Source organism: Arthrobacter sp. P1_D4, from assembly GCF_056406115.1.
Window position 1 is genome coordinate 1 of the sequence record NZ_JBFUAU010000018.1, and the last position, 57,671, is coordinate 57,671.

At 67.8% G+C, this 57,671-nt stretch carries 46 protein-coding genes and 1 tRNA gene (1 of these 47 running past the window's edge); 31 read left to right on the forward strand and 16 right to left on the reverse strand.

What is annotated here, in order from left to right; all coding sequences use genetic code 11:
• The first annotated feature begins 30 nt into the window (after positions 1 to 30).
• Positions 31 to 104 (forward strand) — tRNA-Met (locus AC1D0A_RS17460).
• 97 nt (positions 105 to 201) lie between these two features.
• Here AC1D0A_RS17460 and AC1D0A_RS17465 read toward each other — a convergent pair.
• The 3 genes from AC1D0A_RS17465 to AC1D0A_RS17475 form a co-directional block, all read right to left on the reverse strand.
• Positions 202 to 1,626 (reverse strand): cryptochrome/photolyase family protein, encoded by a 1,425-nt coding sequence (locus tag AC1D0A_RS17465; RefSeq protein WP_476946396.1) that lies wholly within the window; start codon positions 1,624 to 1,626, stop codon positions 202 to 204.
• Positions 1,627 to 1,805: 179 nt separating this feature from the next.
• Positions 1,806 to 2,597 carry a PspA/IM30 family protein gene (locus AC1D0A_RS17470; RefSeq protein ID WP_028277175.1) on the reverse strand — a complete coding sequence of 264 codons (792 nt, stop codon included), beginning with the start codon at positions 2,595 to 2,597 and terminating at the stop codon, positions 1,806 to 1,808.
• A 157-nt stretch (positions 2,598 to 2,754) separates the two neighbouring features.
• Entirely contained in the window at positions 2,755 to 4,818 is a 2,064-nt protein-coding gene (locus tag AC1D0A_RS17475) for a TPM domain-containing protein (protein ID WP_243181174.1), read from the reverse strand.
• Between the two features lie 296 nt (positions 4,819 to 5,114).
• Between AC1D0A_RS17475 and AC1D0A_RS17480 the strand changes: the two genes are divergently transcribed.
• From AC1D0A_RS17480 to AC1D0A_RS17505, 6 genes are all read left to right on the forward strand, one after another.
• Positions 5,115 to 6,824, forward strand: coding sequence for a S1C family serine protease (locus AC1D0A_RS17480; RefSeq protein WP_476946397.1), 1,710 nt, complete (start codon positions 5,115 to 5,117; stop codon positions 6,822 to 6,824).
• 255 nt (positions 6,825 to 7,079) lie between these two features.
• Positions 7,080 to 7,880, forward strand: coding sequence for an electron transfer flavoprotein subunit beta/FixA family protein (locus AC1D0A_RS17485; RefSeq protein WP_476946430.1), 801 nt, complete (start codon positions 7,080 to 7,082; stop codon positions 7,878 to 7,880).
• A 16-nt stretch (positions 7,881 to 7,896) separates the two neighbouring features.
• Positions 7,897 to 8,847 carry an electron transfer flavoprotein subunit alpha/FixB family protein gene (locus AC1D0A_RS17490; RefSeq protein WP_223913937.1) on the forward strand — a complete coding sequence of 317 codons (951 nt, stop codon included), beginning with the start codon at positions 7,897 to 7,899 and terminating at the stop codon, positions 8,845 to 8,847.
• Between the two features lie 4 nt (positions 8,848 to 8,851).
• On the forward strand, positions 8,852 to 9,631 hold the full coding sequence (locus AC1D0A_RS17495) for a PIG-L deacetylase family protein (RefSeq protein ID WP_476946398.1): 780 nt from the start codon (positions 8,852 to 8,854) through the stop codon (positions 9,629 to 9,631).
• A 75-nt stretch (positions 9,632 to 9,706) separates the two neighbouring features.
• Complete coding sequence (locus tag AC1D0A_RS17500) at positions 9,707 to 10,237, forward strand: gluconokinase (RefSeq protein WP_028277966.1); 531 nt, start codon at positions 9,707 to 9,709, stop codon at positions 10,235 to 10,237.
• Positions 10,238 to 10,291: 54 nt separating this feature from the next.
• Complete coding sequence (locus AC1D0A_RS17505; RefSeq protein ID WP_028277967.1) at positions 10,292 to 11,686, forward strand: GntT/GntP/DsdX family permease; 1,395 nt, start codon at positions 10,292 to 10,294, stop codon at positions 11,684 to 11,686.
• A gap of 152 nt (positions 11,687 to 11,838) precedes the next feature.
• Here the strand turns inward: AC1D0A_RS17505 and AC1D0A_RS17510 are convergent, their stop codons facing one another.
• The 4 genes from AC1D0A_RS17510 to AC1D0A_RS17525 all read right to left on the reverse strand — a co-directional run bounded on the left by AC1D0A_RS17510 (position 11,839) and on the right by AC1D0A_RS17525 (position 15,198).
• Positions 11,839 to 12,738 carry an anti-sigma factor gene (locus AC1D0A_RS17510; RefSeq protein WP_243181177.1) on the reverse strand — a complete coding sequence of 300 codons (900 nt, stop codon included), beginning with the start codon at positions 12,736 to 12,738 and terminating at the stop codon, positions 11,839 to 11,841.
• A 10-nt stretch (positions 12,739 to 12,748) separates the two neighbouring features.
• Positions 12,749 to 13,354 (reverse strand): ECF RNA polymerase sigma factor SigK, encoded by a 606-nt coding sequence (gene sigK / locus AC1D0A_RS17515; RefSeq protein WP_223913940.1) that lies wholly within the window; start codon positions 13,352 to 13,354, stop codon positions 12,749 to 12,751.
• A 307-nt stretch (positions 13,355 to 13,661) separates the two neighbouring features.
• Positions 13,662 to 14,129 carry a tRNA (cytidine(34)-2'-O)-methyltransferase gene (locus AC1D0A_RS17520; RefSeq protein ID WP_476946399.1) on the reverse strand — a complete coding sequence of 156 codons (468 nt, stop codon included), beginning with the start codon at positions 14,127 to 14,129 and terminating at the stop codon, positions 13,662 to 13,664.
• Positions 14,130 to 14,211: 82 nt separating this feature from the next.
• On the reverse strand, positions 14,212 to 15,198 hold the full coding sequence (locus tag AC1D0A_RS17525; RefSeq protein WP_476848771.1) for a J domain-containing protein: 987 nt from the start codon (positions 15,196 to 15,198) through the stop codon (positions 14,212 to 14,214).
• Between the two features lie 141 nt (positions 15,199 to 15,339).
• Between AC1D0A_RS17525 and AC1D0A_RS17530 the strand changes: the two genes are divergently transcribed.
• Positions 15,340 to 15,585 carry a hypothetical protein gene (locus AC1D0A_RS17530; RefSeq protein WP_476946432.1) on the forward strand — a complete coding sequence of 82 codons (246 nt, stop codon included), beginning with the start codon at positions 15,340 to 15,342 and terminating at the stop codon, positions 15,583 to 15,585.
• Positions 15,492 to 16,124 (forward strand): diacylglycerol/lipid kinase family protein, encoded by a 633-nt coding sequence (locus AC1D0A_RS17535; RefSeq protein WP_476946431.1) that lies wholly within the window; start codon positions 15,492 to 15,494, stop codon positions 16,122 to 16,124. The genes AC1D0A_RS17530 and AC1D0A_RS17535 overlap by 94 nt, the downstream gene beginning before the upstream one ends.
• Positions 16,125 to 16,185: 61 nt before the next feature.
• Here AC1D0A_RS17535 and AC1D0A_RS17540 read toward each other — a convergent pair whose 3' ends face one another.
• Entirely contained in the window at positions 16,186 to 16,614 is a 429-nt protein-coding gene (locus AC1D0A_RS17540; protein WP_476946400.1) for a hypothetical protein, read from the reverse strand.
• Positions 16,615 to 16,706: 92 nt separating this feature from the next.
• Between AC1D0A_RS17540 and AC1D0A_RS17545 the strand changes: the two genes are divergently transcribed.
• On the forward strand, positions 16,707 to 17,477 hold the full coding sequence (locus AC1D0A_RS17545; protein WP_476946401.1) for a helix-turn-helix transcriptional regulator: 771 nt from the start codon (positions 16,707 to 16,709) through the stop codon (positions 17,475 to 17,477).
• Here AC1D0A_RS17545 and AC1D0A_RS17550 read toward each other — a convergent pair.
• Entirely contained in the window at positions 17,419 to 18,420 is a 1,002-nt protein-coding gene (locus AC1D0A_RS17550; RefSeq protein ID WP_243181183.1) for a DMT family transporter, read from the reverse strand. The genes AC1D0A_RS17545 and AC1D0A_RS17550 overlap by 59 nt on opposite strands.
• 151 nt (positions 18,421 to 18,571) lie before the next feature.
• Between AC1D0A_RS17550 and AC1D0A_RS17555 the strand changes: the two genes are divergently transcribed.
• Entirely contained in the window at positions 18,572 to 19,813 is a 1,242-nt protein-coding gene (locus AC1D0A_RS17555) for a cysteine desulfurase family protein (RefSeq protein ID WP_243181184.1), read from the forward strand.
• 20 nt (positions 19,814 to 19,833) lie between these two features.
• On the opposite strand, the gene AC1D0A_RS17560 is transcribed toward AC1D0A_RS17555, so the two are convergent.
• Entirely contained in the window at positions 19,834 to 21,072 is a 1,239-nt protein-coding gene (locus AC1D0A_RS17560) for an NAD(P)/FAD-dependent oxidoreductase (RefSeq protein WP_476946402.1), read from the reverse strand.
• Between the two features lie 281 nt (positions 21,073 to 21,353).
• On the opposite strand from AC1D0A_RS17560, the gene mnmA reads away from it, so the two are divergent.
• The 7 genes from mnmA (at position 21,354) to AC1D0A_RS17595 (ending at position 30,008) form a co-directional block, all read left to right on the forward strand.
• Entirely contained in the window at positions 21,354 to 22,466 is a 1,113-nt protein-coding gene (gene mnmA, locus AC1D0A_RS17565) for a tRNA 2-thiouridine(34) synthase MnmA (RefSeq protein ID WP_476946403.1), read from the forward strand.
• Between the two features lie 318 nt (positions 22,467 to 22,784).
• The gene (locus AC1D0A_RS17570) at positions 22,785 to 24,413 is read left to right on the forward strand and encodes an ABC transporter substrate-binding protein (RefSeq protein ID WP_028275994.1); all 1,629 of its coding nucleotides are present in this window, start codon (positions 22,785 to 22,787) and stop codon (positions 24,411 to 24,413) included.
• Positions 24,414 to 24,547: 134 nt separating this feature from the next.
• Positions 24,548 to 25,639, forward strand: coding sequence for an ABC transporter permease (locus tag AC1D0A_RS17575; RefSeq protein WP_028275995.1), 1,092 nt, complete (start codon positions 24,548 to 24,550; stop codon positions 25,637 to 25,639).
• 2 nt (positions 25,640 to 25,641) lie between these two features.
• Positions 25,642 to 26,667: an ABC transporter permease gene (locus tag AC1D0A_RS17580; RefSeq protein ID WP_476946404.1), complete on the forward strand. Its 1,026-nt coding sequence runs from the start codon at positions 25,642 to 25,644 to the stop codon at positions 26,665 to 26,667.
• On the forward strand, positions 26,664 to 28,367 hold the full coding sequence (locus AC1D0A_RS17585; protein ID WP_028275997.1) for an ABC transporter ATP-binding protein: 1,704 nt from the start codon (positions 26,664 to 26,666) through the stop codon (positions 28,365 to 28,367). Before AC1D0A_RS17580 ends, AC1D0A_RS17585 begins: the two co-directional genes overlap by 4 nt.
• Positions 28,368 to 28,545: 178 nt before the next feature.
• Positions 28,546 to 28,962, forward strand: a complete 417-nt coding sequence (locus AC1D0A_RS17590; protein WP_230011813.1) for a chorismate mutase — start codon at positions 28,546 to 28,548, stop codon at positions 28,960 to 28,962.
• Between the two features lie 2 nt (positions 28,963 to 28,964).
• Positions 28,965 to 30,008, forward strand: a complete 1,044-nt coding sequence (locus AC1D0A_RS17595) for a uroporphyrinogen decarboxylase/cobalamine-independent methonine synthase family protein (protein ID WP_476946405.1) — start codon at positions 28,965 to 28,967, stop codon at positions 30,006 to 30,008.
• 76 nt (positions 30,009 to 30,084) lie between these two features.
• Here the strand turns inward: AC1D0A_RS17595 and AC1D0A_RS17600 are convergent, their stop codons facing one another.
• On the reverse strand, positions 30,085 to 30,807 hold the full coding sequence (locus AC1D0A_RS17600) for a DUF4166 domain-containing protein (protein ID WP_243181190.1): 723 nt from the start codon (positions 30,805 to 30,807) through the stop codon (positions 30,085 to 30,087).
• Positions 30,808 to 31,009: 202 nt separating this feature from the next.
• Between AC1D0A_RS17600 and mtrA the strand changes: the two genes are divergently transcribed.
• From mtrA to secA, 7 genes are all read left to right on the forward strand, one after another.
• Positions 31,010 to 31,684 carry an MtrAB system response regulator MtrA gene (gene mtrA, locus AC1D0A_RS17605; protein WP_026538469.1) on the forward strand — a complete coding sequence of 225 codons (675 nt, stop codon included), beginning with the start codon at positions 31,010 to 31,012 and terminating at the stop codon, positions 31,682 to 31,684.
• Between the two features lie 304 nt (positions 31,685 to 31,988).
• On the forward strand, positions 31,989 to 33,782 hold the full coding sequence (gene mtrB, locus AC1D0A_RS17610) for an MtrAB system histidine kinase MtrB (RefSeq protein ID WP_439954137.1): 1,794 nt from the start codon (positions 31,989 to 31,991) through the stop codon (positions 33,780 to 33,782).
• The gene (locus AC1D0A_RS17615; RefSeq protein WP_243181192.1) at positions 33,779 to 35,497 is read left to right on the forward strand and encodes an LpqB family beta-propeller domain-containing protein; all 1,719 of its coding nucleotides are present in this window, start codon (positions 33,779 to 33,781) and stop codon (positions 35,495 to 35,497) included. Before mtrB ends, AC1D0A_RS17615 begins: the two co-directional genes overlap by 4 nt.
• Positions 35,498 to 35,687: 190 nt before the next feature.
• A complete protein-coding gene (locus AC1D0A_RS17620; RefSeq protein WP_476946406.1) occupies positions 35,688 to 36,638 on the forward strand; it encodes a ComF family protein in 951 nt (316 codons plus the stop codon).
• Between the two features lie 171 nt (positions 36,639 to 36,809).
• Positions 36,810 to 37,535, forward strand: a complete 726-nt coding sequence (gene hpf / locus AC1D0A_RS17625; RefSeq protein WP_028276003.1) for a ribosome hibernation-promoting factor, HPF/YfiA family — start codon at positions 36,810 to 36,812, stop codon at positions 37,533 to 37,535.
• A gap of 33 nt (positions 37,536 to 37,568) precedes the next feature.
• Positions 37,569 to 38,786, forward strand: a complete 1,218-nt coding sequence (locus AC1D0A_RS17630) for a winged helix-turn-helix domain-containing protein (RefSeq protein ID WP_476946407.1) — start codon at positions 37,569 to 37,571, stop codon at positions 38,784 to 38,786.
• Positions 38,787 to 38,889: 103 nt separating this feature from the next.
• Positions 38,890 to 41,628, forward strand: coding sequence for a preprotein translocase subunit SecA (secA, locus tag AC1D0A_RS17635; protein ID WP_028276005.1), 2,739 nt, complete (start codon positions 38,890 to 38,892; stop codon positions 41,626 to 41,628).
• 253 nt (positions 41,629 to 41,881) lie between these two features.
• Here secA and AC1D0A_RS17640 read toward each other — a convergent pair whose 3' ends face one another.
• Both AC1D0A_RS17640 and AC1D0A_RS17645 read right to left on the reverse strand, forming a co-directional pair.
• Positions 41,882 to 42,367: an Rv3235 family protein gene (locus AC1D0A_RS17640; RefSeq protein WP_243181195.1), complete on the reverse strand. Its 486-nt coding sequence runs from the start codon at positions 42,365 to 42,367 to the stop codon at positions 41,882 to 41,884.
• A 150-nt stretch (positions 42,368 to 42,517) separates the two neighbouring features.
• Positions 42,518 to 43,327 carry a LysM peptidoglycan-binding domain-containing protein gene (locus AC1D0A_RS17645; protein ID WP_476946408.1) on the reverse strand — a complete coding sequence of 270 codons (810 nt, stop codon included), beginning with the start codon at positions 43,325 to 43,327 and terminating at the stop codon, positions 42,518 to 42,520.
• Positions 43,328 to 43,507: 180 nt separating this feature from the next.
• On the opposite strand from AC1D0A_RS17645, the gene AC1D0A_RS17650 reads away from it, so the two are divergent.
• Complete coding sequence (locus AC1D0A_RS17650) at positions 43,508 to 44,077, forward strand: hypothetical protein (protein ID WP_476943751.1); 570 nt, start codon at positions 43,508 to 43,510, stop codon at positions 44,075 to 44,077.
• A 14-nt stretch (positions 44,078 to 44,091) separates the two neighbouring features.
• Here AC1D0A_RS17650 and AC1D0A_RS17655 read toward each other — a convergent pair whose 3' ends face one another.
• The gene (locus AC1D0A_RS17655) at positions 44,092 to 44,313 is read right to left on the reverse strand and encodes a helix-turn-helix domain-containing protein (RefSeq protein ID WP_018775212.1); all 222 of its coding nucleotides are present in this window, start codon (positions 44,311 to 44,313) and stop codon (positions 44,092 to 44,094) included.
• 151 nt (positions 44,314 to 44,464) lie between these two features.
• Between AC1D0A_RS17655 and AC1D0A_RS17660 the strand changes: the two genes are divergently transcribed.
• From AC1D0A_RS17660 to AC1D0A_RS17675, 4 genes are read left to right on the forward strand one after another with little or no spacing between them, the layout of a single operon-like run.
• The gene (locus tag AC1D0A_RS17660) at positions 44,465 to 45,109 is read left to right on the forward strand and encodes a CpaB family protein (protein WP_243181198.1); all 645 of its coding nucleotides are present in this window, start codon (positions 44,465 to 44,467) and stop codon (positions 45,107 to 45,109) included.
• Positions 45,106 to 46,425, forward strand: coding sequence for a CpaE/TadZ family protein (locus tag AC1D0A_RS17665; RefSeq protein ID WP_476946409.1), 1,320 nt, complete (start codon positions 45,106 to 45,108; stop codon positions 46,423 to 46,425). Before AC1D0A_RS17660 ends, AC1D0A_RS17665 begins: the two co-directional genes overlap by 4 nt.
• A gap of 57 nt (positions 46,426 to 46,482) precedes the next feature.
• A complete protein-coding gene (locus tag AC1D0A_RS17670; RefSeq protein ID WP_476946410.1) occupies positions 46,483 to 51,330 on the forward strand; it encodes an NAD-glutamate dehydrogenase in 4,848 nt (1,615 codons plus the stop codon).
• A 36-nt stretch (positions 51,331 to 51,366) separates the two neighbouring features.
• The gene (locus tag AC1D0A_RS17675; RefSeq protein WP_079552959.1) at positions 51,367 to 52,836 is read left to right on the forward strand and encodes a sensor histidine kinase; all 1,470 of its coding nucleotides are present in this window, start codon (positions 51,367 to 51,369) and stop codon (positions 52,834 to 52,836) included.
• 139 nt (positions 52,837 to 52,975) lie between these two features.
• Here AC1D0A_RS17675 and AC1D0A_RS17680 read toward each other — a convergent pair whose 3' ends face one another.
• Complete coding sequence (locus AC1D0A_RS17680) at positions 52,976 to 53,224, reverse strand: WhiB family transcriptional regulator (protein ID WP_003804966.1); 249 nt, start codon at positions 53,222 to 53,224, stop codon at positions 52,976 to 52,978.
• Positions 53,225 to 53,628: 404 nt separating this feature from the next.
• On the opposite strand from AC1D0A_RS17680, the gene AC1D0A_RS17685 reads away from it, so the two are divergent.
• On the forward strand, positions 53,629 to 54,024 hold the full coding sequence (locus AC1D0A_RS17685; RefSeq protein ID WP_028276013.1) for a hypothetical protein: 396 nt from the start codon (positions 53,629 to 53,631) through the stop codon (positions 54,022 to 54,024).
• Here AC1D0A_RS17685 and AC1D0A_RS17690 read toward each other — a convergent pair.
• Positions 53,992 to 57,671 carry the 3' portion of an FtsK/SpoIIIE domain-containing protein gene (locus AC1D0A_RS17690; RefSeq protein WP_476946411.1) on the reverse strand. It continues 715 nt past the right edge of the window, so the window shows 3,680 of its 4,395 coding nt (coding positions 716–4,395); the start codon falls outside the window, past its right edge; it ends in the stop codon at positions 53,992 to 53,994. The genes AC1D0A_RS17685 and AC1D0A_RS17690 overlap by 33 nt on opposite strands.

A 57,671-nucleotide genomic window follows, 5' to 3' on the forward strand; every position in this document is an offset into this window, starting at 1 on the left:
CCGGAAACTAGGGTAGAGTTGATCAAGCGACGCGGGGTGGAGCAGTTCGGTAGCTCGCTGGGCTCATAACCCAGAGGTCACAGGTTCAAATCCTGTCCCCGCAACTGGAGAAAAGGTCCGGAACACTGGAAACAGTGTTCCGGACCTTTCGCTTTAAGTCCGCGGTGGCGGGCAACGCCGGCGGCGCCCCTGTGCCGGCTCTCAGCCGTCCTTGAGCCGCTGATAGGTTGCCAGCGCCCGCGCCCGGGACTCTGCAAGGTCCACGATCGGTGCGGGGTAGCCGGGGGCGGCGCTGTCGGCCTTCCAGGGCTCGTGGACGGTTTTGTCGTCCAGCGCGGCGAGCTCGGGAATGTACCCGCGCAGGTAACGACCGGCGGCGTCGAACTTCTTGCTCTGCGTGACCGGGTTGAAGATCCGGAAGTACGGCGACGCGTCGGCACCCGAGCCCGCCACCCACTGCCAGTTGGCCGGATTGCTCGCGGCATCGGCGTCCACCAGCGTGTCCCAGAACCAGGCCTCGCCCAGCCGCCAGTCGGCCAGCAGGTTCTTTACCAGGAAGGACGCGGCCGCCATCCGCACGCGGTTGTGCATCCAGCCCGTCTGCCAGAGCTGGCGCATGCCCGCGTCCACCATCGGGTAGCCCGTCCGGCCCTGCTGCCAGGCCTGGAGCTCGTCGCCCGACGCCGGCTGCCATTGAAAGCGGTCGAACTCCGGCCGGTAGTTCCGTGTCGCCAGATCCGGATTCTCGTACAGCAGCTGCCAGCAGAATTCCCGCCAGCCAAGTTCGGAACGGAAGATCCCGACGTCGGCCGGCGCCCCCGCCGCAAAGCTGTGGCGCAGCGTGTGCCAGATCCGGAAAGGGCTGATTTCGCCAAAGCGCAGATGCGGGGAGAGCCGGCTGGTGCCCTCGACGCCCGGGACGTCGCGGCCGGTGCCGTACTCTGCGGCCGGGCCGTCCACGAAGTCCTCGAGGCGGCTGAGGGCGCCGGCTTCTCCTGGCGTCCAGGTGTCGGCCAGCCCCGGGCTCCAGTCCGGGCTCCGGGGGAGCAGGCCCCAGCTTTCGAGCGTTTCGCTCGCCGGCAGGCCGCCGCTGCGGGTGCGTGCAGGGCCCGGCAGCTGGTCCGGAGCCGCCAGCGGCTGCCGGGGCTCGGCACCGGCCAGGCAGGCCTTCCAGAACGGCGTGAAGACCTTGTAGGGGCCCCCGCTGCCGGTGCGCACGGTCCACGGCTCGAACATGAGGTTCGCCTGGAAGCTCGTGGCGTTGAGGCCCTCCCCGCCGGCCCAGCTCTTTAGGCCGGCGTCGACGGCGCGTTCAGGGCCGCCGTAGCGGCGGTTCCACAGCAGGGCGTCTGCCGACGTTTCCACCGCGAGGTCCTGGATGACCCGGGCGGCGGGGCCGCGGCGGAGCACCAGCCGCGAGCCAGTGGTCTCCAGCGCTGCGGCCAGGCCGGCCAGGGAATGGTGGAGCCACCACTTCACCGCCCCGCCCAGCGGCCGGATGCCGGGTGACTCCTCATCCAGGACATAGACGACGGTCAGGGGTCGGTGCAGGGCGGCGGCCTCCGCCAGAGCAGGATTGTCATCCAGCCGGAGGTCATCACGGAGCCACACAAGGGTCGCAGACATGGATCCACGGTACACGCGCGCCGCCGCCGCGGGCGCCGGTGCGGTGAGACATGGGGCCACACAGGGCACAACGAGGGCCGGGCCCCGGCGGGCGATCCTGAGGTGTCAGGTTCCCCCGCCGGAGCCCGGCCCCGGGCCTGAAGCGTGCAGCAGTCCTGCGGAAGCGCCGGACCGGCGGGTCAGAGCTTGTCGAAGTCGGCTTCCTCGACCGTGGAACCGGACTCGGCGCTCTTTTCGCCGGTGCCGATGGCAGCGGGGGAGCCGCCGGACTTCAGCGCTGCCAGCCGGGCTTCGATCTCGGTCTGCTCGCCAAGATCTTCCAGCGAATTGAACTGGGCGTCCAGGCTCGACTCGGCGAGCTCCTGCTGGCCGCGGACCTTGGCTTCCTCGCGGCGGATCTTCTGTTCGAAGCGGCCCACCTCGGAGGTGGGGTCCATGATGTTGATGCTCTTGAGGGCGTCGTGGACCTGGCTCTGGGCCTGCACGGTCTTGGACCGGGCCACCAGCTCATTGCGCTTGCTGGTCAGTTCGTTGAGCTTGCCCTTCATCTGGTCGAGGCCGTGCTTGAGCTTGTCCACCACCTCGGTCTGGGACGCGATGCTCGGCTCCGCGGCCTTGGCCTCGTTCTCGGAACCCATCTGGCGCTGCAGGGCCACCTTGGCCAGGTTGTCGAACTTCTCGGCATCGCCGACGTCGCCCTTCGCCCGGTATTCGTCGGCCTTGCGCGAGGCTGCGAGGGCCTTTCTGCCCCAGTCCTGGGCGTTGCGGACGTCCTCGTTGTAGTCGTCCTGGAGCATGCGCAGGTTGCCGATGGTCTGGGCCACGGCGGACTCTGCCTCCGCGATGTTGTTCGTGTAGTCACGGACCATCTGGTCCAGCATTTTCTGCGGATCCTCGGCCTGGTCCAGCAGCGAATTGATGTTTGCCTTCGCCAGCTGCGCCATGCGGCCGAAAATGGACTGCTTAACCATGGTGTTACCTTTCGTCCTGCTCCGTTGTCTCACTGATTCCAGTGATCGATGATGTATCGCATCTATCCGCTGTCCGGGCCCTTGCGGCCGGCGCGTGGTCTGTAAAGTTTCCTGCTGCTGCTTCCCCACTTTGTCCCCTGCGGGGGTGGCGAACAGGCTAGAAACTGCCGGAGTCCCCGCCGCCGAAGTCTCCGCCGCCGCCAAAGTCGCCGCCGCCCCAGCCGCCGCCGGAGTCATCGCCGCCTCCGCCGCCCCAGCCGCCTCCGCCGCCGCCCCAGCCTCCGCCGCCTCCGCCGTGGAGGATCGAATTGATGAGGATTCCGCCGAGGATCGCGCCGCCGAGGCCGCCCCCGCCGCTGCCGCCGAACATGCCGCCCCGGCCGTAGCCTTGGCCTTGGTTGGCGTAGCCGCCGAATTGGTCGACGTCGGACTGGGCCAGCTGCGCGGCCTGTGCCGCCAGCGCGTAGGCCTGCTGTGCGTACTGCAAGGCCGTGACGGGGTCGGTGCGGGAAATGGAGAGCGCATAGTCCAGGTTCCGCTGGGCTTCCGCCAGGCGTGTGCGCGCATCGGTGCCTACGCCGCCGCGGCGGGCGGTGATGTAGTCCGACGTCGCGCTGATCTGGGCCTGGGCCGACATGATGCTCTGCTGCAGTGAGGCCTGGGCCCGGCGCGCCTGGTCCTGCTGGTCGCGGATTCCGGCCAGGGACTGGTCGAGTGCCTGGTGGGCCGTGACGACCCGTTCCAGCGTCGCGATCGGATCAATCTTGCCGCCCTGGATTTCAGTTTTGACCTGGGCGAGCGCGGCTTCCGCCGCAGCCACGGGGCCGGCAAGTTCCGGATGGGCGCCGGACTGGATCATCGCCTTCGCCTGGGCCAGGTCCTGCGCGGTATCGACGACGGCGGCTTCCAGGCTGTTGCGTGCCTCGTCGAGGCTGCCGGCCACCTTGGTGATGGCGCCGATCAGCACGTTCGTCTGGTGCAGGCTTTCCTCGGCGGCGCGGACGGCGACCGCGGCGAGGCTGCTTTCACCCGCGGCGAGCTTTTCCTGCGCCGCCGTGGAGGCATTCTGCACGAAGTCGAGACGTTCCTTGGCCTGTTTGATGTTGTCCGCGACCTGGACCAGGGCGCTCTCGGCGTACTTGGCCCGCAGATCGGTCAGCGACTGTTCGGCGGCGGCAAGCTTTGCCTGGGCGTCCGCGGCGCCGGCGCCGACGGCGGCGAGGGCCTGCGGGGCGTTCTTTTCCAGCTCCCGGAGGGAGTCGAAATCGGCTTTCTGTTCCTGCAGCGATGCCAGCGCGGCTTCGGAGCGGCCGATGATTTCAACGAGCCAGCTCCGTTGCTGCTCCTCGGTGTCGGGAATGTGGTCGTCAAGTTGCTGCTGCAGCTTGAACGATTCCGTCATGTGGCCCTTGGCCTCCTGCAAAGCCTTGGTGAAATTGCCCACCGCGGCGTCCCCGTATTGGGCCTGGGCGAATCCCAGCTCCTGCTCGCTGGACTTGATGGCGTCATCGGCCTCGATCAGCAGCGAATCGCTCTTCCGGCGCAGCTCGGCCACGCTGAGCCCTGCCAGCGGGTCCGGCTGCCCGCCCTGGGCCCCGGCTGACGCCCCCGAACTTTGCAGGGCCTTCTTCCGGCGGCTGCGCAGGTACAGGTACGTTCCCGCACCGCCCACAGCCACGACGCCGACTCCGACGAGGACGGCGCTGCCCGCCCCGGCGCCGGAGGGCACCGTTCCGCTGCCGCCGCCGGCCGCGTCGCCCACCGCAGCGGCCGTATCAATGGCGGCCTGGGCGAAGTCGCGCTTTCCGCCGGCCAGGTTCGGCACGATGGCGTTCTGGACGATGCTGTCGGTCTTGGGATAGATCGCGCTGGCCCTGGCAGGGGAGAAGTAGTACTTGCCGTCGTCGGACATGGTCAGGATGACGTCGGCCTTGCCCATACCCTTGTTGGTCGCGACGGCCTGGGCCCACCCCGCGGGGTCGGCAGGATTCTCGAACGTCTTTGCCGTGATGACGTAGAGGTTGTACTTGTGGTCCTTGAGGAGCTTCTGGATGGCGTCCTGGACTTCGGCCTTGCGGCTGCCGAGCACGTTCGCGCTGTCCACGATGTTCTGCCCGGACGGAATGGCCACCGGATCTTCGGCCAGGGCCGGAGCGGCGGGGAGCGCCAGCAATCCAGCGACGCCAAAGACGGCGAGGAAACGATTCAACTTAGACCGCATGTGCAACCCTTCAGCACTTCTGGGACCGGTTCGGTCGAACCAGCCGTCACAGAAAGCAGCAGCGCCCCCACGCAGATGTAAAGCCGCAGGTCGCTGTGGCATTTCCATTTGATTCTATGGTGCACCCAAAAGGCAGTCCACCCAGGGGAATATGCCACCAGCGAAACGGGCTTAAACTGGGAAACACGGGCCCGCAGGCCGCAAACTGTCCGTTCAGGAACCTCCCAGCAAATGTCCGCTCTAGTGTCAGCCTGAGCGTTCATAGTTATAGGCAGACGAGGACGAAAGGAAGTCTCATGACTGAGAACCCAGTGCCGGGTGTGTCACCGGAGCCGACACAACAGAACCAGGAACCGGCGGGAGTGCGGGAGGGCTCGCCGGAGCAGCCGCATGCCGGCCGCGCGCCTGAGGCGGCACCGGGAAATCCGGCATCCGAAAGCACGACATCCGAAACCTCAGTAGTCGGAAGCCCGGCGCCCGAGAGCCCGACCCTCCGGCTGGACCGCGCCGAGGACGGCGCACCGCGTCCGGTGTACCAGCAGCACCAGCCCTCCGCCGCGGATACCCAGCAGATCGGCCCGTACGGCGGGTTCTCCCAGGCCGGCCAGGGCCAGCCCGCCCAGCCCGGCCACCCGCCCTATGGCCAGTCCCAGCAAACCCCGTACGGCCAGTCGCAGCAAACCCAGTACGGCCAGTCCCACTACGGCGCCAACCCTTACGGCGGTCAGCCGCAGCCGGGCCCGTCCTACCCTTCCGGCCCCGGCTTTGCGAACGACCCGGCGCACGCCCCCAAGCGCAAGGCGGCATTCGGCGTCCCCACCCTCGTGGCCAGCATCGTGGCCGCCGGCCTGATCGGCGGCGGCGTGGTGGCCGGCAGCAACGCCCTGTTGGGCGACCGCCTTTCCCCGTCCGCCGCGAGCAACACGAGCCAGGCCGGTCCGGTGATCGTCAACAACAGGGAGGATGTCAACGCCATCAGCGCCGCCGCCCTCAAGGCTTCCCCCAGTGTGGTGACCATCAAAGCGACCAGCGGCAGCGACGGCGGCACCGGCAGCGGGATCATCCTCGACACCCAGGGCCATGTGCTGACCAACACCCACGTGGTGACGCTCGACGGCAAGGCCGCGAACGCCACCATGGAGGTCCGGACGAGCGACGGCAAGGTCTACTCCGCGAAGATCGTCGGTACCGACCCGCTTTCCGACCTCGCCGTGATCAAGATCGACAACCCCTCGGGACTGGTCCCGGCAACTCTCGGTGACTCGGGCAAGCTGAACGTCGGTGACACCGCCGTCGCCATTGGATCGCCGCTGGGACTCACCGGCACAGTCACCGACGGCATCGTCTCAACCCTGAACCGGACCATCAGCGTGGCATCCTCGGCTGCGCCGAAGGGCGGTGCGGACAACTCCCAGGGCGGTGACCAGGGCTTCCAGTTCGCGCCCCCCGGCGGCGGCGAGACTCCGAGCACCGCGGATCAGGGATCCATCTCGATCAACGTCATCCAGACGGACGCGGCCATCAACCCGGGTAACTCCGGCGGCGCGCTGGTGAACACCAAGGGCGAAATCATCGGCGTCAACGTCGCGATCGCCTCCGCCGGCGGCGACGCGGCCAGCGGAAGCAGCAGCGGCAACATCGGCGTGGGCTTCAGCATCCCCATCAACAACGCCAAGCGCGTGGCCCAGGAGATCATCAGCGCCGGCAAAGCCACCCACGGGCAGTTCGGCGTCAGCGTGAAGCCCAAGGCCGCAGGCTCGTCCTCCTCCGGGTTCTCGGTGGGCGCGGAGGTCGCGACCGTCGAGTCCGGCTCGGCCGCAGACAAGGCCGGCATCAAGGTCGGCGACGTCGTGACGAAGTTCCAGAACCTGACCATCAGCGATCCCAACCAGCTCACCGCGGCGGTGCGGGAACAGGCCGCCGGGGCCACGGTCAAGGTGACGGTGCTGCGCGGCGGCCAGCTCAAGGACGTCGACGTGACGCTCGGGGCCGCAGCCGAGCAGTAGAGCTGGGCGACAGCAAACAGCGCAGCTGTAAATCAAGGCAGCAGCAAACAGGCCGGGCGGCACCGCAAAGGTGCGGCCCGGCCTTTGCCGTCCCGGGCCAGTTCACTGACACAGACCTTAACCCTGGCCGCGCTGCCCGGCGGCTATATGGTTAGCTAGGAACAGCCCGGCTACCGGGCATTCCGTGGCCATGACCCCGTCAGGGGCGGCTGTCCACCCGCATGGAAGGCTGCTGTAGACACAGTGGAAGAAACTCTGAAAATCATTGTGCTGGTCAAGCACGTCCCGGATGCGCAGTTCGACCGCCACCTCACAGGTGAGGCCAACACGGTGGACCGCTCCGAAAGCATCCTGTCCGAACTGGATGAATACGCACTGGAAGCTGCGCTGCAGCTGACCGAGGCCCGCGGCGGAGAGGCGGCCGGCAACAAGGTCATTGCGCTGAGCATGGGTCCGGCCGGGGCAGTAAATGCGGTGAAGAAGTCCCTCCAGATCGGCGCCACGGAAGGCGTGCACCTCAGCGATGAGGCCCTGGCCGGTTCGGATGCCGCGGCCACGTCGCTGGCGCTGGCCGCCGCGATCCGCCACCTGGGCGCGGACGTCCCCGCGGACCTCATCCTCACCGGGATGGCCTCCACGGACGGCGAGACCTCGCTGGTCCCGGCACAGCTCGCTGAGCGGCTGGGCCTCCCACAGGTAACCTTCGCCGCGTCCCTGGAGCTCGACGCCGGCAAGCTCACCGCCCGCCGCGACGGCGACACCCACGCGGACACCATCGAGGCCACACTGCCGGCCGTCGTTTCCGTCACCGACCAGATCAATGATCCGCGGTACCCGAACTTCAAGGGCATCATGGCGGCGAAGAAGAAAACCATCACCACCTTGAGCCTTGCCGACATCGGCGTGGACGCGGCCCAGGTGGGCCAGTCCGGCTCCTGGACCGCCGTCGAGACCGCAGAGGCCCGGCCGCCGCGGCCGGCCGGCACCATCATCACCGACGAAGGCGACGCCGGCATCCAGCTGGTCGAGTTCCTGGCCGCCCAGAAGCTGCTCTAAAGGGGATTATCCGAACATGGCAAAAGTACTCGTTTTCATCGACAACCCCGGTGCGGCGCTGAAGAAGTCGAGCCTGGAACTGCTCACCATCGCCCGGTCCCTGGGCGAGACTGTCGCCGCCGTCAACGGCGAACTGCACGACGACGCCGCCTCGACCCTGGCCGCGTACGGCGCCCAGGCACTGTACCGCCCGTCCGCCACGGACCTCGACGACTACCTCGTCGGACCCAAGGCGGCGTTCCTGGCCGCGGCCGCGGCCGCCGCCGGTGCGGGCGTGGTCCTGGCCGAGAACTCGGCCGAGGGCAAGGAAATTGCCGCCCGGCTCGGCATCAGGCTCGGCGCCGGCGTCATCACCGACGTCGTGGCCGTGGACCCCGACGGAACGGCGCACAAGTCGGTCCTGGCCGGGTCCTACACCAGCGCCGCGAAGGCGGTGACACCCGTTTCCGTGCTGACCGTGAAGCCCAACAGCATCACGCCCGAGCCCGCGGTCACCGGCACGGCGCCGGAGAGCATCACTGTCCAGGTCCCTGACGTGACCGCGGCTGCCGCCCGGGTTACGGCGCGCACCGATAAGCCTGCCAGCGGACGCCCCGATCTGTCCGAGGCGCGGATCGTCGTGGCCGGCGGCCGTGGCGTGGACGGCAACTTTGGTCCCCTGGAGGAACTCGCCGACGCCCTCGGCGCGGCCATCGGAGCCTCGCGGGCTGCCACGGACGCCGGCTGGATCGGCCACGACGCGCAGATCGGCCAGACAGGCAAGACCGTCGCCCCGCAGCTCTACATCTCCGCGGGCATTTCCGGCGCCATCCAGCAGAAGGCAGGCATGCAGACCGCGAAGGTGATCGTGGCCGTGAACAAGGACGCCGAATCGCCGGTTTTCGAGATCGCGGACTTCGGCATTGTAGGCGACCTCTTCCAGGTCCTGCCGCAGGCCACCGCCGAAATCAAGAAGCGCAGAGGCTGACCGCATGAGCACCACCGCCGTCCCGGCACAAAGCCCGTTCGACCCGGAGACCACCCGGATTGAACGGGTGCTTTGTTTCACGGCCCACCCGGACGACATCGATTTCGGCGCAGCCGCCACGGTTGCAGCCTGGACCGCCGCCGGAGTCCAGGTCAGCTACTGCATCATGACCGACGGCGACGCCGGCGGCTTTGATCCGGAGCAGCGCGAGGAAATTGTGCGGCTGCGGGTTGCGGAGCAGCAGCGCGCCGCCGCCCTGGTCGGCGTCACGGACATCCATTACCTGCACCAGCGTGACGGCTACCTCGAACCCTCGCATGAGGTGATGCGCGAGGTGGTGCGCCTGATCCGGCAGCTCCGGCCCGACGTCGTGCTCTCCATGCATCCGGAGCGCAACTGGAACCGGATCCAGAAGAGCCATCCGGATCATCTGGCCGTGGGTGAGGCGGTGACCCGTGCCGTGTACCCCGCGCTGGAAAACCCGTTCGCGTACCCGGAACTGGCCGAATCCGGGCTGGAAGCCTACAAATTGCCCTGGCTGTGGCTCTTCGCCGGGCCGGAAGAGCGCGAAAACCACTTCGTGGACGTCACCGGGCATGTGGAGAGCAAGCTGGCCGCCATCCACATCCACGTCAGCCAGCATCCCGACGTCGACGCCATGGAGCGCACGGTCCGCGGCCTCATGCTCGGCACCGGGGCCCGCGCCGGACTTCCCGCCGGCCGCAGCGCCGAGGCCTTCCATGTCGTAACAGTCAACGGCCAGGGGACCATCGCCGGTTTCTAGTGTTGCTGCAGCACAACCTCTGCCATATGCTGGCCTCTGTTTAAATCATATTTATTTGATGGAAGGCAGACTTTGATGGCGAAGACTGCGCAACACCCCGTTCTTGTGATCATGGGCGTCTCCGGATCCGGCAAATCAACTGTCGCGGGACTTCTGGCCGGCAGGCTGGGCTGGGACCTCGCCGAAGGCGACGACCTGCACCCCGAATCAAACGTGGCAAAGATGCACGCAGGACAGCCGCTGACCGACGAGGACCGGTGGCCCTGGCTCGAAAGCATTGCCGACTGGATCCGGGCCCACACCGGCGCCGGGAATCCCGGCGTCGTGACCTGTTCGGCGCTGAAGAAGCGCTACCGGGACGTCCTGCGCGGCGAAGGGGTGGTTTTCGTGTTCCTCGAGGGATCACGGGACAAGATCTCCGACCGGCTGGCCTCCCGCCACGGGCACTTCATGCCCCCGGCCCTGCTGGAGTCCCAGTTCGATGCGCTCGAAGCCCCCACGGCAGACGAAAACTTCATCTCCCTGTCCGTCTCCGCAACGCCGGCGGAAGAAGCACAGGAAATCATCACCCGACTTAATCTCGACGCCGCCGACGCCAGGCCCTGAGCCTTCCCGCGTTTCGCCGCGACCAAGGAATTTTTTGTGAAATCACTGATAGCAATGCAGCTTCCGGCTGCCGTTGAGGCCGGGACCGGCGTCAATACCCAACTACTGATCATCGCGGGTCTGGGCATCGCCCTGCTCGTGGTCCTGATCGCCAAATTCAAGTTCCACCCCTTCCTGGCCCTGATTCTGGGGTCAGGATTCGTCGGCCTCGCCGCCGGTGTGGAACCGGCCAAGGTGATCATCAACTTCGAGGACGGCGTGGGCGGCGTCCTGAAGGAAGTCGGTCTGCTGGTCGCCCTCGGCGCGATGCTGGGCAAGCTGCTCGCGGACTCCGGCGGCGCCAACCGAGTGGTCGACACCCTCCTGGCAAAGGCCACCGGAAACAAGCTGGTCTGGTCCATCACGCTCGTAGCCGTGATCATCGGCCTGCCGATGTTCTTCGAGATCGGGCTCGTCCTGCTGCTGCCGGTGATCGTCCTGGTCACGCAGCGCTCCAAGATGCCCCTGATGCGCATCGCCATCCCGGCGCTGGCCGGCCTGTCCGTGCTGCACGGGCTGGTGCCGCCGCACCCGGGACCGCTGATCGCGATCAGCGCCGTCAAGGCTGAACTGGGCACCACCCTGGCCCTCGGCATCCTCATCGCCGTCCCCACGGTGATTATCTGCGGCCCGCTCTTCTCCCGTTTGGCGGCCCGGTGGGTCCCGGTGGGTGCCCCCGCCGTCGCCGGCGGCGTCGACACCGTGCACGGCGCGGACATGGAGGGCGTCAAGCGCCCGCCGAACTTCACCGTCACGCTGATGACCATCCTCTTCCCGGTGGTCCTCATGCTGCTCAGGGCAGTTGTGGACATCATCTGGCCGGACCCCAAGACGGCCCCCGCGATCCGGATGTTCTTCGACTTCGTCGGGCAGCCGCTGGTGGCGATGACCCTGGCCGTCCTGCTGGCCATGGTGACCTTCGGCTACGCCGTGGGCCTCAACGGCGCCAAGATTACGAGCAAGATCGCTGCCAGCCTGGGCCCGATCGCGGGGATCATCCTGATTGTCGGCGCAGGCGGCGGCTTCAAGCAGACGCTGATTGGTGCCGGCGTGGGAGACTCCGTGAAGGCCTGGGCCGAGGGGACCAACATGTCCGTGCTGGTGCTCGGCTTCATCGTGGCCGTTGCCCTGCGCCTGGCGACAGGCTCGGCCACCGTCGCCACCGTGACGGCCGCCGGCATCGTGGCACCGCTGGCCAGTTCGCTGTCGCCGACGCACGCCGCCCTCCTGGCCCTCGCGATCGGGGCGGGCTCGCTGTTCTTCTCGCACGTGAACGACGCCGGGTTCTGGCTGGTCAAGGAGCTGTTCGGACTCACGGTGGGCCAGACCTTCAAGACCTGGTCCGTCATGGAAACGCTGATCTCCGTGGTGAGCTTCGGCCTGGTCATGCTGCTCTCGCTGGTCATTTAGCCGGGCGGGAAGCCGGCCCGGCGGGACGTCCGCCGGTCGGTCCGTCCGCCGGTCACAACACAAAGCCGCCCGGGCCTTGAGTCCTGCTACGGAAGGAGCCAAGGCCCGGACGGCTTTGCGCGTGCGGGTGGCCTGCTGTGTCCTGCGGGTGGCTAGGCGTCCAGCGGTGCGGCGGCGACGGTCGGCAGGGTAGGTGACGCGGATCCGCCTTCGGGCTCCACGGTGATGCCCAGCGCGGCCGCGGAACCGATGCCCTTGACCACCGCGGGCTTGGACAGGGCTTCAGCGTCCATGAGGCCCTGCGAGACCGGGGCCGAGCCGTCCTTGGGGATCAGCCACATCTGGTAGACCTTGCCCACGGGCGGGGCCGGGACGCCGTTCATTTTGACGACGGCGGCATCCTTGGACGGGGAAATCGACACGGTGGCGGTGCCGCCGCCGTTGACGTCGACGGTGGCCTGGCGGACGTCGCTGGCCTGCATTACCTGATTTAGGGGATCGTTCTGGTTGGCCACGTAGGCTCCGACGCCCACACCGCCCAGGGCGATCACGGCTGCTGCGGCGACGCCAATAAGCCAGTTCCGCATGCCCTGCGGCCGCCGGCGCTCTTCCCTGCGCTGGCGGGCCGCACCGAGTTCGTCGGTGGCGGGCAGCGCGGAGCCGTCGCGTACCGGATGCGGCAGCACCGGCGTCGCCTGCGGACCCGTGCCGGGAAGCGGCACTGCGGCGGGGGACTGCGCTGCGGCCTGCGCTGCGGCCTGCGCAGGCAAGGATGACATGATCCGGTCCAGCAGCCCGGGCGGAGGCTCTTCCTCTGCGGTGAAGCTGGTGGCCAGGGTCTCCCGGGCCTGCCGGACCCGCTCGTTGAAGGCAGCCCTGTCTGCTGCCGGTGCGGAGGCGAGGAACTGCTCGATTGAGGCACGTTCGGCGTCGTCCACGGCGTTGAGGGCATAGACCTCGGCAAGGTCCACCACGCGGCCGGACGACAGGTCGGTGGCGATCTCGGCGGTGAAGCCGCCGGGGAGGCGGTTGTTGTTCTCATGTGCGTTCATATCGGTCAATTCAGCTCACCCCCAAGCAGGTCTTCAGTCGGATGAGTCCATCGCGGATGCGGGACTTGATGGTAGGTACCGCGGCATTCAGCCGCTCGGCCACTTCCCGGTAGGTGAGGCCGCCGTAGTACGCCAGCCGGACGGACTCCTGCTGCGTATCGGTCAGCGTCTCCATGCACCGGACCACGGCCTCGGCCTCGAGCCGGCTGCCGACTTCGTCCGAGACGGAATCGTGGTCGATCTCCTGGCTGCTGGCACCGTATCTGGCTTCGCGGTCGGTGGCGGACTGCGAGGACCGTACCTTGTCAACGGCGCGCCGGTGCGAGATCGTCATGAGCCAGGCGAGCGGACTGCCGGCGGCGGGATTGAATTTGGCGGCGTTCTGCCACACCTGGAGGAAGACTTCCTGGGTGGTGTCCTCACTGAGTTCGGTATCGATCAGGACCCGGCGTGCCATGCCGAAGACGCGTCTGGAGGTGAGGCTGTAAAATTCCGCGAACGCCGTCTGGTCGCCCTGGGCAATCAGTGCCAGCAGGCTGCTGAGCCGGCCGTTGATGTCGGCTGAGGTGTCCGCCGGTGCGGCGGCCTCGGGGTTCGGGGCATTCGGAGTTTCCATCACTCCCAAGCATAGGGCGCTTGCAGCCCAACGCGGGCCAATCGGTGCGGCATGCGGCGAGGGGCCGGCCCCTGCTAAGCGGGCAGAGGATCTGTCCAGATGTACTGTTTTCACCTGCCGCTCCTCGCTCCCTTCCGTTTCTCCGCACAATGCCCGGTAGACACAATGTGAATGGGCGGATTGGTGTCCGCCTTCAGAAGTGATTCGGTGCGGCCCGGCACCTGGATGGGCGCGCTGCGCGGGAATTCTTTCCCGCGGGCCGCCCAGGTGGCCAACGCACGTCGCGGCGGGCCTGCGCGGCGGACCGCTACAACTCGGCCCCGGCGAACCCGTTCTGGCGCCACGCCTCGTAGACGGCGATGGATGCCGCGTTGGCCAGGTTCAGTGACCGGAGGGCTGGGAGCATCGGCAGGCGCACCCGGGACGTCACCCGGGGACTGTTTTTGACTTCCTCGGGCAGGCCTACGGATTCAGGCCCAAACAGGAGGACGTCGCCGGCACGGTAGCGGATGTCTGTGTACGTGGTCTCGCCGTCGGAGGTAAAGGCAAATACCCGTTCCGGCTCGAGAGCGGCCCACGCCGCGTCGATGTCCGGGTGGACGGTCACGACGGCGAGGTCGTGGTAGTCAAGGCCCGCCCGCCGGAGTTTGGCGTCGGAAAAGTCAAAGCCCAGGGGCTCCACCAGATGCAGTTCGGCCCCCGTGATGGCAGCCAGCCTGATGGCGTTTCCCGTATTGCCGGGGATTTCTGGGGTGTGGAAGAGGATGCGGAACACCGTCCCATCCTAGCGAGCCGCCGGCGTCGAACGCGCCTCGGGCCTTCCGTCCCCGGGGCGCAGGGGAGCGCCCGGGCGGAATCTAGTGCATTCCGCGCAGCAGGCGGGCCAGTACGGGAACGTTGACGGTGTTGGGCGCCGGTCCCGAGCCGAGGAACAACTTCAGGCCGCGGGCCAGGCCCGCGGCGTTGACCACCTCGACAAGGCCCGAGCCTTCCCCGTACCCGCTTCCCTGGCCGCCGGGGGCGCGGCGGTGCCGGTCGATGACCGGTTGATGCAGATTGCCGTCCGTGCTGTGGACGACAATCCAGCCGGTGACATTGAGCTCGGGAAATATGTCCTGCATCCGGCGCACGATGTGGCCCAGCTGGGGCGGGGCGACGGAGCGTCCGCCGTGGGTCAACGTGCTGCCGTTCCATGCATAGGCACCCGGCGGCAGGAGCATGGATCCGACGATCGCTAGACGGTACCCGGCAAGGACCGCGTGGTCGATGTGGCTGTTGTCCGCCGGGGACTGCAGCCCGTTGACAAGGCGCGCCGCCGGGATGGTGGTCAGGATCTGCCTGCTGATGAGCTGCACGGTGCGCATCTCGCGTTGGATCCGGGCTTCGGCGCCGAAGATGCCGCGCTTGCGGGGCATACCGTGGACCTGCTGCCGGGCCACGCTGGCGGGAATCAGCGGCACCGCCGACCCACCGTCAAACTGCTCGAACGGGGGAACGTAGACGGGTGGATCTGCGGCCGTATTCCGCGGCGTGTTCGGCCGGCGCACGTTGGCGGAGGCCCGGCTGCCCGCGGCGGGCGCGTCGAAGTGGGCGCCCTCATCGCCGGCGGGAGACGAATACGCGCCGCCGGATGCGCTGCCGTAGGAGCGGTCGTAGTCCGCGCGGCGCTTGGTGTCGATGAGGGTCTCGTAGGCGAGCGTGACGCGCCTAAACGCTGCAGGGTCGCCGCCGTGGTCCGGGTGGGCGGTCCGGGCGGCCTTGCGGTACGCGACTTTGATGTCTTTCTCCGTCGCCGTCACGGGGATCCCGAGGACCTGGTAATGCGAGCTGCTGCCCTGCGTCAAACAGAGATCCTTTTCGTTGATGGTACCGGCGGTGGGAATGCCGGACCGTTCGTGGGCGTCCGGCGTGCCCAGTTTAACCGGCTGGAGGAATAACGAGTGCGTACACAGGGATGGTTCCCGCCGGCTGGCATAATTCAGCGCATGCTGATCGCCGTCGCCGTCGCCGTCGCCGTCAACCCGCGCGCATCCTTTGGCCGGGCGCGGCACGCCGGCAAGGACGCGGCGGCGTACTTCCGCGCAGCCGGGGTGCAGGTGCAGGTCCCGGCGCCCGCCGTCGGGTTCCGCTGGGCATCATTCCCGCCGGGACGGGCAACGACACGGCCCGGGCGCTGGGCCTGCCGCTGCACAACCTCCCGGCGGCCTGCGAACGGGCGCTGGAGTCGTTAGCCGGCGGCGGCCGGATGATTGACGCCGGCAGGATCACCGCCGGAGGATCCTCCCGCTTGTTTGCGGGCGTGGTCTCGGCCGGGTTCGATGCCGCCGTCAATGAGCGGGCCAATGGCTGGCGCTGGCCGAGCGGCAAGATCCGCTACCAGCTCGCCATGCTTCGGGAACTGGCGTCGTTCTGGGCCATCGATTACACGGTGACGGCCGACGGCGAGCAGTGGCAGCAGGGCGCCATGCTGATTTCCGTCGCCAACGGCCAGTCGATCGGCGGCGGGATGAGGATCGTCCCGGGAGCCGCCCTTGATGACGGCTACCTGGACCTCTTCATTGTCAACCGGCTGTCCCGGACCCGGCTGCTGGCCGTGTTCCCGAAGGTCTTTGCCGGCAAGCACGTGGGCCACCCCGCTGTGCGGCTTCGCCGGGTCCGCACCGTGGAACTGTCCGCCGGCAATATCGTGGCCTACGCCGACGGCGAGCGGATCGGGGCGCTCCCGATGACCATTGAAGTCGTTCCGCGGGCCGTCTGCGTTCTGGCGTAGTGGCGTGGCCTGGCGTCTTCGCCCAGTTGCCGGGACCAGCTGCCGGGACCCGCCGTCTGGCCTAGCTGCCTGGCGTAGCGGCCGGCACGGCCCTGCGCGGGGACAGCCTGTTCAGTGCCAGGGCACCCACGAGCAGCCCGAAGTCACGCAGAGCGACATCGTAGAAGCCGCCGAGGATGATCAGGTTGATGATGATGCCCAGCAGCCAGGCGGCCACGAGCGCCGATCCGAAGCGCGGACGCAGCGCCACCGCCACTCCGGCGACGATTTCCACCACGCCAACGACGTACATGATCGTCTGGGCCGGCAGCGGGACCACCTGGGTCACCACGGGCGCCAGATACATCGTCCAGTCGGTCAAGAGGTTTGTGAACTTGTCCAGGCCGAACAGGATCGGCGCAACGGTAAAGACGGTCCGCAGCAGCAGGAAGGCCTGACGGTCCGCCGTGAGCTGCTGTGCGGGAGTGGCGGGGGCTGGGGAAACTTTCATGGCATCGCTCCTTCTAAAAGTGGATATCTCGATTTTAGAGGGCCCCACGGGGATTAAGCAATGATTCTTGTTTTTAGAGATATTCTTGTGTCATGACCAAGCTTCCGTGGAACCACAGGCTGGCGGCGGTCGCGTCGCTGGGAGACGAGAGCCGCAGGAGGCTCTTTGATTTCGTCGCCTCAGCGGCAGATGCCGTTGGCCGGGACGATGCCGCGCAGGCTGTGGGCCTGGCGCGGAGCACTGCCTCGTTCCATCTGGACCGGCTCGTGAAAGACGGGCTGCTGGCCGTGGAGTTCCGCAAGCTCGGAGGGCGGGAGGGGCCGGGGTCCGGCCGGCCCGCCAAGCTGTACCGGGCCGCCGTGGATGAGGTCGCGGCCTCGGTGCCCGACCGCCACTATGATCTCGCCGCCGAGCTGCTGGTGTCCGCGATCGAGGACGCAACCAGCGGCGGCGGTTCGCCGCGGGAGGCCCTTCTTCGGGCTGCCCGCGCCAGGGGGCAGTCAGCGGGTGAGTCGGCAGCCCGCGCAGCCGGCCGCGAGCCGGCGGGGGCCACCGGGGCGGGGCCTGCGGACTCCGCCGGCAGCCCCGATGGCGCCGGCCCGTTCGCGGACTTCCTGGCGGGGCAGGGCTACTGCCCGGCGGACGACGGCGGCGGGGGACTGGTGCTGCTGAACTGCCCGTTCCATCGCCTCGCCGCCGGGCACGCAGACGTGGTGTGTGCCATGAACGGAGCTTTTCTCGACGGGGCCTCAATGGCCCTGGGGATCGAACCGGGCCGGATCGAAGCGCTCGCCATTGAAGATCTCAGGGAGCACGGCGGCGCGCGGCCCGGGCAGTGCTGTGCCCGTATTCTTCCATCGTGACCGGGCTGCCTGAGTGACCCTGCCTGCCTGAAGCGGCGGCGGCCGGTCCGGTTTGGGCCCTGCCGCTGGGGTGGCCGGCGTTGCGGGCCTGGCCCTTGATTCCGGTCAGCAGCACGCCGGCGATCACCAGGAGGCCGCCCAGGATCTGCACGAGGGTGAGCGGGGTCCCGAGCAGCACGGTGATGATCGCGGTGAAGACCACCATCAGGTTGAGGTAGTTTCCGGCGGTCCCGGACGGGGTGGTTTTCAGCGCCAGATTCCAGAGGAGATAGGAACCAAGGGACGGGAACAGGGCGATATACGCCATCGACCAGCCTTCGGCCGCGGTGTCGGGAAAACGCACGTTCATGGCGAGGGCAAACGGCGCCAGCGTCACGGTTGCGATCACCACCTGCACCGCTGTGGCCGCGATGGGCGGCACGGCCAGCCGGCGGGCAACGATGGTGTAGAAGCCCCAGACGATGATCGCGCCGATCATCATGAGCTCACCGGTGTTGATGGCGAGGCTGACCACGCGGGCCAGCTCGCCCTGGGTCAGGACCAGCAGCACACCCAGCAGGCCCAGGCAGATGCCGAGCCAGCCCAGCCGTGTGGTCTTCTCACCGAGCAGGACGATCGCCATGACCACAATGAGGGCCGGGTTTGCGGCCGTCACCAGCGAGGCGTTCATCGCGGACGTGAATCCGAGCGCGCCGTAGAGCAGCAGCGTGTAGCCGCTCATGCCCAGGACACTCAGCAGCAGAAGCACGGGCCAGCGGCGCAGCACCGCACCCCAGTCGGGCCGTTCGATGAGGTGGGCCAGGACCAGCAGCGGCACGGCGGCCAGGCTCCAGCGCCAGAAGGTCAGGTCCAACGGGGTCATGGAGGCTCTGGCGGCCTGTCCGACGACGAAATTGCCGGACCAGAACAAGGTGGCCAGCACAAGGCAGAGGGGCGCTTTCACCGCTTGAATGTACACCAGCCCCGTGCCCGTCACCGGGCTCTTCACTGTGCCTCAGGCTGGTGCCTTCGCCCTGACACCGTGCCTTTGCCCTGACACTGTGCCTTCGCCCTGGCGCCGCGGCGGCCCGGGCGCGCGCAGGTAGAATTGGGCTGTGCCTGCCTACCTCGATCACGCCGCCACCACCACCCTCGCCCCGGAAGCGCTGGCCGCACTGACGCGCGAACTGGCCCGGACCGGCAACCCGTCCTCGCTGCATGGATCGGGCCGCCGTGCCCGGCGCTCCGTGGAGGACGCGCGGGAAGTGCTCGCTGCGGCCGCCGGCGCCCATCCCTCGGAGGTCATCTTCACCTCCGGCGGGACCGAGGCGGACAACCTGGCGGTCAAGGGCCTGTACTGGGCCCGCCGTGCCGAGGACCCGGCGCGGACCCGTATCCTCTGTTCCGCCGTCGAACACCACGCGGTGCTGGACACCGTCGAATGGCTCGAACGGCATGAAGGCGCCGAAGTGTGCTGGCTCCCCGTGGATGACGCGGGCGTCGTGGACCTGGCCGTGCTCGAAGCCGAGCTGTCCCGGGATCCGGGCTCGATCGCACTGGTGAGCCTCATGTGGGCCAACAACGAGGTCGGCACCATCCAGCCCGTCGCCCGGGTTGTGGAACTGGCACACGCCGCCGGCGTACCCGTCCACTCCGACGCCGTCCAGGCCTTCGGCTCCCTGCCCGTTGACTTCCGCGGGACGGGCCTGGACGCCATGTCCGTCTCCGGGCACAAGATCGGCGGACCGGTCGGCGTGGGCGCGCTGATCCTGGGCCGGGCGGTGAAGCTGACCCCGGTCCAGCATGGCGGCGGGCAGGAACGCGACGTCCGCTCCGGGACGCTGGACACCGCCTCGATCGCCGCGTTTGCCGCGGCCGCCGACGCCGTTGCCGCGGGACTCCCCAAGGAAGCCGCCAGGATCGCGGCCCTTCGCGACCGGCTGATCGAGGGGGTCCGTGCGGCCGTCCCCGAAGCCGTCCTGCGGGGCGCCCCGGGCCCCGGGCGGTTGCCCGGCAATGCGCATTTCACGTTCCCCGGCTGCGAAGGGGACTCGCTGCTGTTCCTGCTGGACCTCGCCGGCGTCGAATCCTCCACGGGCTCCGCCTGCACCGCAGGTGTTCCGAGGCCCTCCCATGTGCTGCTGGCGATGGGCCTGGACGAGGACACGGCGAGGGGGGCGCAGCGCTTTACGCTCGGGCATTCCTCAACCGACGCCGACGTCGATGCCCTCCTCGCGGCGTTGCCGGGCGCCTACGCCCGGGCCCGACAGGCCGGCATGGCCGGGCACGAGTCCAGCATCCAGACCGCCGGAACGGTCGCGCGCGAGGCCGCCCGTCAAGCCCCCGCAGGGAGCTAATCCAGGAGCTGATCCAGTAGCTAATCCAGGAGCTGATCCAGGGGTACCGAGGAGTCGGCAAGCAGGCCCGGGCTCACGGCGGTGCGGGCATTGATGAGCGCCTTGATCGCCTTCTGCGGCTTGGCGGCCCGGGGCCAGTTGACATTCATTCCGGCGATCACCTGGCCTTCTCGCTGCCAGAAGGCAATGAACTCCTTGTCCGCAAGCGAGCCGCGGATGACCGGCGGGCCGGCAACGAGCGTCGGGAAGCCCGAGTACTCCATGCTGACGTCGTACTGGTCCGTGTAGAAGTACGGGATGCTGTCCAGCGTGGCGTCGAGGCCGAGCATCGCCTTGGCTGCCACCTTGCCGCCATTCAGGGCATTGGACCAATGCTCGCTGCGGTGGTGTTCCCCGGTGAACGGGTGCAGGGCGTTGGCGACGTCGCCGGCGGCGAAGATCCCGGGCGCCGAGGTCCGCAGCGACGCGTCGGTGAGGATGCCGTTGCGGATCCCGAGCCCGGCCGCCTCGGCCAGACCGACCTCCGGCACAACGCCGACGGCGATGACCACGAGGTCGGCGGGCAGGACTTCGCCCGAGTCGGTGACCACCGCCGTCGCCCGTCCAAACCACCCCTGAATCTCGGCAGCGGACGCCGGAAGCCTGAACCGTACCCCGTGGGCCTCGTGCAGCCCGCGGAAGAAGCCGCCCAGGTCCGGGCCAATCGCCGCGCCCAGCGGCACGTCCTCCAGCCCCATCAGGGTGACGGTGTTTCCAAAGGTGCTGGCGGCAGCGGCCAGTTCCATCCCGATCCAGCCGGACCCGACCATGACCACGTGCAAACCGCCGCCGGCGAGGCGGGCGTGCAGACGCCGGCTGTCTTCGACCGTCCGGAACGTGCTGACGCCCTCGAGCCCGCTGCCGGGCAGCGGGATGGTCCTGGGCCGCGCTCCCGTGGCAAGCAGGAGTGAGCCGTACTCCAGTCGCCGCCCGTCATCCAGAACCACGGCGCGGGCAGCCGGGTCCAGCGCCGTGACCTGGACGCCGAGCCGGAGGTCGACCTCGTTCGCGTCGTACCAGTCCTCGGGCACCACCGGCAGGGCGTCGTCGCCGGCCTTGCCCAGCAGGTACTCCTTGGACAGCGGCGGGCGCAGGTACGGCTGGTGGGACTCGGCGGCCACCAGCACCACCGGACCGCTGAAACCCTCCGCCCGCAATGTTTTGGCGGCGGTGGCGCCGGCCAGCCCGCCGCCCACGATCACGATGTTCCCGACAGCCATGTCCGCTCGATTCCCGCGTCGGCGCGCTTCCGTTTTCTAAAACCGCTTGTCCTGACGCTAGAAGGGGGAGGCGGTCCCGTCAAGGCCTTTTGGGGAGGATTCGGCGTGGCGATAGAATGGCGGGGCAGGCATTGTGCTATTTCCAGGGACCAGCAGTAGCACTGCGGTTCAACCCAGCAGTGAAAGCCCGGCAGTAGCCCAGCAATAAAAGCCCGGCAGCACCGCAGCTGCGAACAGCAGCCCTGGAGCCTGTGACACCCCGAACCCTAGAGAAAGCCAGTATGCGAGTTCTTGCAGCCATGAGTGGCGGCGTCGATTCCGCCGTTGCCGCCGCCCGCGCCGTCGAGGCGGGGCACGACGTCGTCGGCGTCCACCTCGCGCTGTCCCGGATGCCGGGCACCCTGCGAACCGGCAGCCGCGGCTGCTGCACGATCGAGGACTCCCGCGACGCCTGGCGTGCGTGCGACATCCTCGGGATCCCTTACTACGTCTGGGACTTTTCCGAACGGTTCAAGGAAGATGTCGTCCAGGACTTCATCGATGAGTACGCCGCAGGCCGCACCCCCAATCCCTGCATGCGCTGCAACGAGCGGATCAAGTTCGCCGCCCTGCTGGAGAAGGCCATCGCCCTGGGCTTCGATGCCGTGTGCACCGGCCACTACGCGAAGGTCATCACGGACGCGGACGGCAACCCCGAACTGCACCGCGCTGCGGACTGGGCCAAGGACCAGAGCTATGTGCTGGGGGTGCTGACCCACGAACAGCTCAAGCACTCGATGTTCCCGCTGGCCGAGACGCCGTCCAAGGCCGAGGTCCGCGCGGAGGCGGAGCGCCGCGGCCTCTCAGTGGCGAACAAGCCGGACAGCCACGACATCTGTTTCATTCCCGACGGCGACACCGCCGGCTGGCTCGCCGAGAAGATTGAAATGACCACGGGGGACATCGTGGACGAATCCGGCGCGAAGGTCGGCGAGCACCCGGGCGCCAACGCGTTCACCGTGGGCCAGCGCCGCGGGCTGAAGCTCGGCACCCCGGCCGCGGACGGCAAGCCGAGGTTCGTGCTGGAGATCCGGCCCAAGGAGAACAAGGTGGTGGTGGGCCCGGAGGCCCTGCTCGCCATCGACGAAATCCGAGGCATCAAGGTCTCCTGGGCGGGGCTGCCCATCGCCGAGGTGGCGACCGGCGAAGAGTTTGACTGCTACGCCCAGGTCCGCGCCCACGGCGACCCCGTCCCTGCCCGCGCACACATGGCGGACAACGAGCTTTTGGTCACCCTCACCGAGCCGCTGCGCGGCGTGGCCCCCGGCCAGACGGTGGTGCTCTACCAGGGCCGCCGCGTGCTCGGCCAGGCCACGATCGATGCCGCGCGCTCGCTGCAGAGGGCCGCGCTCTAGCCGCCCGCCCCACCGACTCCAGCAAAGGGTCCCGCCAGTTGGCGGGGCCCTTCGTCGTCTGTACCCTCCGTCGTCGTCAGACTACCCGGCCGTCCACGGCGCCCGGATGTGCAGGGCCCTGCCGAAGATCCGGGCGGAATCCTGAAGAAAATGAGAGAAACCTTCGAATCGTGTAAATTTTGTGTCTCAACTCACAAAATGCAACGTTTCACCGAATGATCGTCTGGTTGAATCTAGGGATCAGCAAAGCGTGCCGCCCGACGAGTCAGTCGTTTCACTTCGGGTTGCGCTAGAACGCATCGAACAGAAAGTTCACAGATGGCAATGAACAAAAAGGCCTGGCACAGCGTCATCGCGCTGGCCGGGGTTTCCGCCTTTGCACTGACGGCCTGCACAGGGCCGACCGGGGGCGCTGGCGGGTCATCAGCCGCAGCAAGCGGTCCGATCGCCTACGGCACCACGGACAAGGTCACTGCCTTGGATCCGGCGGGCGCGTATGACAACGGTTCGTTCATGGTGATGAACCAGATCTACTCCTTCCTCCTCAACTCGAAGCCCGGCAGCGCAGATCCCGTGCCGGACCTGGCCGAGTCCGCGTCCTTCACCTCGCCGAACGAGTACACGGTCAAGCTCAAGCCGGGCCTCAAGTGGGCCAACGGCCACACGCTCGACTCCAAGGACGTCAAGTTCTCCTTCGACCGGCAGACCAAGATCAACGATCCCGCCGGTCCCGCAAGCCTGCTGACCAACATCGAAAGCATCACCGCCCCCGATGCCAACACCGTGGTCTTCAAGCTGAAGCAGGCGAACGACCAGACCTTCGCTCAGATCCTCAGCAGCCCCGCCGCGCCGATCGTAGACGATGAAGTCTTCCCGGCCGACAAACTGCTTGACGACGACTCGATCGTCAAGGCCAAGGCGTTCTACGGCCAGTACGTGATCGACACGTACAAGAAGAACGAGCTGGTCAGCTTCAAGGCATTCCCTGACTACCAGGGGGTTCTCGGCAAGCCGGCCAACGACGCCGCCACGATCAAGTACTACGCCGACCCCACCAACATGAAGCTGGACATCCAGCAGGGCAACATCGACGTCGCGAACCGCAGCCTGAGCGCCACCGACGTCGATGACCTCAAGAAGGACTCCAAGGTCAAGGTCAACGTTGGCCCCGGCGGCGAAATCCGCTACATCACGTTCAACTTCGACACGATGCCGTTCGGTGCCAAGGCTGCCGACGCCGATCCGGCCAAGGCGCTCGCCGTCCGCCAGGCCATCGCGAACCTCGTTGACCGGCAGTCCATCGCGGACCAGGTCTACAAGGGCACCTACCTGCCGCTGTACTCCAACGTTCCCAACGGCTTCCTGGGCGCCAACGAATCGTTCAAGGACGCCTACGGCGACGCCGGCAAGCCGAGCCTGGACAAGGCCAAGAAGGTCCTGGCCGACGCCGGTGTGACGACCCCTGTCTCGATGAACCTTCAGTACAACCCGGACCACTACGGCAAGTCCTCCGGCGATGAGTACGCCATGATCAAGGACCAGCTGGAGAAGTCCGGTTTGTTCAAGGTCAACCTGCAGTCCACGGAATGGGTCACCTACAGCAAGGCCAGCCGCGCCGACGAATACCCGCTGTTCCAGTTTGGCTGGTTCCCCGACTTCAGTGACGCCGACAACTACCTGACCCCGTTCTTCCCGGAGGGCGGCTTCCTGAAGAACCACTACAACAACCCCACCGTCAACGACCTGATCAGCAAGCAGCTCACCACCGTCGATAAGACTGAACGCGAGTCCACGATCAAGGATGCGCAGAATGCCCTCGCCAAGGACATTTCCACGCTTCCGTTGCTCCAGGGCGCGCAGGTTGCCATTTCCGGCAGCGGTGTCAAGGGTGTCGATTCCACCCTCGATGCCTCCTTCAAGTTCCGTTTGGGAACTATTTCCAAGTAAGGCTGCAGCCCTGCTGTCCTGACCAGCCTGCGAGGCGGGGCGCCCTCGAGGCGCCCCGCCTTTGCTGGTCATTGCCGCATCCTGCAGTTCACGCCGGCCCGCCCAAGGCCGCGACAGCACAATCTTAGGTACCAATGACAACATTGACTGAGGCGCCGCTAAACGACGCCGACGGACTTCTTCCGTCCAAGAAAAAATCCTCGGGTGGGGGCTTGGGGACCTACATCCTGATCCGGTTCTTCCTGATCATTCCGACCATTTTCATTCTGGTGACTTTGGTCTTCTTCCTGATGCGGGTCATCGGCGACCCCATCACTGCAGCCCAGGGCGGCAGGCTTCCGCCGGAGGCGCTCGCGCAGCGCATCCACGACGCCGGCTACGACCGCCCGATCCTCGTGCAGTACCTCGAATACGTTGGCCAGGTGGCGACCGGCAACTTCGGCACCACCATCACCGACCGCCGCCCTGTGGTCGAAATGATCATCACGTTTGGCACGGCAACCCTGGAACTGGCCATCAATGCCCTCATCGTGGCGCTGTTGGTCGGCATCCCGCTCGGGCTGATCGCCGCCTACCGGCGCGACAAGGCTCCGGACGCATTCCTGCGGTTCTTCGCCATCCTCTGCTACGCGACCCCGGTGTTCTTCGCCGGCCTGCTGATGAAGCTGGCCTTCTCCGTCTGGCTGGGCTGGCTGCCCGTCGCAGGACGGGCCTCCACCAGGACCGAACTGGCTATGGGAAGCCTGGCCGCACCGACCGGGATCTACTGGCTGGATGCCTTGCGCAGCGGCAACATGGCCGCGTTCGGCGATGTCGCGGCCCATTCAGTTCTCCCCGCACTCACCCTCGGGCTTCTGACGGCAGGGGTCTTCCTGCGGCTGGTCCGCACCAACGTCATCGGCACGCTCGGCAAGGATTACGTCGAAGCCGGCAGGTCCCGTGGCGTCAGTAATTACCGGCTCGTGACCAAGCATGCCTACAAGCCTGCCCTCATCCCGATCATCACTGTCATGGGGCTCCAGATTGCCCTCCTCCTCGGCGGCGCCGTCCTCACCGAATCCACCTTCGAGTGGAAGGGCCTCGGCTACCAGCTGGTGCAATACCTGAACGCCCGCGACTTCGTCGCCGTCCAGGGAATCGTCGTGATGCTGGCGGTCATCGTTGCCGTCACGAACTTCATCGTGGACGTCGTCGCAGCCCTGATCGACCCGCGAGTGAGGTACTAGCCATGAATGCAACCAAAGTAAGCGGGCGCAAGCAGCCCCTCATCTACCGGCTGCCGGTGATCTCGCATTTCCGCTCGAGCGTCGGGCTGCAACGCGGCATGCTCGTCACGGGCATGGTGCTGGCCGCCGTCTTCCTGCTCGTCGCCGTGTTTGCGCCGTGGATCGCGCCCTACGGGTTTGCCCAGCTCAGCGACGCCGCCGGTCCCTTCCCGACACAACAGCCCCCCAGCCCGGCCCACATCTGGGGCACCACGGTTGGTGGCTATGACGTCTACTCCCGGGTGCTCTGGGGTGCCCAGACGGCCGCCGTGGTGATCATCGTGGCCGTCGCGATGTCGATCTTCCTCGGCGTAGCCCTCGGCCTCGTCAGCGGCTACTTCGGCGGCTGGCTGGACCGGGTGTTCGTGGTGATCGCCGACGCGATCTACGCTTTCCCGTCACTGCTCCTGGCCATCGTGATGTCAATCGTCATCAGCCACGGGCAGTCCAGTTTCTGGGGAGGCATTGTCGCCTGCTCCATCTCCATCTCGGTGGTGTTCGTCCCGCAGTACTTCCGGGTCATCCGTGCCGAAACCATCCGGCTGAAGGCGGAGCCGTACGTCGAATCAGCCAAGGTGGTGGGCGCCTCCAGCATCCGCATCATGGGCCGGCACATCTTCAAGAACGCAACCCGCACGCTGCCGCTGATTTTCACACTGAACGCGTCCGAGGCCATCCTGACCCTGGCGGGCCTCGGCTTCCTGGGGTTCGGCATCGAACCCACTTCCGCCGCCGAGTGGGGCTATGACCTGAACAAGGCCATTGCAGATGCCTCCTCGGGCATCTGGTGGACCGGTGTCTACCCCGGTACGGCGATCGTCCTGACCGTGCTTGGGCTGACCCTCGTCGGTGAGAGCATCAACGACCTCAACGATCCCCGCCTGCGGGGCCGCAAGAAGGCCGTGGCAGGCAAGGGCGGACCAGACTCCACCGCCGGCTCCCAGGCTGCACCCGAAGCAGAAGCAGAAGCAGAAGTGAGACTTCCATGACCACCAACATCGACAAGCCCGGCGCAGGCGCAGGCCCGGTCCTTGACATCGACCGGCTCAAAGTCACCTTCGCCACCGACGCCGGGGATGTGTATGCCGTCAAGGACGTGAGCCTCCAGGTCAACCCCGGAGAAGTCGTCGCCATTGTTGGCGAGTCGGGATCCGGCAAGACCGTGACGGCCAAGACCATCCTGGGACTTCTGCCGGAGACGGCCATCAGCCAAGGTGCTGTCCTGATCAACGGCAACAACGTCATCAGCGTCAGCGAAGCCAAGCTGCGGGAGATCCGGGGCCGCGACGTGGCCATGGTGTTCCAGGAGCCATCCACCGCCCTCAACCCGGTCTTCACCGTGGGGTGGCAGATTGCCGAGGGCATCCGCGCACACGCCGGCAGCGGCGGCCGCAGCAAGGTCTCGGCCAAGGAGGCCAAGGCGCGGGCAATTGACGCCCTCCGCAAAGTTGGCATCCCGGACCCGGAAACGCGGGTCAACTACTATCCGCACCAGTTCTCGGGCGGCCAGAAACAGCGCGTCGTGATTGCCGCGGCGCTGGCCCTGAACCCTGGCCTCATCGTGGCCGACGAGCCCACGACCGCCCTGGATGTCACCGTGCAGGCCGAGATCCTTGAACTGCTGCGGGACCTGCGTGACAACTACGGGACCTCCATCGTGCTGATTACGCACAACATGGGCGTCGTCGCCGACCTCGCCGACCGCGTCGTGGTCATGTACCAGGGCGACGTCGTGGAGGAGGCATCCTCAAGGGTGCTGTTCGCCGAGCCCAGGGAGGACTACACCAAGAAGCTCCTCGCCGCCGTCCCGCACCTGGGCCGCAACTCCGCCTCGGAGGGCATGGTCGAACGCGCCCACCAGGGCGGCAAGGTGCTGGTCGAGGCAAAGAACCTGACCATCGAGTATCCGGGGCGGCTCGGCAGCCCGGCGTTCAAGGCCGTCGACGGCGTCAGCTTTACCGTGTCCGAAGGCGAAGTCTTCGGCCTCGTGGGGGAGTCCGGCTCCGGCAAAACCACCATCGGCCGGGCAATCGCCGGCCTGAACCGCACCACGGGCGGCAGCCTGAATGTGCTGGGGTACGAGATGCTGAACTTCAAGGAGCGCACCTTCAAGCCGCTCCGCAAGGAGATCGGCTTCGTGTTCCAGGACCCTGCGGCCTCGTTCAACCCGCAGCTGACCATCGGCGACTGCGTGGCGGAACCGCTGATCATCCACTCCAACCCGACCGCGGCCGAGGCACGCAAGAAGGTCGGCGAGCTGCTCGAGTCCGTGCAGCTGCCGGCGTCGTACGCTGACCGGTTCCCGCACGAACTCTCCGGCGGGCAGCGCCAGCGCGCCTCGCTGGCGCGGGCGCTCATCCTGAACCCGAAGCTGCTCATCGCCGACGAGCCGACCTCGGCCCTGGACGTGTCCGTGCAGGCCGTTGTGCTGGAGCTGTTCAAGGAGATCCAGCAGGAGTTCGGCTTCGCATGCCTGTTCATCAGCCACGACCTCGCCGTGGTGGACATGCTCGCCCACTGGGTCGGCGTGCTCTACAAGGGCAAGATGGTGGAGCAGGGCCTCGGCAACCAGGTGATGGGCAACCCGCAGCACGACTACACGAAGAAACTCATCGCCTCCCTGCCTGTTCCGGACCCCGACGAACAGGCCAGGCGCCGCGAGGCGTTCAAGGCCGTGCTCCACAGCTAACCGCCGGAACCGGGCACCTGCCCGATCCGGCGCGGCCCGGGCTCCGGCAGGGCCACAGCCAATGGGCATGCCCACCGTTCACCACGAACGGTGTGCATGCCCATTGGGGTCGCCGCGGGTGCCTGCAACGGTGCTTAACAGCGGAAGGCATTGGCCGCCGAACCCCTAGACTGGGTCAATGACCGAGCAGAACCCCACTCTTCCCGAAACCGATTCCTACGACCCGGCGGCAAGCTCCCTGGCCGGTTCCGTGGATCCCGCGGTCATGGCGGAGTTGCTGTCAATCCGCTCCAGCATCGACAACATCGATGCCACCTTGGTCTTCCTCCTCGCCGAACGCTTCAAAGCCACCCAGAAGGTCGGCTTCCTCAAGGCCGCGCACCAACTTCCCGCCGGGGACCCGGGCCGCGAAACGGCGCAGATCGCCCGGCTGCGGCACCTCGCCGCCGAAGCCCACCTGGACCCGGCCTTCGCGGAGAAATTCCTGAACTTCATCATCGGCGAGGTCATCCGCCACCACGAGGCCATCGCCGAGGACCACCAGGCCGCCCAGGCCTCCGGCTCCGCGGACGCCGCCCGCGCCGCAGACGCCTAGCCATGGCAGCACCAGACGCGCCCGCACCGGGCCAGGTGACCGCGACCGCCCTGGGCCCCTGGCCGGGCGAGGACCCGGCCGAGGCCGCCCGGATCATCCGCGGTGAACTGGGCAGCCCGCACCTGCCGTTCCTCGCCGAGCTTCCCGATCGCGGCGTCGGCTCCGATTCCCTGGGCCGGACCGCCTCTTTGCTCGTGGAACTAGCTGTCGACGTCCAGCCGCATGGATGGCGGTTCGTGGACCGGCCCGGCAAGGACCTGCAGCGGGCCAAATCGGCCCTGTCCACCGACATCAACATCCTGGCGGACGTGATCGGCGTCGAGGAAGCACCGTCGGACGATATCAAGATCCAGCTGCGCGGGCCGCTCAGCCTTGCCGCCGGGCTGCACCTGCACAACGGCGAGCGGGCCCTGATCGACTATGGTGCCCGCAGGGACATCGCGGATTCGCTCGCAGCGGGCGTGGAAGGCTACCTCAAGCGGGTGGCGGCGGCTGCCCCCGGTGCCCGGATCGTCGTCCAGATCGATGAACCTGAGATCGCGTCGGTGCTGGCCGGCACCATTCCCACCGCCAGCGGTTACCGGACCCTGCGTTCGGTGCCAGGCCGGGAAGTGACCGAGTCCTGGCAATTGGTGATCGACGCCCTCCGGGCCGCGGGCGCCGTCGAGACCGTTGTGGCCGTCTCCGAGGTCGAGGCGCCGTTCGAGCGGATCCTGGCGGCAGGCGCGGATGGAATCGCCGTGCCGCTTCGGGCCCTGACCTCGCGCCAGTGGGAACAACTCGCCGGCGCGGTGGAGGCCGGCAAGCGGCTCTGGGCCGGCGCGCTGGACGTGGCTGATCCTGCCGCGTCGCTGCCAAGGGTCCGCGACGTCGTGGAAAACGTCTGGCGCCCCTGGCGGCAGCTGGGTCTGCCCGCGTCCACGCTGGGGGCGCTCCGGGTCACGCCGTCGGAGGGCCTGGCGCGGCACTCACCCGCGACTGCGGCGGCGGTCCTGACCCGGCTGACCCAGGTGGCGGACGGGCTCAACCAGCTCGCCCTCGGCTAGCGCGGCACCTTCGGCCGCCGGCGGCCGGGGCGCAACCGGGCCCGCGGTGCCCCCGCTGTGCCCCTGCGGGCCCCGGTCAGACCCTGCTTTCCCAGGCGTCCGGTCGGGCGTGCCCTGGCAGGTAGCCCGGCGCCGCAATACCGCCGGGGTAGGGCTCGAGCCGGTAGTCGAAATGGCCGGCGTAGACCAGCACCAGACCAAGCTGGGGCTGGATCACCTTGACCTGGATCCGGTGCCTGCCGCCGTGCTGCGGCTCCCACCACTGCTCGGCGTAGGCCTTGGCGTCGAGGGCCGCCGGCAGCGGAACCCGGAGCGGTCCCAGGAACAGCCGCGACGCCTCGGACACGCCGCGCAGCCGGCCCTCCGGCGTGACGCTGAGATTGAGGTCGGTGACGAGCCGCCGGTGCCGGCCCACGTAATCCACGAGCCCGGGCCCACGCCCGCCGTTATCAGGCCCGCCGTCATCAAAGCTGGTCGTGTCCTGGAACAGCCGGGTGGTGCCCGGGAAGAAGATTTCCCGGCGGGCCGTCAGGCTGGACCTGCCGAACGGGTCCAGGTGGGCGTGGTTCTCGATCCGGAAGCGGACGCCCTCGCCGTACTCGGGGAAGAAGGCCTGCTCGCCGGTGGTGAGCCGCAGCAGGGGACGCAGCCAGGCCTGCCGGCAGCCGACGACGTCGAACACCCCCTCGCCGACGCCGTAGTGGCCGGATCCCGGTGCCAAAGCAAAGTATTCTTGAAGCTCCGGCTGCAGTCGGGCAAAGTCGCTGCCCAGGGCTCGCTGGTAGATCGGGGTGTTCACGGGTTCCTCCTGCGGTCCGGGCCGGTTCACTGGGCCTGTCCACAGCATGCAGGACAACGCGGCAATTGTCACAGCGTCCCATGCATCGGCGCGGTTCCGGGCCGGTTCCGGGCCGGTTCCGGCGGCGGTGGCAGGCCCGGTTCCACCATGCCGGTGGGCCGCCCGATACGACAAAGCCAATTCAATGGGGGAATATATAACTATGAAGGCACGCATTCTGGTAGTGGATGATGACGAGGCTCTGGCCGAGATGATCGGTATTGTGCTGCGCAATGACGGCTTCGAACCCGTCTTCTGCGCGGACGGCGCACAGGCGCTGGACGTGTTCCGCTCCTCCAAGCCCGACCTCGTCCTGCTCGACCTCATGCTTCCGGGGATGGACGGCATTGAGGTCTGCCGCCAGGTCCGTGCCGAGTCCGACGTCCCGATCGTGATGCTCACGGCCAAGGCGGATACTTCGGATGTGGTCCGCGGCCTCGAGTCCGGTGCCGATGACTATGTGCCCAAGCCGTTCAAACCCGCCGAGCTCGTCGCCCGGGTCCGGGCCAGGCTCCGCCCGGGTGACCAAAAGGCACCGGAAACCCTGCGGATCGCCGATGTCACGATCGACGTGGCCGGCCACCTGGTCAGCCGCGGCAACGACCGGATCTCCTTGACGCCGCTGGAATTCGACCTCCTCGTCGCCCTGGCCCGCAAGCCGTGGCAGGTGTTCACGCGCGAACTGCTCCTGGAGCAGGTCTGGGGCTACCGGCACGCCGCCGACACCCGGCTGGTCAATGTCCATGTCCAGCGGTTGAGGTCCAAGATCGAACGCGACCCGGAAGCCCCCGAAGTTGTATTGACGGTCCGTGGTGTCGGCTATAAAGCAGGTTCCTGAGCCTGCGGACCGCAGTGTCCGGCAGTCCATAGCAACGGATACGGCGGCGCCGGCCGAGTCAGCCGCACCATCGGCCGAGTCAGCCGCGTCGCCGGCTGAGTCGTCCGTGGCGTCATCGGCCGAGTTATCCGCGGCGCCGGCCGAGTCATCTGCGGCGTCATCGCCAGAGACGTCCGTGCCCCGCGCGCCCGAAACGCCCCGCGGCGGGCCGGGCCCGTGGCGGCGTCTGGCCTTCCGGACCCGCTTGTGGGCCAAACGCGCGAGGATCGTTGGCGTCCGGGTCGCGCGGCTGGTCCGCACGGGGATGCAGCGCCTGTGGCCCGGCATCCTGTACCTGCTCCGGGCTGTACAGCGGAAGTGGCGGCGTTCGCTGCAGTTCCGGACGGTCCTGACCACGCTGATGCTTGCCATGGGCTCGTTCGCGGTGGTGGGCGCCTACCTGTCCAACCAGATCGCCAACAACCTGTTCCAGGAGCGGCTCGCCCAGGCCGAATCGGAGACGCGGTACAACGTCAAGCAGGTCCAGGACACGTTCGACGGTGCCCAGGTCACCGACCAGTCGAGCGTCATCACCCTGGTCTATGACACCCTGAACGCGGTCGAAGGCCGCGGATCCGTGATCCAGCGGCGCTACGTCTTCGAGGCCATGCCGGAGCAGACCAAGCCCCGCAACCGTTGGGTTGAATCCCGGGCCTCGGACCAACTCACCATCGGCGTCATCCCCCCGGACCTGCGCAAGGCTGTGCAGGAGTCGGGCAAGGACCAGTACTGGGCGTCCACCCAGTTCCCGGTAGGGACCGAAGACCGGCCCGGCATCGCCGTCGGCAACAAGGTGACCTTCAACGGCACCGTCTATGAGCTCTACCTCATCTACGACCTCAACACGGCGCAGAAGACCCTCGACGAGATCCAGAATGTCCTGCTGGCCGGCGGCGCGCTGCTGGTGCTCATGATCGGCGGCGTCGCCTGGTATGTGACCCGCAACGTGGTCAGCCCGGTCAGCCATGCCGCCGTCGTCTCCGAGAAGCTCGCCGCCGGCCAGCTGCAGGAGCGCATGGTGGTCAAAGGCGAGGACGAGGTTGCCCGCCTGGGCGCCTCGTTCAACCACATGGCCGCAAGCCTCCAGGAACAAATCACCCAGCTGGCCACGCTGTCCCAGATGCAGCAGCGGTTCGTCTCCGATGTCTCCCACGAGCTCCGCACCCCGCTCACCACGGTGCGCATGGCCGCCGAAGTCCTTTATGACGCCCGCGAGGACTTCGACCCCATCAACAAGCGCTCCGCGGAGCTGCTCTACAACCAGGTGGAACGCTTCCAGTCGCTCCTGGCGGACCTGCTGGAAATCTCCCGCTTTGACGCCGGTGCCGCCACCCTGGACGCCGAGCCCACCGACATCGTCCAGCTTGTCGCGCATGTCATCGAGGGGGTGGCGCCCGTCGCGGCCGAATACGGGTCCGCCGTCACCCTCAACGCCCCGGCCGGCAGCGTCATTGTCGACATGGACGACCGCAGGATCGACCGGATCCTGCGCAACCTGATCCTGAACGCCCTCGAACACGGCGAGGGCCGACCGGTCAACGTTTCCGTGGCCGCCAGCGGCACCGCCGTGGCCGTGGCCGTACGGGATCACGGAATCGGTATGACCCCGGCTGAGGCGGCGCGCGTCTTCGACCGCTTCTGGCGCGCCGATCCGGCCCGGGCCCGCACCACGGGCGGCAGCGGGCTGGGACTGTCCATTGCCGCCGAGGACACCAAGCTCCACGACGGCTGGCTGCAGGCCTGGGGGAGCAAGGGACAAGGGTCGAACTTCCGCCTGACCCTTCCCCTGCGCCGCGACGAGCCGATCACCAGGTCCCCGCTCCAGCTCGAACCGGTCAACGTCGGGCTCCCCGAGGCAGGCCGCCAGCGCACCGTGGTGTTGCTGGACCCGCTCCGGACCGCGGGCCGCGGGACCGGTGTTGAGGGTTCCGCAGACGGATTCTCAGACGGCTTCGATGACGACTTTTCTGACGACGGCGGCAGCGGTGCCGCCGGCGGGGCTATCCCGGACGGCGGCTCGGCCGGCCCCCGGGGGACCGGGACGGAGGGCAGGGCATGAGTGGGGTTTCGGGCCGGTTTACCCGCGTGGGGGCCGCGCTGCTGGCGCTCATCCTGCTTCTGTTGACCTCGTGCGCCCAGATTCCGCGCTCGGGGCCGGTAGGCAAGAGCACGGACGAGAGTGCGGGAAACCCCAACGCCCCGGTCTTCTTTCCGGCCGCGCCGCGTCCCGGCGCCGGACCCGAAGCGGTGATCGAAGACTTCTACCTCGCCGGCAGCGGCTACGAGGACGACTACGCCGTGGCCCGGCAGTACCTCACCCAGGGTTCGTCGGTGACGTGGAAGCCGGACCAGCGGGCGCTCGTGTTCCGCAAGGCCACGGTGGTGGCCACCGGCGTCGAAAATGTCTTCAACTACCAGCTCGACCTCGCCTATTCGGTGGACGCCGACGGCGTGGCCACGCAGCTTCCCGAGGGCACCACCGAAAACATACCCGTCACCGTGACCCAGGTGGACGGCGAGTGGCGAATCTCCGATCTTCCGGACGGCACGGCCATTCCGGAAGAAACGTTCAAGGTCATTTACGGCGCGTTCCCGATCTACTTCTACGACCCCACGTTCACCTACGCGGTGCCCGACGTCCGGTGGTTCATCCGCAAGAAGACCGTCAAAGCCATGACGAGCGCGCTCCTGGGCGGACCCGCCCCCTACCTCAAGGGCGCCGTCGTCAGCGCGTTCCCTTCAGGCATCAAGCTGGCCCGCGAATCAGTGCCCGTGGTATCCGGCGCCGCGCAGGTGGATCTCACCGCCAAGGACCTGGTCGAGGCCTCCAACGAGGACCGGCTGCGGATGCAGACGCAGCTTGCCCTGACGTTCCGCAGCCAGCCGGATGTGATCAACGTTGAGCTCCGGGCCAATCAGGACCTGGTGCGCGTCGAGGACAACGGCACGGTCCTGCCTCCGGTCCAGGACGAAAGCGTCCCCGCCTACCAGATCGCCGTCAGCAACAATGACCTGGTCCGGTACGAAAACAACAGGATTTCACCGCTCCCGGACGTCCGGTCCGTCGCAGCCCTCTCACCCCGGGCGCCTGCGGAGTCCACCGAGTCGCAGGCCGCCGCGTTCCTCAACGCCGCCCGCACCACGCTGTACTCGATCGTTCCGGGCCAGCCCGCCCGGGCGCTGACCACGCGGGCCGCGCTGTCCCGGCCTTCGTTCGGCCGCTATGACTGGGTCTGGACCGCCGGGCCGGGTGCCGGCGGCGCCACCGAGGTGGTGGCCTACCGGCCGGTCGGTGTGGCGGAGACCGCCAGCGTACCCACCGTGACCCTGTCGCCGGGATGGCTCTCGGGCCGGACGGTGAAGGAGTTCCGGATTTCCCGGGACGGCACGCGGGCCCTCGTCATTTCGCAGCAGAACGGCAAGAGCAAGGTCCAGATCACCGGGATCATCCGGAACGCGGACGGCACCCCGAGGGACCTGACCGTGCCCCTGACCCTCCTGACTCCCCAGGATCCGGACCAAGGGGTCTGGGTGGATGACACCACCGTCGCGGTCATGAAGGCCTCCGCCAGCGATGCCGTCACCCCCGAGCTGTTGTCGCTGACCTCGGCGCAGCCGCAGCAGCTGGCGCCGTGGCCCGGGCTGACGGCCCTCAGCGCAGGCAACGGACCGGCCGAGATCTACGGCCAATCCGCCGAAGGGATCTTCCAGCGGCTGGGCAACGGCTGGTCACCGCAGCTCAAGGGCCCCATCGACCCCTCGTTCCCCGGCTGACCGGCGCTCCCTCGGACGACGGCTGACCGGCGCCCCCTCGTTCCCGGGCTTACCGCCGCCCCCTCGGACGACGGCGGTGCCGCCGTCACCCGGGTCCGGTGAAGGTTCCGCGAAGGTTCCGGCCATGGTGTTGTCCACATAGCGGCACGCCGGGTTACTACCGGGGGCGCACCCGGTCCAGGATCGGAGGATGGGCAGCCACACCACCCCGGTCCCGGCAGCGGACCCTGACCTTGCCCCGGCCACGGCCAGGGCGGCGAGACACCGCGGGAGCTACGCGCGGCCGCTGGCGAGGCTGGGCGACCGGACAGCCGAAGCGGCGGCTGAGGTGCTCGCCCTGGCCATTCCAGTGGACTGCGTCTGCTGCGGGGCGGAGGACTCGGCACTCTGCGGCGCGTGCTCCCGTAAGCTGCGCCTATTGACGCTCAGGCCGTTCCGGGCAGAGGCCCAGGCTCCGGCCCTGATTGACATGGACGGCTCCGTGCTGCTGCCCGTGGTAGCGGCCGGGGCATACCGGGCCGAGCTGGCGCAGTGCCTGCTGTCCTTCAAAAGCCATGGGCAGGCCCGGCTGGGCGCCGAACTGGCCCGGGGCCTGGCGCGCGCCCTCCACGCCGCGTCCGGGCCCGGGCAGGGACTCGTCCTCGTCCCCGTACCCACGAGCGCCGCCGCTTACCGCAGGCGGGGCTTCAGCCCCGTCCATGTCCTGCTCCGTCGGCTCGTCCGCGGCGATGAAATCCCAGGGTTCACCGTCGCGGACGCGCTGCGGAAATCCGTGCCGCCCGCGCGGAACACGAAACCCCCGGCTTTGCCCCTGTGGGGCCGGTTGCGGGACGGCCCCACAGGGGCCGGCTCCCTGTCCGGCGGACAGAAGGGACTGGGCCGGGGTGAGCGCGCCCGGCGCGTGCGCGGATCCATGCGGGCCAGGTCCGGTCCGTGGCCTGCGCGGGTCGAAGGACGTGCCTGCATCATCGTCGATGACGTGCTGACCACCGGCGCCACCCTGGCGGAGGCGGCCCGTGCGCTCCGGGCCGCGGGGGCCATTGTCAGCGGCGCCGTTGTGCTGGCCGCGACACGCCCGCCGGCCGCCACCGATGTCCGCGCCGCCATCCCCGCGGCGGCGCGGATGATCGGTGGGAGCTAAAAAAATAAACCGTAAAAGGATGAATAACAGGTGTCTATGAACTAACGTCGAAGATGGGTACCAAGAACAGATGTACCTGTCGATAGCGGCTCGGAAAGGGGCTCGACTGTCAGTCAGATCGGCCCCCGGGAAGTACCGCCGTCGTGTCACCGAAGTCATTTGGAGGGCACCATGGAGTTCATGATCAGCGGACGCAACTTGACGGTCTCAGACCGGTTCCGCGAATATGCCGACGACAAGATCTCAAAGATCGCGTCGTTGGGAGACAAGGTCCAGAGGGTAGACGCGAAGGTCACCAAAGAGACCAAAGCCCGCCAGACCGCCGAATCGCTCACGGTTGAGTTGACAGTCCTGGGACGCGGCCCAGTAATCCGCGCTGAAGCGAGTGCCGCCGACAAGTTCGCCGCGTTCGATCTCGCTTACAACAAGCTTCTTGAACGCCTGCGCAGGGCCAGGGACCGCAGAAAGGTCCACCACGGCCGGCATACCCCGAAGTCCGTCACCGAGGCGACGGCAGCCCTGGAGCCGGCCAGCCCCAGCGAACCCCTCTATGTGGAGGCGGCGCAGCAGCAGGAGACCCAGGCGACGGCGGCAGAGAAGTCGCCGTATGAGGTCGAGAACGATATTCCGGCCGGCGACTCGCCTGTACTGATCCGCCGGAAGGTGTTCGCCGCGTCCCAGCTCACCCTCGATGACGCCGTCGACAACATGGAACTTGTGGGTCACGACTTCTATCTTTTCGTGGACAAGGAGACCAAGGCGCCGTCGGTCGTCTACCGCCGTGACGGCTGGACCTACGGGGTCATCTCCCTGGACCAGACGTGCGAGCCCGGACATTCGAGTCTGGAAGACAAAATCCTGGCCTACCGTTCAGAGGATGAGCCCGCCAGCGCATAAGCTGGTGCAGACTTTTCCGACGAAGGGACTAACGTGCAAGCATCGCTGAGCCTGGCACAGGCACGGCGGATCGCGTTGGCAGCCCAGGGACTGGAGAAGGAACGGCCCACCGGACCCGTGAGTGCACGGGCGGTGGGCCGCACCTTTGCCCGGCTGCACCTGGTTCAGATCGACTCCGTCAATGTGGTGTCCCGCAGCCACTTCCTGCCCTTCTTCTCCCGGCTCGGCAACTACGACCGCACCATCCTGGCGCGCATGGCGGGGACCCACCCGCGCCGGATGATGGAGTACTGGGCCCACGAAGCCTGCTTCATCCGCCCGGACCACTTCCACGATCTCGTGCAGTGGCAGAGCCGCAAATGGGTGGGCGCGCACGCGATGGACCCCGAACTGCGCAACGGGGTGGCGGCCAAGGTCCTGGACACCCTGGCCGTCGGGAAGCCGCTGACCGCCGCCGAACTAACAGCCCGGCTCGGCCATGTGGAAGACCAGCAGCGGGACAACTGGGGCTGGAACTGGAACGCCGTCAAAAGGGTGCTGGAACATCTCTTCGAAGAAGGCCTTGTCTCCGCATCCTCGCGGACGGAGTCCTTCGAACGGCGTTACGCCCTCACCGCCCGGGTGCTCCCCGGACCGGGCAAGGATGCGGTGGCACCCGAACCGGATGCGGCCGCGGCCATGGACCGGCTGATCGACGCCGCGGCCCAGGCCCACGGTATCGGGACGGTGCGATGCTTCGCCGACTATTTCCGGACACCGCAGAAGGACGCCGCCGTCGCCGTCCGGAACCTCGTGGACAGCGGCCGGCTGCAGCCGGTCACGGTATCCGGCTGGGACCGGCCCCTGTACCGCCACGTGGAGGCGAAACTGCCGCGCTCGGCCACCGGACGGGCGCTCCTGAGCCCCTTCGACTCCCTCGTGTTCGAACGCCGGAGGCTCGAGGAGCTCTTCGGGTTCCACTACCGGATCGAGATCTACACTCCCGAGCCGAAGCGGAAGTACGGCTACTACGTCCTGCCGTTCCTGCTCCGCGCCGAGATCGTCGCACGGGTCGACCTCAAAGCGGACCGGGCCGGTGGGCGGCTCCTGGCCAGGGCCGCCCATGCCGAACCCGGCGCGCCGGAGGACACCGCCGTCGAACTCGCCGCGGAACTGCAGCTCATGGCAGAGTGGCTGGGACTGGACGACGTAGTTGTCTCGCCAATGGGGAACCTTGCGCCGGCGCTCGCCGAAGCCGTGGCTGCCCGGTAAACCGCACTATCCGCTGTGAGGGAACAGGCGCCACCGGCCTTGCGTCTCTCCCGTAGACTAAACACGCCAGAATTCGGCAGCTTGAGACTGGGAGCAACTTCACGTGGCATCACTTATCGAAAAACTTCTCCGCACGGGTGACAAAAAAACCCTGCGGCAACTGCGGAACTATGCCGATTCCATCAATGCCCTGGAAAGCTCCTTCCAGACCTTCACGGACGCCGAGCTCCGTGAAGAAACTGACCGGCTGCGCGAACGCCACCAGGCCGGCGAGAAGCTCGACGATCTGCTGCCCGAAGCGTTCGCGGCCGTGCGCGAGGCCTCGTCCCGTACCCTCGGCATGCGCCACTTCGATGTCCAGCTCATGGGCGGCGCCGCCCTGCACCTGGGCAACATCGCGGAAATGAAGACCGGTGAAGGCAAGACCCTGGTGGCCACCGCTCCGGCCTACCTCAACGCCCTCACCGGCAAGGGCGTCCACGTCGTCACCGTGAACGACTACCTCGCCGAATACCAGTCAGACCTCATGGGCCGCGTCTACCGCTTCCTCGGCCTCACCAGCGGCTGCATCCTCTCCAACCAGGACCCTGCGCTGCGCCGCGAACAGTACGCCGCGGACATCACGTACGGAACGAACAATGAATTCGGCTTCGACTACCTGCGCGACAACATGGCGTGGGACAGCTCGGAACTCGTCCAGCGCGGCCACCATTTCGCCATCGTCGACGAAGTGGACTCGATCCTCATCGACGAGGCCCGCACCCCGCTCATCATCTCCGGTCCGGCCCAGGGGGACACCAACCGCTGGTACAGCGAATTCGCCAAGGTGGTCACACGCCTGCAGGCCGAGACCGACTACGAGGTCGATGAGAAGAAGCGCACCGTCGGTGTCCTCGAGGCCGGCATTGAAAAGGTCGAGGACTACCTCGGCATCCACAACCTCTACGAGTCCGCCAACACGCCACTGATCGGCTTCCTGAACAACGCCATCAAGGCCAAGGAGCTGTTCAAGCGCGACAAGGACTACGTCATCCTCGACGGCGAGGTGCTGATCGTCGATGAGCACACCGGCCGTATTCTCGCCGGCCGCCGCTACAACGAAGGCATGCACCAGGCCATCGAAGCCAAGGAAGGCGTCGAGATCAAGGCCGAGAACCAGACGCTCGCCACCGTGACGCTGCAGAACTACTTCCGCATGTACGACAAGCTCGCGGGCATGACCGGCACGGCCGAGACCGAGGCCGCCGAGTTCATGAGCACCTACAAGCTCGGCGTCGTCGCCATCCCGACCAACCGCGACATGACGCGGATCGACCAGGCCGACCTCGTCTACAAGAACGAGACCGTCAAATTCGACGCAGTAGTCAAGGACATCGCCGAACGCCACGAAAACGGCCAGCCTGTCCTCGTCGGCACCACCAGCGTCGAGAAGAGCGAATACCTCTCCCGGCTGCTCGCTAAGGAAGGCGTCCGGCACGAGGTCTTGAACGCCAAGAACCATGCCCGTGAAGCGTCCATCGTGGCCCAGGCCGGCCGCAAGGCCGCCGTCACGGTCGCGACCAACATGGCGGGCCGCGGTACCGACATCATGCTCGGCGGCAACGCGGAATTCACCGCCGTCGCCGAAATGGCCAAGCGCGGCCTGGACCCGGAGGAGAACTCCGAGGAATACGAGGCCGCGTGGCCCGAGGTGTTCGAATCCGCCAAGCAGTCCGTCAAGGACGAACATGAGGAAGTCCTGAACCTGGGCGGACTCTACGTGCTCGGCACCGAACGGCACGAGTCCCGCCGCATCGACAACCAGCTCCGCGGCCGTTCCGGACGCCAGGGCGACCCCGGCGAGTCCCGGTTCTACCTCTCCCTGACCGATGACCTGATGCGCCTGTTCAACTCCGGCGCGGCCGAGCGGCTCATGAACAGCTCGGTGCCCGACGACGTCGCACTCGAATCCAAGCTCGTCTCGCGTGCCATCGCCTCGGCCCAGGGCCAGGTGGAAGGCCGCAACGCCGAACAGCGCAAGAACGTGCTGAAGTACGACGACGTCCTGAACCGCCAGCGCGAGGCGATCTACGGTGACCGGCGCCGCATCCTCGAAGGCGATGACCTCCACGAGAAGGTCCAGTACTTCCTGGAAGACACCATCAACGCCTTCATCGACGAAGCCACAGCCGAGGGCACCGGCGATGACTGGGACTTCAACCTCCTGTGGTCCAACCTCAAGACCCTGTACCCCGTGAGCTTCACCCCGCGCGACGTCATTGACGAGGCCGGCGGCAAGTCCCGGATCACGACCGAGTTCCTCCGGGAAGAGATCCTTTCCGATGCCCGTCTGGTCTACCAGGCCAGGGAGCAGGCGATTGGCTCCGAGAGCATGCGCGAACTCGAGCGCCGGGTGGTCCTTTCCGTCATCGGGCGCAAGTGGCAGGAACACCTCTACGAGATGGACTACCTCAAGGAGGGCATCGGGCTGCGCGCCATGGCCCAGCGTGACCCTCTGGTCGAGTACCAGCGCGAGGGCTTTATCATGTTCCAAGCCATGATGGAGGCCATCCGCGAGGAGAGCGTCGGCTTCCTGTTCAACCTCGACGTCGAAGTGACGCCGGCCGAAGACGTTGTGGTGGCGGACGCCGAGGGCCAGCACACCGAACACCACGAGCCGCAGATCCATGCTGCCGGGCTCGAAGCCCCGGAGAAACCCGCGCAGCTGCAGTACACCGCCCCTGGCGAGGACGGTGCCGCCCAGACCCGGATCGAGGCGAAGGTCTCCGGACGTTCGGGAAACCCGGCCAAGGCCGCGGCGCAGGACATCGGCCGCCGCGCTGCGAAGAAGAAGCGGCGCTAGGCACGAAGCCAACACGGGAGGACCGGAGCATTTGCTCCGGTCCTCCCGTGTTTGCGCCTCCTTTCCCTTACATGCCGGGCATTCCCTTGCAGACCGGGCCCGGTTCCGCAGGTTCCTGCCTTCGGCCGGCTACTGGCTTCTGCCGGTTCTCTGCCTCTCTTTTCTCTTTTGCCGGCTTTCTGCTCGTTTTCTGCGGACTCCCTGCTTGTTTTGTGCGGACTCTCTGCCTGTTTTGTGCCTGCGGCCGTGCCGTTCAGCCAATCTCCAGCACGGTGACGCGCCAGGCCGCCGTGCCGCGCTCCAGCCGCAGCGCGACCGCGCGAACCCGTGATTCCTCGACCACCACCGCGCTGGCCTCGTAGACGTCATCTGACACGCGGCAGGCCCGGACGGACCTGACGGACGGGTTGCGGTGCAGCCTGCCTGCCGTTGGCGAGCTGCCGGAGGCAACCCGGCGGGTCAATGCGGCTCGGTGCTGCAGGGCCGCCAGGCAGCGCGGGTCCAGGCGCCGGGAGAGCTGCTGTGCGGGCCTCGTCCCGGCCAGCACTTCGATCGCCGCCTGCACGGTGCTCCGGGAAATCGCACAAATCTCGCGGGCCTCGTCAACAACGCGCAGCGGCGGTGGGGCCGCAGTGGCGTGGTTGGCCTGTGGTGTTGCCGTGCCGGACACAACCCGGAGGGCGGGGGCGTGCGGGACGGGGGTCGCCGCGGCTGAGCGGATCCCGGTGACTGCGTTCATGTCGGTTCCTTTGCTGATGGCTGGTGCGGGTGGCTTGCGGCTGATGCGGGTGGCTGGAACCGGGCGAATCTTCCGACCGGCTTGTCCTGTGGCCTTCGGTGGGCCGGGGTGGGGCCGGAGTTGCGGCCCGGCGTGTGGTGCGGCGGCCCCCTAGCGCGGCGGCGGGAGGACCAGGACCTGTCCGGGCCGCAGGAAGTGCGGGTCGGCTCCGATAGCGTCGCGGTTGCCCGCATAGAGCCGGGGCCACTCTCTGGCGATGTCGGCGTCGGAAGCCAACGGCCCCAGCGCCGCCGCGGCGATGCTCCACAGCGAATCGCCGGACCGGACCGTGACCTCCCTGCGGGCGCCGGGGAAGTCCTGTGTGCGCACATGGCGTGCGGCCAGGGGCCCGGCATCCACGATCGGGCTCAGCGGCTTCCACCGCGGATCCAGCGCGGAACCGGCTCCCGGCCCTTGTGGCTCAGGTGCCAAGGCCTCCCCGGGTGACGGAGTCCAGGATGCCGATACCGCTGCCGGACCGGGTCTTTCCGGTCCGGACCCGCCAGGCGCAGTGGCCGCGCTGGCCAGCGGCGCCGTCAGCAGCTGCAGTCCGACGGCGGCGAGCACCAGCCGCCGCATGAACGCCGGGCTGAACCGGGCCGTGGCGGCCGCCGCGCGGGTCCTGCCGAGGCGGTCCAGCAGTGCCGCCGCGACGGCGAAAGCGAGCGACAACACCCACCAGGTGATGACAATCAGCCCGGACGTATTTGCCACGATCCCGAGCTGGTCCTCGAAGGACAGCGACTGCCGGTGTGCCGAGCCGGACTGCCAGCGCTGAATCAGGAAACTTCCCGTAGCTGCGAGGAAGATCCCGAGCAGCAGGATGGCGGCGGCCATGGCGGCGTCGGCCCGAACTGTTTGTCTCGGCAGGGGGACGGGCAGGGGCCGGTCCCCGGGTTGCGGCGTCGCTGTCCGGTCCATGGGTTGTTCCTCCAGTCGAAATTAATATCGTTTGATGGTGTTTGATGTCATTTGATAACTTTGTAGTCTGTTTAACGAAGTCTGATCCTGTTGTGCTCGGTTTGTCTAGACGCAGCCGGAGCCTGTGGATAGGGGAGGCCTCGGATTGACCAGTGCGGGAGGGCCGCCTACGCTGGCGCCATGCGGTGGGACGCGTTGTTTGAGGACATGGAGGCACAGTTGGCCGCGCGCCAGCGGCTGGAATTAGAGGCTGAAATAGCCGAGCGTGCACTCGTGGACTCTGCGGGAGTGCAGCTCGCGGACCGGCTCCGCGGGTCCCTCGGGCTCAGTATCCGCGTGCATTTGTCCTCGGGGCGGGCGTTCGAGGGAGTGCTGAGCCACGCGGGCAGCGAGGCCCTGGTCCTTGATGAGCCCCAACATCAGGTACTCATTCCCTACGCCGCGGCCGCGTACTATGGGGGTCTTTCGCGGGTGGCGGTCTCCGAACCGTCAATCGTCCGCCGGCGGCTCGGTTTGGGCAGCGCCCTCCGGGGACTCGCCAGGAACCGTGCACGGGTGACGATATTTGCCGGTCACGGGAGGGCAGACGCGGGGCTCCACGGCATCATTGATACGGTCGGCAGGGACTTCCTGGACCTGGCCGTGACACGGGACGGCCGGGAACGGCCTCCGGCGAACGCCCGGCAGGTGCTTGCCATCCCCTTCGGCGCCCTCGCGGGCATCAGGTCCGTTGCTGCCGCGGGCGGCTAATCAGCCCGCCGGGTTCAGCTTCCGGCGGACTTCGCCTTGGCCTCTTCGATCATGCGGCTGGCCTCGGCATAGCGCTCCTGGATGTACTGCTCGAGCATCTTTTCCTCGACGCGCCACTGGCCGCGTCCGCCCACCTGGATTGCCTTCAGCTCGCCGCTGCGAACGAGCGCGTAGGCGGCCGGAGAGTTGATCTGGAGCTGCTCGGCAACGTCAGCGAGAGTCAGGAATCGGGGCATGAATCCATTTTGCCACCGTTGAGGCCTACTGGTGCCGTTATCCACAGTTTGTGCCTGTTTGGCCCCGGATCTTCCACCCGGGCGGCCCGGGCGCAACAATGGGGGTGCCCGGCATCCGGGAATGGACGGCGACGACAGGGGGAGCGGACGCATGAGTGGAAGCGCGGCAGCCGAAGGGGCCCGTTTGAAAAGGCCGTCCTGGAAAGACCCCCGGCTCCTCGTCGGAATCCTGCTGGTCCTGGCATCCGTGGTCGGCGTGGTCTCGCTGGTCGGTGCCGCGGACCAGACCACGGAAGCGTACGCAGCGCGGGAGCCGATCGCCGTCGGTGAGACGCTGACAACCGACAAGCTGCACCGGGTCAAGGTGCGGCTCGGCGAGGTGGAACAGCGATATCTGACCCCGGAGTCCGGCCTGGATGCCGGACTTGTGGCCGTGCAGCGGATCGGCAAGGACCAGCTGCTGCCGCGTGAGAGTGTCGGGCAGCTCGACGGGCTGGACCGCAAGCCCGTTTCCGTCACCGTCGAGGAGACCCTTCCCGCCCAGGCCGTGGCGGGCTCGCGCGTGGATGTCTGGGTGGCGTTGCCGGATACCCGCAACGGCTTCAGCGAGCCCTCCCTGCTCCTCTCCGGCGCCGAAATTGCCCAGATCACCCCGGGCAGCACAGCCCTGGGCTCCTCCCGTTCCACGGTGGTCATGGTGCTCGTCCCCGACGCCCAGATGCCCAAGTTGCTGGGGGCCCAGGCCAACAAAGCAAAGATCGCGGTCGTGTGGAACCCGGGCGGTACCTCGCGATGAGCATTCCTGTGGTGACTGTGGGGGACTCCCGCGATGACCTGGTCGGCGGACTGGAGCGGCTGCACGGGCCCGTGTCCGTTGTCCGTCGGTGCAGCGAGCTGGCGGAACTGCTGGCCGCCTGCCAGAGCGGGTTGGCCCGCGCCGCCGTCGTAGCGGCCGGCAGCGAAGAGCTGACGGCCTCGCTGGTGGACCGGCTGTCCGCCGTCGGCGTCGTCGTCATCGCCTTGACCGACAATCCGGAGGAAACTGTCCGCCTGCGGACCATTGGCGTGGCAGCGGAAGCCCGGGCCGTTGACGCCGCGGCCCTGGCGGCGCGGATTTCCGCAGCGGTGGCGCAGCTCAGTGGCACCGGAGCGGGGCCGGGGCCGACCGCGGGTGACAGCGCCGCGTCCGTCGCCGCCGCAGGGCAGGTGCCGCGGTCTTCCGGGGCGCAAACCGTCACCGCAAGCCCAGGCGCGAAGGGCCGGATCATTGCGGTCTGGGGTCCGGCCGGGGCGCCGGGCCGGACCCTGGTGGCCGCCAACATCGCCGGGGAGCTGGCCGCGGAAGGCCATTCCGTGCTGCTGGTCGACGCCGACAGCTATGGTGCCAGCGTGGCCGCCCTCCTGGGTCTGCTTGACGAGGCCGCCGGGCTGGCCCAGGCCTGCCGGCTGGCAGACCAGGGCTTGCTTGACGCCGAGGCCCTGCTCAGGATCGCCACGACCGTGCCGACCAAGGCCGGCGCGCTGCGGGTGCTCACCGGGATTACGCGGGCGGACCGCTGGACGGAACTGCGCGCCGCGGCCCTCACACTGGTGCTGGAGCGGGCCCGGGAGATTGCGGATGTCACTGTGGTGGACACCGGCTTCTGCCTCGAAGCCGATGACGAGCTTGGCTTTGACAGTGGCGCGCCGCGCCGAAACGCCGCGACCCTGCGAAGCCTGGAGCTGGCCGACACGGTCTTTGCCGTCGGGGCGGCGGACTCCATCGGGGTGCCGAGGCTCGTCCGCGGCCTCGCCGAGCTTCAGGCGGCCGTCCCGCAGGCGGCGCCGCAAGTGGTCCTGAACAAGGTCAGGACCTCCGCGGTTGGGCGCTCGCCCGAGCGCCAGCTGCGGGCCGCCTGGGAGCGGTACGGCCCCTCGGCGCCGTTGTCGGCGTTCCTGCCCTCCGACCCCGCGGCGAGCGACGCCGCCCTCCTGTCCGGGGCACTTTTGCTCGAATCCGCCCCTGAATCCGAGTTGAGGCACGCGATCGCCATTTTGGTTTGTGCACCTGCCCAGCGAAATAAGAAATCCTTTGTCTTTTCTTCTACAGCACGACGCCGGGCAAAGGGTTAGGGTCAACGTAAGGGCCGCAAAGAGGCGGCTGTGAACTTCTTTTATGGAGGCGTTTCGATGTCGTCTGGGTCCAGCGTGGAGGATCAGCCCGTCTCGATCGGTAGCAGCGAAAGCTACCTCGGGGATTACTACGAGCACCTCGCGGAGGAGGATTTCCGGGCCTATCCCCAGGAAGTCCTGACGGCAAGGACCGAAACCCACCGCCAGATCGCGGCGACGCGGAAGCCGGGCATCGCAAACATCGCCCTTCGTGACGAGGCCGACTGCAGCGTCCTGTACATCGTCACCGACGATATGCCCTTCCTCGTGGACTCCGTCAACGCCGAACTGGTCCGGCAGAACGCGCCCATCCACCTCGTGCTGCACCCACTTTTCGTAGTGACCCGCAACCGGGAGACCGGCAACCTCGTCAAGGTGGCCCGCGTCCCCTCCCACCTGGGCATCTCCAGCGGTGACACGGCGGCCATGCCGAACCTCTCCCACCTGATCGCCGAGGGCGACAACGCCTCGCACATGGAATCCTGGATCGCCGTCGAGATCGACCTCGTCGACGAGGAGAAGCGCGCGGAGCTGGTCAAGGGAATCTCCCGCGTGCTTGGCGACGTCCGCGCCGCCGTCGAAGACTGGCCGAAGATGCGCACGAAAGCCCTTGAAATTTCCGCGGATCTGGACCGGGTGGCCAACCGGGCGCAGATTGCCGAGCTGCGCCAGGCCCAGGACCTGCTCCGCTGGCTCGATGACGGGAACTTCACCTTCCTCGGCTACCGCGAATACGACCTCGTCAACGAATCCGGCGAGGATGTCCTGGAACTGCGCGAGGAAAGCGGCCTCGGCCTGCTCCGCGCCGGTGCGGACACCCGCCAGGTCCAGCACCTCACCGAGGCCGGCAGGAAGAAGGCCCGCGAGAAGCGCGCGCTCGTGATCACGAAGGCGAACTCCCGCTCTACCGTGCACCGCCCGGCGTACCTGGATTACATCGGCGTTAAAAGCTTCGACGCCGCCGGCAACGTCAACGGCGAACGCCGCTTCATCGGCCTGTTCGCCACGACCGCCTACGCCGGTTCCGTCCGCGATATCCCCGTAGTCCGGGAGAAAGTCGCCGCTGTTCTCAGCGACGCCGGCTTCCCGCCGGACTCGCACTCGGGCAAGGACCTCCTCGGCATCCTTGAAACCTATCCGCGCGATGAGCTCTTCCAGATCGAAATCCCGGACCTCGCCGCCATCGCCACCGGCATCCAGCGGCTGCAGGAACGCCGCCGGACGCGGCTCTTCCTCCGCCCCGACATCTACGGCCGCTTCATGTCCGCCGTCGTCTACCTGCCCCGCGACCGCTACACCACCAACGTCCGCCTGCGCATTGAGCAGGAACTGCGGGAGACCTTCAACGCCGTCTCCATCGACTACGAGGCGCGCATGACAGAGTCCGCTCTGGCCCGCCTCTTCTTCCGGATCCGGCTGCCCAAGGACGCCGACGTCAGCAACGTCAACAGCGACGAACTGGAGAAGCGCCTGGTCCGGGCCGCCCGTTCCTGGGGCGAAGGCATTTCCGAAGTTCTGCGCGCCCGCGGCGACGGCGCCAAGGAACTGGCAGCGGTCTGGGCCGAGGCGTTCCCGGCCGGGTACCGGGTGGACTACGAGATCGAAGACGCGCTGCAGGACATCGACCGCTTCGAAAAGTACGGTGCCGCGGCCGAACGGGCCGGCGAAGCCGTCAAGGAGCACCCCGGCGTCCACGTGTACCTCCCCGACGGCGCCGGAGCCACACTGGAAGAGGACGCCCGGGTCAAGCTCTACATGCTGGAGCCGAAGAGCCTGAGCCAGATCCTGCCGTACTTCCACAACCTCGGGCTCGAGGTCCTGGACGAGCGCCCGTTCGAGATCGAGACCGCGGATCACCGGGACTTCTTCCTCTACGACCTCGGCCTCAAGTACCCCGCCGGCGTGGATCCCCAGGCCACCGGACAGTTGCTGGGCGAGTTCTTCGGCGCCGCCGTGACCGGCGCCGTGGAATCCGACAGCTTCGACCGGCTGGTACTGCGGGAGGGCATGCACTGGCGCCAGGTTGTCGTACTGCGCGCTTACGCCAAGTACATGCGGCAAATGGGCAACACCAACTCCTTCGGGTTCCTGGCTGACACCCTGCTGGCGAACCCGGACGTCACCCGGGGACTCAGCGCCCTGTTCACCGCCCGGTTCGACCCGGCGCTCAGTGACTCCGGCCGCGTGCTCAGGGAGGTAGAGGTCCTCGCCGGACTGGATGCAGCGATCGAGCAGGTCGCGACCCTCGATGCCGACCGCCTGCTGCGCACGTTCAAGAACCTGATCCAGGCAACGCTCCGCACGAACTACTTCCAGAACAAGCCCCACATGAGCTTCAAACTGGATCCGTCCCTGATCGAGGGCCTGCCCTTCCCGCGGCCGATGTTCGAGATCTGGGTCTACTCGCCCCGGGTCGAGGGCGTGCACCTGCGCTTCGGCAAGGTGGCCCGCGGCGGCCTGCGCTGGTCGGACCGGCGCGAGGACTTCCGCACTGAAATCCTGGGCCTGGTGAAGGCGCAGACCGTCAAGAACGCCGTCATTGTTCCGACGGGCGCCAAGGGCGGCTTCTACGCCAAGCAGCTCCCGGACCCCGCGGCAGACCGCAGCGCCTGGATGGCCGAAGGTGTTGAGAGCTACAAAACGTTCATCCGCGGACTCCTGGACATCACGGACAACCTGATCGTGACGCCCGAGGGCGAAACCGTCCGGCCCCCGGCCGACGTCGTGCGCCATGACGACGACGATTCCTACCTTGTGGTCGCGGCCGACAAGGGGACGGCGTCCTTCTCCGACATCGCCAACGGACTGGCCGGCGAATACGGCTTCTGGCTCGGGGACGCCTTCGCCTCCGGCGGCTCCGTCGGCTACGACCACAAGGCCATGGGCATCACCGCCCGCGGCGCGTGGGAGTCGGTCAAGCGCCACTTCAGCGAACTGGACCTCGACACCCAGGCCGAGCCCTTCACCGTGGTGGGCGTCGGTGACATGTCCGGCGACGTGTTCGGCAACGGCATGCTGCTCTCCAAGCACATCCGCCTGCTGGCTGCCTTCGACCACCGGCACATCTTCCTCGACCCCACCCCTAACGAGGCAACGTCCTACGCGGAACGCCAGAGGCTCTTTGAACTGCCCCGGTCCTCCTGGGATGACTACGACAAGTCGCTCATCAGCGAAGGCGGCGGCGTCTTTGCCCGGCAGGCCAAGTCGATCCCCGTGTCCGCGCAGGTCCGTACCGCCCTCGGCCTCCCGGAGGGCACCACGGAACTGAGCCCGCCGGAGCTCCTGCGCGCCATCCTCCTAGCCCCGGCCGATCTGCTTTACAACGGCGGCATCGGCACCTACGTCAAGGCCAGCACCGAAACGAATGCCGAGGTCGGCGACAAGGCCAATGACTCCATCCGCGTTGACGGCCGCGAACTGCGGGTCAAGGTGGTTGGGGAGGGCGGAAACCTGGGGATGACCCAGCGCGGACGCATCGAGGCCGCGCTGCAGGGCGTCATCCTCAACACGGACGCGATCGACAACTCGGCCGGCGTCGACTGCTCGGACCACGAGGTCAACATCAAGATCTTCGTGGACCGGATGGTAGCGGCAGGCAAGCTTGAGCCCGCCGAGCGTGCGGACTTCCTGGCCTCGATGACCGACGAGGTCGGCCGGCTGGTGCTTGAGGACAACATCGACCAGAACATCCTGCTCCTCAACGACCGGATGCGTGTCTCCGAATGGAGCCCGAGCTACGAACGGCTCATGGACTGGCTGGAAAAGTCGGCGGACCTCAAGCGGGACCTCGAGGCCCTGCCCACCACGGACACGCTGCGCGAGCGCCTGCAACAGGGCCAGGGGCTGACCTCTCCGGAGCTGTCGGTCCTGGCCGCCTACGCCAAGATCGAACTTGCCACGGCTTTGCGCGACAGCGACCTCGCCGATGACCCGTGGTTCCGCATGACGCTGCGGGCCTACTTCCCGGAGCAGCTGCGGGAGAGGTTCGACGCCGAACTGGACACCCACCCGCTGCGTCGGGAGATCATCGCGACCGTGGTTGCCAACGACATGATCAACCTCGGCGGCATCACCTTCGCGTTCCGTGCCATCGAGGAAACCTCGGCCACGGAGGCCGCCGTCGCCAAGGCGTTCGTGGCCCTCCGCGAGGTCTACGAGCTCGACATCATGGTCAAGGAACTCAACGAACTGCCGGCGTCGTTCCCGACCGAACACTGGAGCACCGTCCACCTGGACATCCGGCGGCTGCTGGACCGCGCCGTCCGGTGGCTCCTCGGCCAAGGCTCGGCGTCCCGTCCGATCGCCGAGATCGTGGCCGAATTCAAGCCGCTGATGGATCCCATGCGGGCCCGGCTGCTCGACTACCTCCGGGGCGACGACCGCGCCCGCGTGGCCGAATGGCTGGAGAAGGCGCGCAGCTGGGACCTTCCGGAAGACCTGGCCCACCGCTGGGCGGAACTGTTCGAGAGCTTCGTGCTCCTGGACATCGCCAAGATCGTCCACGGCAGCAAGGAATCCGTGGCCGATATTGCCCACGTGTACTACACGGTCTTCAACCGCTTCCATGCAGATTCCCTGCTCGAACGCATCACCAAGCTGCCGAGGGAGGACCGCTGGCAGGCCCTGGCCCGCGCAGCCCTTCGCGATGACCTCTACTCCACCGTCTCGGACATGACGACGGCCGTGCTGGAGTGCACCCCGGCCGGGACTCCCGCCGAGGAGCGTCTTGCGGTCTGGGAGGGCCAGAACGCGGAGCAGCTGGGCCGGGCGAAGTCAATGTTTGACGAGGTCAATGCGCTCGAGGCGGACGACATGGCCTCACTGTCGGTAGCATTGAGGCTCTTGAGGTCAATCGTCCGACGCTAAGGGGCAGCCGTCCCTGGCGTCGCAAATGGAGGTGCTGTGGCAATCTTTACGGACCCAATCAGGGAACATGCTGATTTTGGCCCGGGGGATGCCGAATGGCTGCATCTCCTGGTCGGCGACTGGCAGATGGTCGCCGACCTCGCGTTCGCCGACCTGGCCCTGTGGTTTCCGCACCCGGAGTTCGGCTATGTGGCACTGGCCCACGTCCGCCCCTCCACCACGCACACGGTGTTCCACGCCGACTTCGTGGGGGAGGGGATCCGGTCGGACCTGCAGCCGCTGGTCGACAAGGCGTGGGAGAGCCGCGCGATCGAACGCTCCAACGAGACCAACTGGAGCAGCGACATGGCCCTGCGGGTCGAGGCGGTCCCGATGGTCCGCAACGGCCGCACCCTGGCGATCGTGACCTCCCATATGGACCTGTCGAGTTCGCGGATGCCGTCCCGGCTCGAGCTCACCTACCGGCAATGCGCCTACGATTTGCTGCGCATGGGCACCCTGGGCCTGTGGCCGGACTTCGCGTCGCCCACAGGCTCGCGCCGCGGCGCGCCGCGTGTGGGTGACGGTTTGATCAGGCTCGACGCCGAGGGGATCGTGCAGTATGCCAGCCCCAACGGGGTCTCCGCGTTCCGCCGCCTCGGCGACGGCGAGTCCCTCGAGGGCCGGTCCCTCGCCGAGGTCACCGCCGGGCTTCTGCGGGACCGGCGCATGGTCGATGAAACCCTGCCGCTCGTCGTCACGGGCCGGATGCCGTGGCGCAGTGAAATCGAGTCACGCGGCGTGAGTCTTTCGCTGCGCGCGATCCCGCTGCGCGACGAGCAGCAGCGGTTCGGCGCCCTGGTCTTGTGCCGGGACGTCTCGGAGCTGCGCCGCCGGGAGATGGAGCTGGTCACCAAGGACGCCACGATCCGCGAAATCCATCACCGGGTGAAGAACAATCTGCAGACTGTCGCCGCCCTCTTGCGGATGCAGTCGCGGCGCATGGTCAGCGACGAGGCCAAACAGGGGCTCGAGCAGGCCATGCGACGGGTGGCGACCATTGCCCTCGTGCATGAGACGCTCTCGCAGGGCCTGACCCAGAGCGTTGATTTTGACGAACTCATCGGCCGCCAGTTCAGGCTCTCTGCCGAGGTCGCCTCGCCCTCGCAGCAGGTCAAGACACAGCGTTCCGGCCTCTTCGGCGAACTGCCGAGCGACTTCGCCACACCGTTGGCCCTGGTCATCAACGAGCTGGTCACGAACGCCGTCGAGCACGGGCTGGAGGGGCGCACCGGTACCGTCTGGCTCGTCGCCGACCGGTCGGAGAGCGAGGACGGGGATGAACTTCTCACCGTGACGGTGGAGGACGACGGCGTCGGACTGCCGGACACGCCGTATGTCGAGGGCCTGGGCCTGCAGATTGTCCGCACGCTGGTCATGAGTGAACTTGGTGGCACCATCCACTGGCAGGGAAGGGACGGCGGGGGAACCGCCGTCCAGATTGTCCTGAGCCTGACGCCGCGCTGACAGCCTGACGCCGGGGGCACTGATGCCGGGCGCACCGGCTTAAACGGGCAATGGCCGCGGACCTGTGGGTCCGCGGCCATTGCTGCAGGCTCGTGCGATCGTTGCCGGCACCGTAGCTATCGGTGCTTGGGCAGCAGAATCAGGAGGCGCGCCGTGCCCTTGCTGCGCGGCGCTTGAGGGCGCGGCGCTCGTCCTCGCTCATGCCGCCCCACACTCCGGCATCCTGGCCGGACTCCAACGCCCACTGCAGGCAGGTGTCCACGACCGGGCAGCGCCGGCAAACACTTTTCGCTTCCTCGATCTGCAGGAGGGCAGGGCCGGTGTTTCCTACGGGGAAGAACAGCTCCGGGTCCTTGTCAAGGCAGGCTGCGCGGTTACGCCAATCCATGCTGATCAGTCACTCCATTCCTGGGAACTCGTTAAATGCCTTTGTGAAATTATTCACTAGAGGCTTCATAAGAAAAGGGCCCATTGGGGCCCCCTCGGTCATCTGGATTAAGCGTGTCATGTTAACGCTGTGTAAACAAGGGGTAATAGAGGCCAAGATGCCTCGAGACCGTGAGCGATGCATCACATTCAGTGGCGGCGTCCTCACATCTAGTCGACTATGTCCGGTAGTGTGCCAGTGTGTCAAGGCCCCCTGTGAACCCTGAAGATCCCCGTGAAAATGCCGGCGAATACCCCGGTGAGAATCCCCGCGAAACCCCCGGTGAGAGTCTCCCTGAAAATGCCGGCGGGCCTCCTGAAGCAAATTCGCTGCCGAATCCGGGCGTAGCCCCTGGCGGTGGCCCTGTGCGGCCTCGGGGAATTGTTGTCATCGCCGTGGTCGTGGCACTGGAAGCCACGGCGCTGCTCGTGGCGGCCGTCTGGTACGGGACACAGCTTCTGACCGGGGCGCCGGTACTCTCTTTTTGGGGTGCCGTCTTTACGCTCTGCCTGCTGCTGGCCTTCTCCGTGTGGCTCTTTGCCGTCGCCCGCTTCCTGCTGCGGGGGTTCCGCTGGCCGCGGGCCGGTGCCCTCGTGGCCCAAATCTTCGTGCTGACCATTGGCTTCCCCACCCTGACCGGCGGCTATCCGTTGGCCGGACTGGCCATGCTGGTCCCCGCTGTGACGGCGATCGTGCTTCTGTTCGACAAGCGGGTCATAGCGTTCGCCTCACGGGCAGCCGGAGCCCCTCCCGCCCTGTAGAGGTCCGTCCCGTGCGGCGTGCCGCCCGGGGGAGATGTGGTCCGGGCCGCCGTCGGCGCGGAGGAGTTCCGGGCGGACGGCCGGGCGGAGCGCGGCCAGCTGGACCGGCGTCGCGCGGCCGTCGGAAATGACGACGGCGCGTCCCGGCGGAGGACTGTGCTCCGGTTCGAACCGGACCCCGAACGGCTCACTGTCCATGAACCCCCGCGGACGTATCAGGACCGCCCGCCCCTGGCCGCGCGCGATGGCAGCGAGATCCACCCGTTGCCCAAAGCCCGGGCCAAATCCCGCGGTGAGGATCACCCTCCAGCCCAGGCTGTTCAGGGACGCCAAGGCCCTGTTGGCCTCGGGTGAGAGCAGATCGGCGTCGTCTGCGAGCGCAATCGCTGTCCGGTCCAAGGTGCCCGCGAGTGCGCTGGCGTGGAGCCCGGACCAGTACTGGCCGGATGCGGTTCCCGGCCGTGGCGCGAGCCAGCCGCAAGCAGGGTTCATCCCCGGCAGTGCAGCCAGCAGCGTGCTTTTTCCCGAGCCGGGGCCGCCGAGGACCGCGAGAACGCCGCCGGAGGGCAACTGAATCCCCTGCGGCCGCAGTTCGTCGCCGCCGACCCCGAGGACCAAAGCAACCGCCGGGACCGGGACATCCGCCGGGCCGGGCATGGCGCCGGGCCCGGCAGCAGGCCCACGAGTCCTCCGCCCTGGACCGGAGCCGCACCGGGCCAGCACCTCGTCCACGGTCACCGACCCGGGCAGCGCGTCCACCCGGAAGGGCCTCTTCGACACGGCCCCACTCGTGGGACGCGGCCCGCCAGCGGCCGCTGGTTCGAACAGCTGGGCGGCGTGCCCGGTCGCAAGAGGCGTGGGAACGAAGGCGCCGAACACGGCCACGCGGCCGGGGACCGGTTCCAGCGCCGGAAGCCGCGGCCATGCGAGGTGGCCTTCGTCGGTAGAGCCTAAAGGGAAGAAAATCCGGTTGGGCAGGCCAGCGAAGAACCTCGCGGTCACCAGCTCACGCCCGCCGGAGACGAGGACAGTGATCCCTGCCAGGGAACCGTCCCGCACGATGTCATGAACGAGGTCTTCTGCCCAGGCCAGCGGCCCGGACCGGAATGCCGAAACCCAGGCGCCCCAGCCGCTGACCACCAGAACCAGCCCGGGCCGCGGCCGGCCCGCAGGCGCACCCAGCCGTGACGTGGCTTCTTCGGCGACCCGCCGCAGCACCCTGGCAGCCCGGCGCACTTCGTGCAGGCCGGCTACGGCGCCGACCCGGGATTCCGCTGCGGTGCCGCTGAAGGCGCCGGCGGCGTCAAGTATGTACAGGTGCGACTCCACCCTGCCGGCCAGAAGCTGCTCAACTGCGAGGGCCAATATTCGGTCCCCGGCGCCGGTTTCAGCGCCGACAAGGCCCAGATGCCCATGGCCGGCGGGACTCCAGCCCAGCTCCGTGACGCGTTGGAGTTCCGGCAGGTCCACCCGCCCCAGCCGGACTATGTCCCGCCCGGCGGGCCCGGAACCTGGGTGCGGCAGCAGGGCGGGCAGCGGATCTGCCACCGGCCGGCGGGGCGTTCGTGTGCCGAGACCCTGCCACACGGCCGCAGCGGCGTCGATCAGCGCCGCCGCCCCATGTGCCGGAGCCAAGGCCGGAGTCAGGGCCGGAGCCGGAAGCGGTGCCAGGACCGCGCCGTCGTCTGCTTCGCGTCCGGCGGAGCCGTCGGACCGGAAACCGGCGGCTGCCGGTGGCCGGGTTAGCTCGTCCGTGGCCGTGCGAACCGTGACCGTCCCGGGTGACCGCGGGTCGGCCCGGGGCGTCAGGGTGGCCGTCTGGAATTCCTCCGGAGCTTGCGCACCGCGGATCAGGAATGCCCGCCCGGGGCGTGCGATGGGAATCGCGGCCGCGAGCCCGGAGCCCATCGCGTCATAGGATTCGGGGCCGGACTGGACCCGGAGCGCGATGCATGTGGTGACGTTGGCCCTGATGTCGGCGTTCAGGGCTCCCTGCGGGCGCTGGGTGGCCATGATGAGGTGTATCCCCAGTGACCGGCCGATGGCGGCAATCCTCATAAGCTCGGCGAGGGCGCCGGGCGCTTCGTCCACCAGGATCCTGAACTCGTCAACGATGATGACCAGAGAGGGGACTGGCGGTCCGGCGGCCGGTGACGCCTCGTAGGCCGCGAGATCCGGGGCATTGGCCCGGGCGAGCAGTTCCTCCCTCCTGCGGACCTCGGCCCGCAGGGAAACCAATGTGCGCTCCACCTGCGCAGCGCCCAGATCGGTCAGCATGCCGACGCAGTGCGGGAGGCCGGTGAGTGGGCCCAAGCCGGAGCCGCCCTTGAAATCTATGAAGAGCAGGTTGACCCGGTCCGGCGGATGGCTGGCCGCGAGGCCGGCGGCAAGAGTCCGCAAGAACTCCGACTTTCCGGAACCCGTGGTCCCCGCGACCAGGAAGTGCGGACCGTCAGCCTTCAGGTCGATCCGCACGGCACCCCGGACCGCTGCGCCGACGGGCGTACCCAGCCCGGTCTCCGCGCCGCTCCGGGACCAGCGCCGGGAAATGTCCTGTGCAGCGAGGGGAAGGACGTCTGACAGGCTGCAATGATGCGGGATGGCCGGCGGGGGAGTCGCCGGCGTACGCCGTGCGGCACTGAACCCACGGCAAAAGCGGTCAAAGACCTCGGCCGGGACCAGATCCGGCACGAAGTCCACGGGCGGGGACCCAGGCCTGATCAGGGCGCCGCGCCGGCCGAGGACAATGCCAGGGTGTACGCCGGAACCGGGCTCCGGCGAGCACTCGATCACCCTCCATCCGTGCGCCGCCGCCATTGCCCTGAATGGCGGGCCGGCTCCAGCAGCGCCCGGACCGGGCGCGGCACCTGACTGCGCCGGAGAGTTCCAAAGAATGAGGACACCGCGGTCGAATCCTTCGCCATGAACCGGAGGACCGCCTGGTCCGCCTGGATCGCCGGGACCGCCAGGGCCGCCGGGGCCGCCGGGACTGCCGGGACTGCCGGGGCCGCCGGGATCGCCGGCCAGCACGGCCGCAGTGGTGGCGTCGTTCGCGGACAGTGTGACGCCGGGCAGGAAGCGCGCCGGCAACGGCACCGTGTCCGCCGGGCCATGCAACAGCAGTCGGGTGCTCTCCGCCAGGGGATAGGCGGCCAGTTGCAGGATGAACGAGCGCATCAGTCCGGCCGTCGCGGGCGCGGGGCCGTGGACGGTCACCACCGCCGGGACCGGGTCCAAGGTCAGGGGCACCTGGCCGAGCGGCGGTGGCCGAAAGCCGGCGTCGGGTGGTTCGGGCCGGATGTTCGCGCTCTGTTCCGCCAGCCCGAGCCGCAGGCAGATGTCCGGCGGCTCCCCGCCAGGCGCACGGGCTGTGGGGGGCACCGCAGCCGCGCAACCAATGGTCAGGTCAGCCGCGGAGGGTGCGGCGTGCCGGCGTCGTTCCCTGTCCTGCAGGGCGGCCCCCGCCACAGCGGCCTGGAACTCGCGGCGCTGGCGGCGGCCCGAAAGAAACGGGACCAGGACGGACACGCCAGAGACTGCGGTGAAGGCCAAGAACATCCACATGCCGGTGAGAAATGCCAGGCCGACGCCGACCAGGAGCGGCAGCACCGCGGCCAGCGCCATGGCGGCGCGGTGGCCTGGGGCGG

Coding starts and splice junctions, on each gene's coding strand:
- AC1D0A_RS17465 (WP_476946396.1), bottom strand. CDS start 1,626: ATGTCTGCGACCCTTGTGTGGCTCCGTGATGACCTCCGGCTGGATGAC.
- AC1D0A_RS17470 (WP_028277175.1), bottom strand. CDS start 2,597: ATGGTTAAGCAGTCCATTTTCGGCCGCATGGCGCAGCTGGCGAAGGCA.
- AC1D0A_RS17475 (WP_243181174.1), bottom strand. CDS start 4,818: ATGCGGTCTAAGTTGAATCGTTTCCTCGCCGTCTTTGGCGTCGCTGGA.
- AC1D0A_RS17480 (WP_476946397.1), top strand. CDS start 5,115: ATGACTGAGAACCCAGTGCCGGGTGTGTCACCGGAGCCGACACAACAG.
- AC1D0A_RS17490 (WP_223913937.1), top strand. CDS start 7,897: ATGGCAAAAGTACTCGTTTTCATCGACAACCCCGGTGCGGCGCTGAAG.
- AC1D0A_RS17495 (WP_476946398.1), top strand. CDS start 8,852: ATGAGCACCACCGCCGTCCCGGCACAAAGCCCGTTCGACCCGGAGACC.
- AC1D0A_RS17500 (WP_028277966.1), top strand. CDS start 9,707: ATGGCGAAGACTGCGCAACACCCCGTTCTTGTGATCATGGGCGTCTCC.
- AC1D0A_RS17505 (WP_028277967.1), top strand. CDS start 10,292: ATGCAGCTTCCGGCTGCCGTTGAGGCCGGGACCGGCGTCAATACCCAA.
- AC1D0A_RS17510 (WP_243181177.1), bottom strand. CDS start 12,738: ATGAACGCACATGAGAACAACAACCGCCTCCCCGGCGGCTTCACCGCC.
- sigK (WP_223913940.1), bottom strand. CDS start 13,354: ATGGAAACTCCGAATGCCCCGAACCCCGAGGCCGCCGCACCGGCGGAC.
- AC1D0A_RS17530 (WP_476946432.1), top strand. CDS start 15,340: ATGCTGATCGCCGTCGCCGTCGCCGTCGCCGTCAACCCGCGCGCATCC.
- AC1D0A_RS17540 (WP_476946400.1), bottom strand. CDS start 16,614: ATGAAAGTTTCCCCAGCCCCCGCCACTCCCGCACAGCAGCTCACGGCG.
- AC1D0A_RS17545 (WP_476946401.1), top strand. CDS start 16,707: ATGACCAAGCTTCCGTGGAACCACAGGCTGGCGGCGGTCGCGTCGCTG.
- AC1D0A_RS17560 (WP_476946402.1), bottom strand. CDS start 21,072: ATGGCTGTCGGGAACATCGTGATCGTGGGCGGCGGGCTGGCCGGCGCC.
- mnmA (WP_476946403.1), top strand. CDS start 21,354: ATGCGAGTTCTTGCAGCCATGAGTGGCGGCGTCGATTCCGCCGTTGCC.
- AC1D0A_RS17570 (WP_028275994.1), top strand. CDS start 22,785: ATGGCAATGAACAAAAAGGCCTGGCACAGCGTCATCGCGCTGGCCGGG.
- AC1D0A_RS17575 (WP_028275995.1), top strand. CDS start 24,548: ATGACAACATTGACTGAGGCGCCGCTAAACGACGCCGACGGACTTCTT.
- AC1D0A_RS17580 (WP_476946404.1), top strand. CDS start 25,642: ATGAATGCAACCAAAGTAAGCGGGCGCAAGCAGCCCCTCATCTACCGG.
- AC1D0A_RS17585 (WP_028275997.1), top strand. CDS start 26,664: ATGACCACCAACATCGACAAGCCCGGCGCAGGCGCAGGCCCGGTCCTT.
- AC1D0A_RS17590 (WP_230011813.1), top strand. CDS start 28,546: ATGACCGAGCAGAACCCCACTCTTCCCGAAACCGATTCCTACGACCCG.
- AC1D0A_RS17595 (WP_476946405.1), top strand. CDS start 28,965: ATGGCAGCACCAGACGCGCCCGCACCGGGCCAGGTGACCGCGACCGCC.
- mtrA (WP_026538469.1), top strand. CDS start 31,010: ATGAAGGCACGCATTCTGGTAGTGGATGATGACGAGGCTCTGGCCGAG.
- mtrB (WP_439954137.1), top strand. CDS start 31,989: ATGCAGCGCCTGTGGCCCGGCATCCTGTACCTGCTCCGGGCTGTACAG.
- AC1D0A_RS17615 (WP_243181192.1), top strand. CDS start 33,779: ATGAGTGGGGTTTCGGGCCGGTTTACCCGCGTGGGGGCCGCGCTGCTG.
- AC1D0A_RS17620 (WP_476946406.1), top strand. CDS start 35,688: ATGGGCAGCCACACCACCCCGGTCCCGGCAGCGGACCCTGACCTTGCC.
- hpf (WP_028276003.1), top strand. CDS start 36,810: ATGGAGTTCATGATCAGCGGACGCAACTTGACGGTCTCAGACCGGTTC.
- AC1D0A_RS17640 (WP_243181195.1), bottom strand. CDS start 42,367: ATGAACGCAGTCACCGGGATCCGCTCAGCCGCGGCGACCCCCGTCCCG.
- AC1D0A_RS17645 (WP_476946408.1), bottom strand. CDS start 43,327: ATGGACCGGACAGCGACGCCGCAACCCGGGGACCGGCCCCTGCCCGTC.
- AC1D0A_RS17650 (WP_476943751.1), top strand. CDS start 43,508: ATGCGGTGGGACGCGTTGTTTGAGGACATGGAGGCACAGTTGGCCGCG.
- AC1D0A_RS17655 (WP_018775212.1), bottom strand. CDS start 44,313: ATGCCCCGATTCCTGACTCTCGCTGACGTTGCCGAGCAGCTCCAGATC.
- AC1D0A_RS17660 (WP_243181198.1), top strand. CDS start 44,465: ATGAGTGGAAGCGCGGCAGCCGAAGGGGCCCGTTTGAAAAGGCCGTCC.
- AC1D0A_RS17665 (WP_476946409.1), top strand. CDS start 45,106: ATGAGCATTCCTGTGGTGACTGTGGGGGACTCCCGCGATGACCTGGTC.
- AC1D0A_RS17670 (WP_476946410.1), top strand. CDS start 46,483: ATGTCGTCTGGGTCCAGCGTGGAGGATCAGCCCGTCTCGATCGGTAGC.
- AC1D0A_RS17680 (WP_003804966.1), bottom strand. CDS start 53,224: ATGGATTGGCGTAACCGCGCAGCCTGCCTTGACAAGGACCCGGAGCTG.